The sequence below is a fragment of the Candidatus Binatota bacterium genome (assembly GCA_012960245.1).
Classification (GTDB): domain Bacteria; phylum Desulfobacterota; class Binatia; order UBA1149; family UBA1149; genus UBA1149.
Genome location: DUBO01000051.1, coordinates 1 through 44,431 on the forward strand (window position 1 = coordinate 1; position 44,431 = coordinate 44,431).

Here is a 44,431-nt window from a genome sequence, read left to right on the forward strand (position 1 = left end):
CTGCTACAAGATCCGCTGCCCCAAGGATCCTACTGGCGCGATGCCGCCCAGTGCCCAGGACGTGGTTGACCAGTTCGGCCAGCGCGAGATCGCCGGTTTCAAGACCACCAAGATGTGCACGCCCGCCTGGAAGGTGTTCGACAACAACGATCTGCCGGACCTGATCCCGGTGGCAAGTCCCTTGACGGGTAGTTTCTGCATGCGGGATGCGGCTGCTGCTAACCTGCTCGTGACCGTGGAAAACCAGGGTGCCGCCAACGCCGGACCTACACAGGTGTCGGTGGAGTTCCAGACGGCCACTGGTCCGGTCATCAACAGTGCGTCGGTGCCCGCTCTTGGCGCGGGTGTTTCGACTTCGGTGGCGGTGCCTTTCCCGGTTGGCCCGAGCTGGTGTTACCAGCCTGACTGCCAGTTTAAGATCACGGTGGATTCGGCGGGTACTGAGGTAGAGTCGGACGAGACCAACAACGTGGCCAGTGATTTCTGCCTGGGCTGAAATAGACTGACCCCGGCCGGTAACTCCCCCTGCCGGCCACGTGGCCTCTCCCCGGCCACGGATGCCCCGGGTTCCCTCGCGGAACCCGGGGTTTTTCTTTGCTTCGCCCGTGCTGCGAGGTGGCGTGAGCAATGCGCTCTGTTAGAACTGCCGAATGGAATTTTCGTTTGCACAGGTTTTTGACACCCTTGCTTCAGCCATGCCCGATCGCGAGCTACTGGTCTGGCGCGATCGCCGGCTGACTTACTCGCAGGTCCACGAGCGTTCGCGACGACTGGCAGGCTACCTGCACTCGCGCGGGCTGGGCTGCCGCATTGAGCGCGATGGACTGGCCGGCCACGAGTCGGGGCAGGACCACGTGGGCCTGTATCTCTATAACGGCAACGAGTATCTCGAGGGGATGCTCGGCTGCTGGTACACGCGGGCGGCTTCGCTCAACGTCAACTACCGCTACGTCGAGGAAGAGCTACAGTACCTGTTTGAAAACAGCGGCGCACGCGCGATCATATTCAACTCCGTGTTCGCGCCGCAGGTGGCCGCCGTCCGCGAAAAACTGCCCAAAGTCGAGCTGCTCATCCAGGTCGCCGATGATTCGGGCAACGAGTTGCTTGCAGGGGCGGTGGACTATGAAGAGGTGCTGGCCTCGGCACCGGCCTTGCCCGATTCGGTGGAGCCTTCTCCCGATGATCTCTACGTGCTCTACACGGGAGGTACTACGGGGATGCCCAAGGGCGTGCTGTGGCGGTCGGCCGATGTTTTTATCGCTGCCATGGGCGGTCGCGGTATCGATGGCGTTGAACTCGAATCGAACGACGCGTTGTTCAAACAGGCCGCCGACTCGGCTCCTTTTTCGGCTGTTGTCGGGCCGCCGCTCATGCACGGAGCCGCCCAGTGGGCGAGTTTTTTGATGATGTGCATGGGCGCCACCCTGGTCATTCCCGAAGTAGTAGAGAAGCTCGACCCGGCTGATTTTCTCTCGACCCTTGTGCGCGAAAAATGCGTATCGTTCTCCATGGTGGGCGACGCGTTTGCGCGTCCGCTGATCGATGAGATGAAGCGCGGCGACTACGACCTCTCCGGGTTGATGATCATCGGCTCGGGCGGGGCTCCGCTTTCGACCGACAACAAGGAGGCGCTGCTCGAGCTGGTGCCGCACGCAACCATAATGGACTCTATCGGTTCATCAGAGACCGGCATGCAGGGGAGCAACCCCAGCAATCGCGACAGTGGCGTGACGACGGGCGATTTTCTACCCGCGCCGGGTTCCTGCGTCGTGTCAGAAGACCTGTCACGCTTGCTCAAGCCGGGTGACGACGAAACCGGCTGGTTTGCCCAGACCGGGCGGGTGCCGTTGGGGTACCTCGACGACGCTGAAAAGACCGCGCGTACTTTTCCGGTCATAGACGGCGTGCGTTACTCGGTGCCGGGCGACCGCGCGCGTTGGCGCGAGGGTGGGATCATCGACGTACTCGGGCGAGATTCGGTGACTATCAATTCGGGTGGTGAAAAAATCTTTGCCGAGGAGGTCGAAGCCGCGCTCAAGCACCACGCGGACGTTTACGACACCGTGGTGGCCGGCCGTCCCAGTGACCGTTGGGGCCAGGAGGTGGTGGCTGTCGTCCACCTGCGCGACGGCGCAACCGCGGGCGAAGCAGAACTCCTGGCGGAAGCCGCCCTGCACGTGGCGCGCTACAAGCTGCCCAAGGCCTTCGTGTTTCGCGAAGAGATCCAGCGCAGCCCCAGTGGTAAGGCCGACTATCGCTGGGCCCGCGAACAGGTCGAATAGGGGATTACTCGTCCTTGTCGTGGGACGGAACGCCGTTGAAATTCGCAGCACGCTTTTCGAAGAAGGCAGTGATGGCCTCCACGTTTTCAGGGCTGCCTATGCGTCCAATGAAAGCCTCGTCTTCGCGGCGGCGGGCGGAAACTACCTGCTCGTTGCGCGAGGCTATGAGCAATCGCTTGGTGTGACGCAGTGACCCCAGGGGTTTAGCCGCCAGTCGCACGGCTCGCTCGAGCGCCATCCCAAGCACCTGTTCAGGCTGGCACAGATGGGTGGCGAGGTTTAGTTCCAGGGCGCGGTCGGCGTCTACGAAATCGGATTCAAACAGCAGGTCAACGGCAGCACGCCAGCCGCAGACCACCGGCAGCAGGTAACTACTGGCTGCTTCGGGCACCACGCCCAGGGTGATGAAGGGCGCGCGCAGACGCGCGTCGGACGACATGTAAACGTAGTCGCAGTACAGCAGCATGGTCAGCCCGATGCCCACGCCAACGCCATTGACGGCCGCAATCAAGGGCTTGTCGAACTCGACCAGCGCGTCCATGAACAGCGAGAAGCCGTTCTCGGTTGACGAATCCGAGGTGTCGAGGGCGCCCATTTCGCCCAGGTCCTGGCCGGCGGTAAAGGCACCGCCAGCGCCGGTGACCACGACCACTCGTACCGCGTCGTCAGACATCGCCCGCTGCATGGACAAGCGGGCCTCGCGCCACTGCTCGGCGTTAAAAGCGTTTTTTGCCTCGGGGCGGTTGAGCGTGAGCAGCAGCACGCCGTCTTCGAGTTTTTCTATCACGGTCGGCATGTATGCTTCTCCCTCGCCTACAGTGGCAGGTTGCCGGTGGCTGCCTTGAGATTGCCGTCGCGTTTCCAGCTTTCCAGCGTGCGAAGTGCGATGCGCCAACGGTGTACCTCGTCGGCGCCGTCGGCAAAACGAGCCCAGCGTGCCTGTTGCGACATTTTCGCCAGCGGTGTGTCTGTCGAGTAGCCCAGCGCTCCGTGTACCTGTATGGCGCGGTCGATGATCTGTCCCAGTATCGTGGCCACGAAGTACTTGGTCATCGACGACTCGCTCTTGAAATCGTCGCCGCGGTCAATGAGGTAGGCGGTGTGCAGGATCATGAGCTTGGCCTGGTAGAGCTCGATGGTGGAGTCAGAAATCATCCACTGTATGCCCTGCTTTTCGGACAGGTAGCTGCCGTGGGCGTAGCGGCTTGCCGCGCGTTCCACCATCATCTCGAGCGCTTGTTCGGCTTGCCCCAGCCAGCGCATGCAGTGCGCCAGTCGTGCCGGCCCCAGGCGGTACTGTCCCAGCCGGTGTCCGTCGCCGCGGCCACCGAGCATGGCTTCGCGGGGCAGGCGGAGGTTGTCCAATCGTATTTCGCAGTGGTTGTGGCCGCCCGACATGGTCTCGATGTCGCGCACTTCTTCCCAGCCGTCGGTCGGCAGGTCAACGAGAAAGGCCGAGTTTGCCGCCCGCGGGTCGTCGGGCTCGTCCTCGGTACGGGCAATGAGAATGGCAAAGGCGGCACGGTTGGCCCCCGAGATGAACCACTTGTGTCCGTTGATAACCCACTGGTCGCCCTCCAGTTGCGCGCGGGTCTGGATGAGGGAGGGGTCGCTGCCGGCAACCTCGGGCTCGGTCATCGCAAAACAGGAGCGGACGCGACCATCGCACAGCGGGCGCAGGTATTTTTCTTTCTGGTCGTCGGTGGCCCAGTGCAGCAGGGTGTGCATGTTGCCCTCGTCGGGAGCCTGGGCATTCAAGGCAAAGGGTCCGAAGCGCGCGCGCGCGGCCTCGGCCGACACCGCCGCCATGGCAACGTGGCCCAGGCCCATGCCGCCGTATTCCTCGGGCATGTGCGGTAACCAGAGGCTGCGCTCGCGGGCCTCGCGGCGCATTTTCTTGACGCCTCCTATGAGCACATCACGGGCCTCGCCCGACTCCTCTATCTCGCGCTCGGCGGGAAGGACGACGTCTTCGATGTACTCGCGCACGCGCTCGCGAAGTTTTTCAATCTCGGGTGGGAAGCTGAAATCAATGGCCATAGCCTCGCAACCTGTCTGTCCGTCCCAGCTCGGTCAAGGGAAGAGTACCGATGTTCCCCTTTTTGGCGTTGGGAAATAGAACGTGTTCTAGTCGGGCGATGGACTTCAATGACAGCCCGCTGGAGGCGGCATTTCGGGCCGATGCGAGTGCTTTCCTGGCTGAAAACGCTGCCGCCCAGGAGGGTGCCAACACCGGCCCCGACGCCGACCACGAGGCAGTGGTGGCCGCATCAAGGCGCTGGCAGCGCCTGCTGGCCGACGCTGGCTGGGGCGCGATCATGTGGCCCCAACAGTACGGCGGCCGCGGCCTGGGCCCCATTGAGCAGGTGGTGTGGAACGAGGAGCTCGCGCGCGTTGGCATCACCGAAACATCGCTGATGGGCGGCATAGCGATGGCCGGACCCACCATTATTGCTTACGGCAACGACGAGCAGAAAAGCCGTTTTCTCGAACCGACACTCAGGGGCGAGCTCATGTGGTGCCAGCTCTTCAGCGAACCCTCCGCGGGCAGTGACCTGGCCGGCCTGCGTACCCGTGCAGAGCGCGACGGGGACCAGTGGGTCATCAACGGTCAGAAAGTATGGTCGACCTTTGCCGACCACGCCGACTGGGGATTCATTATTGCGCGTACCGACCCCTCGCTGCCCAAGCGCAAGGGCCTCAGCTATTTTCTCGTCGACATGAAAACGCCCGGCATAGAGGTACGCCCTTTGCGCGACATGAGCGGTGGCGCTCACTTCAACGAAGTTTTTCTCGACGACGTGCGCGTACCCGATTCCAACCGCCTGGGCGAACAGGGGCAGGGCTGGCCGATAGCCCGTACCACGCTGTTGCACGAGCGCATGTCGATAGGCTCGGCCTCGCGCATGTTCAGCTTTGACGAGGTGCTGGCCCATTTGCGCGAGAATATTCCCGCGCCCGACCAGTTGTTGCGCGACCGCCTCGCGGGGCTCTACGCGTGGTCGCGCAGTCTCGAGCTGCTCAACGCGCGCGTAAACACCAAGCTCGGCCGCGGCCAAGATCCCACGGCCGAGGCGTCGGTCATGAAACTGGCGATCGCCGAAATTTTTGAACAAGCGGCCGACGTCATGATGCGAGCCGAGGGCAGGGCGGCGCTCACGGGCGAGGGCGAAGCCCAGCACCGTTTTTATTTTGCCCCTGGCCTGCGTATTGGCGGCGGCACCGACGAAGTGCAGCGCAACATAATCGCCGAGCAGGTGCTCGGCCTGCCGCGCGAAGAAGACCCGTGGGCCGACACACCCTTCGAGGATCTACCGGCCGGATCATGAGCGCCTGGAATGCAGCAGGATGAACTTCGGTTTCAGCGAAGAGCAGGAGCAGTTCCGCGAGATCGTACGACGCTTTGCCGGGCAGCGTTGGTCGCTCGAAGGAGTGAGCACACTGGCGGGTGCAGACGACGGCGAAGTCTACGACAGAAAGGCCTGGCAACAGGCGAGCGCCGAGCTGGGTCTTGCAGGGCTGCTCGTGCCCGAGCGACTCGGCGGCGCGGGTTTCGGCTATCTCGAAATGGGCATCGCGCTCGAAGAACTCGGCCGGCAACTGGCGGGCGGTCCGCTCTGGACCTCGGCCTGCCTGGCAACGGGCTTGCTGCTGGAGCTGGCCGACGAAGACGCCCAGTCCGAGCTGCTGCCACCCTTGGCGGCGGGTAAACAGCTGGCCACGGTCGATGTGGCGGGTTACCTGGCGGTGGCCGACGGTAAACTGCCGACGCTCAAGGCTCGGCCGGGCGAGGCCGGTGGCTGGCAGATCGACGGCAGCTGCGCGCACGTTCCCTTCGCGGCCCAATCCGACCTGCTGTTGCTGTGGGCCGATCACGAAGGCGACGCCGTTTTGTTTGCAGTCGCGTCAGACGCCCGGGGCTTGACGATCAAGCAGACCAGCAGCCTTGACCTGACCCGCTCGGTGGGTGACCTGGCCTTGTCTGCTGTTCCCGCGCGGCACCTGGCCGTGGCCAGTGGCCAGGAGTCAACCGCGCGGGCGCTCAACCGCGCGCGCGCGGCGATGACCGCCGAGCAGGTCGGCGCAGCCGGGGCGTGCCAGGAGCAGGCCATCGCCTGGGCCAAGGAGCGCATGCAGTTTTCGCGCACCATCGGCAGCTTCCAGGCGGTAAAGCATAGACTGGCCGATGGCCGCCTGTACCTGGAGCTCGCCCGCTCGGCGGCCTACTGGGCATGGTGGGCTGCCGACGAGGATGCCGCCGAACTTGTCGAGGCCGCGCCCATGGCCAGGTCGATGTGCTGCGATGCTTTTGCGCGAACGGCTGCTGATCTCATCCACCTGCACGGTGGGATGGGCTTTACCTGGGAGCATTCTGCTCACCACTACTACAGGCGCGCTCGTTCCCAGTCGGTGCTGCTCGGCGACGCTCAGCAGGAACGGCAACGCCTGGCCGACAGCCTACTGGCCGGGTAAACCTGGCCGGGTAAGCCTGGCCGGGTAAGCCTGGCCGGGGCGCAGTCAGACCGGCATCTGGAGTATTTCGATGACCAGCGGATCGCCGTCGCGTTCGAGGTAACTGAAGGCCGTGGTTTCGTCGAGGTGCTTGCTCCATACCGACGCGTAGCCCAGCTCTGCCAGCAGGGCTACGGTGGCGTCGTGGTCTTCGACGCGGTAGCGCAGGTGGTGCATGCCCTCGCCACCCCCGGCCAGGAACTCCGCGTGCGGGCTCTCGCCTTCGACGGGCTGTATGAACTCGATCTCGAGGGGGCCGCTGTGACCAAATGCAATGCGCAGCCGGCAGTCAGCCTTACGGCCATGAAAATCAGCGCCGCTGACTTCGGCGTCCATGAAGGTAAACGGGCCGTACAGTGCCTCGTAACGGGCCACGGCCTGGTCGAGGTCGCTCACCACGAAGCCCACCTGGTCTATCGGCGGCAGGGCTGGTGTGTTGGCGGACTTGCTCATCCCATCACCGAGTAGCCACCGTCCACGACCAGCGTGCTGCCGGTCACGAACGAGGCCTGGCTGCTGGCCAGGAACAGCGCGGCGCCGGCCACGTCGTCGGGGCGGCCCCAGCGCTCGAGTGGAGTGCGCGCGAGAACCGGCTCGTTCATCTCGGGGGTTTCTTTCACGATCGCCGTCATGCGGGTCTCTATCATGCCCGCGGCGATGGCGTTTACGCGTATGCCCTGCGGCGCCCAGGCGATGGCCAGGGTCTTGCCCAGTTGGGCCAGCCCGGCCTTGGCGGCGCCGTAGCCCGGCACCACGGCCACGCCGAAAAACGACGTCAACGAGGCGGTGTTGATGACGCTCGCGCCGGCGGCCGATCGAGCCTGGGTGCTGGAGCCCTGGTCAGCCAGCAGGGCGGCGGCCAGGGGGCTGGCGGCCAACATTTCGCGGCAGGCCGAGGCCAGGTGGAAGGCCGAGAACAAGTTTATGCTTACGGCTTCTTCGAAGACCTCGGGGTCGTACTCGTCGCGGCCCCCGGGCAGGCTCGCGCCCGCGTTGTTGCAGAGCACATCGAGACGGTCGAGGCTCTCGGCTACCGTTACAATCTGGGCGCGATCGCGTACGTCGAGTTGCCTGTAGTCAAAGCTCGACAGGTCGTTGTCATAATCGGCGGCCGCGGCGCGGGTGCCGGTTATCACCACCGACGCGTCGGCGTCGGCAAATGCGCGGGCGATACCCAGGCCAATACCGTTGCTGCCGCCCGTTACCAGCACCCGGGTTCCGCTGTAGTCGTAGTTGGCTGTCGCGTTGGCCACTTGTTCAGTTCTCCTCCGGGCGGCAGTCGACAAGCACCTTGATGGCCTCGTCGGGGTCCTGGGCCGTCGCCAGTGCGCGGTCAAATTCGGCCAGTGCAAAGCGATGGCTCACCAGCGCAGAGGCGTCGACCTGTCCGGCCGCGAGCATCTCTATCACGTCGGGAAACTCGTCCGGGTAGGCCATGGAGCCGGTAATAACGAGTTCGCGCATGAGCAGGTTGACCATGTCGACCGCCACCGGCGCCTTTTGCAGGCCGGCTACGACAACGCGCGCGCCGCTGCGGGCCTGGTGTACCACCTGGGTAAACACGCTGCCCACGCCGGTGGCCTCAACGTAGAGCTCGCTGGCCGGCACCGGGCCGCCCATGAGCTCGGCAGCACCGTGCTGCTTGAGCAGGAAGGTCGGCAGCGAGGTCGGGTCGTCCTGGTCGGGGCAGAAAACAGTGCCACCAAGTTGCGCGGCCATGGCCAGGCGTTTGGCTGACAGGTCCACGATCACTATGTTCTCAAGGCCGAGGTGGCGCAGCACGAGCAGCGTGCACAGCCCTATGGGACCGGCGCCCATGATGACCGCCCGGTCACCCGCCTGCGCCTTGCCTTGCCTGGCAACGTGCATGCCCACGGCCAGTGGTTCTACCAGGGCGCCTTCTTCCATTCCGAGCGACTCGGGCAGTTTGAACAGCGAGGATTCGTTCTTCTCGGCATTGCGCACCAGGAGAAGAGGAGCAAAAGCGCCCTCCGGTCCACCGTTGCCAATGGTATTGCCGTTGGCCATGGGGTTAACGACCACTCGATCACCGTCGCGCGTGGCGCTGACCCTGTTGCCGGTTTCGACCACCACGCCCGACAGCTCGTGCCCCAGCGGCATGGGGCGGTCGCCACCGGCCATGGAGCCCATGCCTATGTAGCCGAGGTCGGAGCCGCAGATGCCGCAGTACTCAACGGCCACCACGACGTCGTCGGGCCCGGGCGAGGGCACGGCGATACGATCGACCTGCGCGACACCGGGGCCGTGTACCTGCACGGCCGGCATGGTGGATCCAGTGTTGCTAGTGCTGGTGGAGGCCACGATCTTCAATCCTGCGGGTCGGGGTGCAGGGAGTAAGTGGCCACTATGGAGGCCAGGTCCAGCACGTGCCCTTCCATGGCATTGATCGCGTCGCCGCCGGTGAAGCGACTGCCCAGTTCGAGCTTTTGGATGTCCAAAGCATAAACGGTGAACACGTAGTGGTGAAGGCGTTCGTCGTTGAAGGGAGGCCAGGGTCCGTCGTATCCACCGTAATCGCCGCTCATGTCCTCGTCGTCGGCAAACCAGTTGGTGAAGTCATTGATGCCACGGCAGCCGTGGGCGGTGGGGCCGGGTTGTTTGCCCCGCGCGGTAAAGCCTTCGCCGTCTGTAGCAACGGCAAGTTCTCCCATGGACGCGGGGATGTCGACGAGCACCCAGTGATCAAAATCAACACGCGGGATGTCGTAGGGTACCGTCGCGTCGCTGCGGTTCACGAGGTCGGGGCGCGTGGGTGCGTCGCGGTCATGACAGACGATGGCCATCGATTGAGTGCCCACCGGCAGCTCGCTCCAGGCCAGGTGGGGGCTGCGATTCGGGCCGGGCACCGGTCCATCGTCGCCGGGCACACCCGCGGCAAACTCGGGGGGCAGGGGCTGTCCGTCGTTGAATGAATCGCTGTGAATCTTCATTTGCTACTCTCCCGCGATAGTTTCTACAGGGAAGCGCGAGCTGTAGAAATCAAAACGCTTGCGTAGCTCGTCGGGGTCGGTGCCAAAGTCGCCGGCCAGGTCGTAGAGAACGCGTCCACCGCGGTCGCGCGGGTGCCGACGGCGGTAATCGGCTATGGCCTCCAGCGTGTCGGCGTCGAGCTCAAGGCCCGCCAGTTGGTATACCGCGGCTATAGAGCCCTCCTCGTCGGCCATGAAATCAGAAAAATGCAGGTCCATGCTGTGCGCGGGTGCGAGCAGTCCCCGGTCGCGCACGCAGGCCGCGAGCAGTTGCTCCACCCGCGCTGTCCAGTACTCCAGCAGTTCGTCTACGAGCACGCGGCGCCGGCTGACTCTCTGCCCGTAGGCCAGCATGGTCACGGTTGATTGTATTACCGCCACCGGGTCGCGGTGGGTCACGACGACCGTCGCGTCTGGAAAGGTCCGCGTGAGCGCGGGCAACTGTTCAAGGTGCTGGGGACACTTGAGTACCCAGCGCTGCGCTGGGTCGCCGCTAGCCTGCTTGCCGCTCGCGAGACCAGCCTGTTGGTCGCGCCAGGCCAGCAGCCTGAGCACGTTCTTCATGTAGTCATAGTGGGGTTGCTGATCATGCCCCAGGTAGTGGTCGCGCCAGCGCGGTGAGTGAGCCAACCACTCGTAGTTGTACGAGGCGAAGTCGGGGCCCATGAGTTCGAGTTCTTCGTGCACGTGGTCGGGGTTCATCGGGTGCATGGCCGCGAGGTGGGGAGTCACGGCCTGCATTCCTTCCCAGGCTTTCTCGCAACGGAACCAGCGCGGGTCGTTCTCGTCCCCGGTGGAGGGCTCACCCGGAAGCGGAAGCGGTTCGTAGGATTCCCAAAGTGGCAGCGAGCGCAGGCGTGGGTCGGCAGCCAGGGTGTTGAGCAGGTGGGTGGTGCCCGACCTGGGCAGGCCCACCACTATGATCGGCCGTTCAATGGCTGTGTCGAGAATCTCGGGGTGCCGTGTCCAGCAATCCTGTATCAGGAGGCGACTGGTGGCGTGTTGCAGCAGCTTGTTGCGCAGCGTGAGGCGGCCGAGCGCGGTGAGCTCGTGGTCAGTACTCCACTCGTCGCAGAGCAAGCCCAGTCGCTCGATGAAATCTTCTGGTCCTAAATCGACGAGACCGGTGGTTTCGCGGGCCTGGCCCAGTATCGAGTCAATCGTCAGCTCTATGTCCAGGTTGTCGGCCCAGGCCATAGCAGCGCGCTGGGTGTCGTCGAGTTGGGGCTGCGAGAGGTCGGATATGCGGATCTCGTCGCTCATCTTCGGCGGCTCATCTTCAGCTATGGCCCAGTAGACTCTGCAGGCGGGCGATTTCTTTCGCCAGCCAGCCGTCCTCCCAGAAGTTGGCGCCGGCTTTGGACACCGAGGCGCGCTCGCGCAGGGCGAGGTGTACGTCAAGCAGGAGTTGCAGCGCGGCCTTGTCGTTGTCGTCGGCAGTGTCAGCGGCGGCGGCCAGCTCTGCCAGGTGCAGCGCCGCCTCCGGGTTGCCGGCATCGAGCAGGGCGCGCCCTCGGGTGGTTATGGCGTTGACGCCGGCCAGCCCGGCCAGCTCGGCGCTCACTTCGCGGGCAGGGGTGGGGTAGAGCTCGGTGGTAGACCCCGCCTTGAACCATCCCATGTAGCTTTCCCAGATCGTGCGCACGGCCCAGCTCACCTTGCCGTAGCCTTGGCCTATGACGACATCGTCGGGCAGGTCGACCTCTCGCATGAGGGTGGAAACGTCCTTGCCTTCGTTCATTCCCGCCAGCGTGGCGCCGTGCACGTGGTCGGCGGCGCGGTAAAGCTGGTCGAGGCTGTCGCGTATGAGTTCACGGCCGGCGATGGGCGCAAAGTGGCCGGTCACCAGCAGCTCGGGTTCAAGGCTACGCATGCGGTCGACGGCCCGCATGTAGGGCTCGAGAAAACGATAGCGGTCGCCGCGTATGGTGTTGATATTGGGAAAGTGCGGAAACAACGGGCCGACGGTATTACCGCTGAAAAGTATCCCGTGCTCGGGCAACCACACGAGGCAGCTGTCTGCGGTCTCACCGCCGGGTACGGCCAGCAGCTCGAGCTTGAGCCCACCGCAGTCGAGTTCGAGACGGTCTTCAAAAGTAATGTCGGGCTCGGGCACATCCTGTTCGAAGGCCGAGGGGTCCCGGGCTGCCACCTCGGTGGCGTAGTCGAACACGTGCTGAAACCAGGTGCCCGACTGGTTTACTCGCACCGTGGCGATACGGCTGTCGTCGTGCTGGCAGGCCGCGTTGTTGGCCTGGGCGATGTAGGCCGTGTCGGCCTCGCGAAAGCGCGACACGCCGCCCAGGTGGTCCACGTGTCCCTGGGTGGTGATGATGTGCGTGGTCGGTCCGTCGCAGGCCTGGTCGAACACGCGCTTGTGCACGGGAGCCTCGAAACCCATGCCGGTGTTTATGATCACCCGGCCCGCACTGGTCACCAGCATGTAGGAGTTCGAACACCCCTCGGACATGCAGATGAAGTCGTTGATGGGCGTGGCGGTGGTCTGCCAGGCTGGCTTCATGTCGAAGAAGGTGGGTCGGTTGGCTACCAGCTCAGCGACGCCGGCGGCGGTCGGGTTTCTTGCGGTGCTTGTATACTGGCGGCTCATGGCTAGTGGCTTTCCTAGCGCGTGGGCTGCCTCGAGTAAAAAGGACGGCGTCTCCCCCTAGGCACGGCCCTCTGGCAGTATGCCTGCTCGGGGGTGTGATCAAACAGCTATGAAGAAAGCAGTCATGGTAGCCGCGGGGGTATTTGCCCTGGTAACGGCGGTCGTAATGGTGCGCACGGTGGGTCTGGACAGCGCGCAGGTCAAGGTGCCCCGCCTTGAGATGGAGGTTGACGCAGCGGCCGTAGCCACGCGTATGGGTGAGGCGGTCAGATTCCGTACCGTTTCAAACCTGGACACGGGCAAAGTCGCATGGGGTGAGTTCAAACGCCTGCACGCCTGGATGCAGACCAGCTGGCCGGCCGTGCACGCGGCCATGCAGCGGGAAACCGTTGGTGGCTATAGCCTGCTCTACCACGTGCAGGGAAGCGACCCGGCGCTCGCGCCGGTGTTGTTCATGGCCCACCAGGACGTGGTGCCCGTGGAGCCCGGCACCGAGGGCGACTGGGTCCGGCCGCCATTTGCCGGCGACATCGCTCCCTGCGGTGATATCGAAGGCGACTGCGTGTGGGGACGCGGTACGCTGGATGTAAAATCGTCGATGGTGGGCCTCATGGAGGCTGCAGAGCGGATGTTCGCCCGTGGGTGGCAGCCGCAACGCACGGTGTATTTCTTTTTCGGCCATGATGAGGAGGTAGGCGGAGGGGCCGGGGCGAGGGCCGGTGCAGGGTTGCTCGAAGACCGCGGCGTTCGCCTGGCGTGGGTGCTCGACGAGGGTCTCGTCGTCACCGACGGCATGGTGGAGGGCCTCGACCAGCCGGTGGCCATGATAGGCACTGCCGAGAAGGGTTACTTGAGTCTTGAACTGGTGGCCACCGACGAGGGTGGACATTCGTCGATGCCGCCCCTTCACACGGCCGCCGGCCGGGTGGCGCGCGCGGTGACGAGCCTGGAGGCCGACCAGTTCCCGGGAGCGCTTGATGGGGCAGCAGGGCAGATGTTCGCGGCCCTGGCGCCGCACCTGCCGCTGGGGCGACGCGCCGCGATGGCCAACCTGTGGCTGGCCGAACCGCTGGTCGTGAGGTCGCTCGAGGGCAACCCGCTGACGGCGGCCTTTGTGCGTACGACCACGGCAGCGACCATGCTCGAGGGCAGCGTCAAGGAGAACGTGCTGCCCCAGCGCGCCGTGGCTGTCGTTAATTTTCGCGTACACCCGCGCGACTCGGTCGACTCGGTAACAGAACGTGTACGACGGGTGATAGATGATGATGACGTGGAGGTGCGACCGGTGCCCGGTGGCATGCTGAGCGAACCCTCTCCGGTCTCCTCAACAGGCGCAGCCGGTTACCTGCTGCTTGAACGCTCGATAAAGGCGGTATGGCCGCAGGTGCTGGTAGCCCCGGGCATAGTGGTGGGTGCAACCGATTCGCGTCACTTCGCTGGCGTTGCCGACAACGTCTACCGGTTTATCCCGTTCTGGATGCGGCCGGGCGACCGCAGTCGCGTGCACGGAACCAACGAACGGGTCACGGTAGATAACCTGGCCGACTTCGTTCGTTTCTACAGCGCGGTGCTCGGTGGTGTCGGCGAATCCGCAGGCGGGTGACCGGCCAGGTTCAGAGACTTATGTGAACACTCGATGGTCCGCGCACGGTACTGGTGTGAACCATTTCGATCTTTTCTCGCGATGCCTCCCAGCGTGGGAATCTTGCCAGCGTTTCTTCTATGGCTACCCGCGCCTCCATGCGCGCGAGCGACGCGCCTATGCAGAAGTGCAATCCGTAGCCAAACGACACGTGCGAGTCGATCGGGCGGGTGATGTCGAAGCGGTCGGCATCGGTAAACTCGCGTTCGTCGCGGCCGGCCGAGCCGTTAAGCAGGGCAATCTTAGAACCCTCGGGTACGATCTGCCCGTGCAGCTCAACGTCGCGTGTTACATAGCGGGCCTGTATTGGCGAGGGCGCCTCGTAGCGCAACAGTTCCTCCACTGCGCCGGGTATAAGCGACGCATCGGCGGCCAGTTGCTCTCGCTGCTCGGGGTGCTCGGACAACAGCAGCGCGGTCCAGCCCAGCAGGCGGGCCACGGTTTCGTTGCCCGCCGAAGAGAGCAGGTTCACGAATCCGTGCACTTCGTCATCGGACAATCGCCGGGTTGAACCGTCTTCCAGCTCGATTTCGCTGGCCACGAGATCGCTCATCAGGTCGTCGCTCGGGGCGCGTCGGCGCTGGTCGATCTGCTCCTGGAAATATTCGCGCAGGTGGCCCCAGGCCTCGACCGCACCGCGGTTCGACTGAGTTTCGCCTGGCTCGACGTGCAGGCTCTGGTCGGTCCAACCACGCACTGTGTCCTGGTCCTCGACGGGTACCCCCAGCAGTGAGCCTATGACCATCACCGGCAGGCGGGCAGCAAACTCCTCGACGTAATCGAAGCCGGCGCTACCGACGAAGGGGTCGAGGTACTCGGCGCACAGCGAGCGTATGCGGGGCTCGAGCTCGGCCACGCGGCGGACCGTCAGCGTGCGTCCGACGAGTTTACGCAACTGGGTATGATCGGGGGGGTCGAGCCATATCATCATGGTGCTGAAGTCGTGCTTGCGCGACATCAGCTCCAGCACCGTACCGTGTGCCGAGCTGAAGGTCTGGTGGTCGAGCGAAGCGTCGTACACGTCGCGGTAACGGCTCAGGGCGTAGAAGTCGTACTCCCGGTTGTAGTAAAGTGGGGCCTCGTCACGCATTCGCCGCCAGACCGGGTGCGGGTCGGCGTCTATCGCGTAGTCGTAGGGGTCGTAATACAGATCGTCGGGTTGCATGTTGTTGGCCTTCACTGTCGCTGTCCTCGGGACAGATTATGCTTGTCGTCCACGGTGGTACAAGCGGCGCAAGGGAGGGGCTCTCAAGCCGGGGGCCATGACTCTTCGACTCGAGGGACGATGTCCGCCAGGGCGCTTTCGTTGCAGGGGCACCTGTAGATCGATCTTCGCACTAGGTCGACCAGGCCTTTACGCCCGCGCGCATGCCCGTGTTGGTAGCCTTGACGAAGAGCGCGTCGCGCTGCGGGTCGCCAAACTCGAGCCAGTTGAGGACTGCCTCGACCAGGTAGCCTACAACCGCGTGGGCGGCCCACTTCATCGCATCGGCAGGGACACGCTCACCCAGGTTGGTGTCAGCGGCCTTGACGGCCCACTCCCGCAGCTCGGCCGCGTAGGAAGAGAAAAGTGGCTCGCGGGCGGCGTGTCTCCACAGCAGGCGGAAACCGTCGGGGTCCTGCCGGGCGGCGGCGAGCACCGAGCGAGCCCCTATCCCGAATCCACCGGGCTCCGGTTCGGCCTGGAGCTCACCGGTGAGGCGGGTGCAGACGCGTTCCAGGACCGCGCGGTAGAGGTCTTCCTTTGAATCGAAATGTCGGTAGACGATCAGGGGAGTGATGCCCGATTCCGTGGCGATATCGGGCATCGTGGTCGCAGCGAAACCCGCCTTCGAAAAGGCGCGGGTGGCACCGTCCAGGATCGATTCGCGCCTTTGCTCGCGGGGCAGCCGCCGCGGACTCTCGTCGCTGGTCTCCTGGGAAGAAGTCCTTGACATATGTATATCATAGCGTATACATGGGGCTGTATACAAGCGCCATTGCCACTATAATGTGTGGGCCGGGAATTTTAGGGGCGTGAGACGGGGCTGCGTGCAGACGTTGCTGCTATAGGTAGTTGGCTGCGACAGGGGCTACTGAGGAGAGGAGTCACGATGGAACTTAACGACATGATCATGGTGAGCGTGGACGACCACGTCTGTGAACCCCCGGACATGTGGGAAAAGCACCTTCCTGCAAAGTGGAAAGACCAGGCCCCGCGGCTCGTCAACACTAACGGCGCCGATATCTGGTCCTACGACGGCAAGGTGATGCCCAACGTCGGCGTCAACGCGGTCGCCGGCCGGGTACCGGAGGAGTACGGCATGGAGCCCACCGCGCTCGACCAGATGCGGCCGGGCGCTTACAACGTGGACGCCCGTGTTGACGACATGAACGCCAGCGGAGTGCTCGGGTCTATCTGCTTTGCCTCGGCCCCGGGCTTTGTCGGGCAGCTGTGGAACATTACCAAGGACAAGGACCTCGCGCTGGCCGTAGTCAGGGCCTACAACGACTGGCACATAGATGAGTGGTGCGGCAAGCACCCGGGCCGCTTCATCCCGCTTTCGTTGCCCGTAATGTGGGACACCCAGCTGGGTGCCGACGAGATCCGCCGCTGCGCGAAGAAGGGGTGTTACGCGGTAAGCCTGCCCGACAACCCGATCGCGCTTGGCTACAAGAGTTTCCACGACTCCTCCTGGGAGCCGATCTGGCAGGTCTGCAACGAGGAAAACATCACGATCTGCCTGCACATTGGTTCTGGCACGCAGGTCAACCTGCAGGACATGAACGGCCCCGCCGAAATCCTGATCTCGAGCTTGCCGATCACGCTTCACAACGTTGCCACGGAACTGGTCTTCTCAGAGTTTATCCGGAAGTACGACAACCTGAAGTTCGCGTTGACCGAAGGTGGTACGGGCTGGGTTCCCTATTTCATGGAACGCGCGGATTACACCTACGAGCACCATCACAGGTGGACCAAGCTCGACCTGGGTAAGGGCCGCCTGCCCAGTGATATTTTCCGCGAGCACATCCTGGCTTGCTTCATCGATGATAAGGTCGGCATCCACAACCGCGATTTCATCGGCATAGATAACATGGCCTGGGAGGCCGACTACCCACATTCGGATACCACCTGGCCTCACACGGCCGAGAAGTTCTGGAAGTCGATCGAAGGCCAGGGCATGACGGACGAAGAAATCGATAAGCTCACCTACCAGAACGCGATGAAGTGGTTCAACTACGATCCCTTCAAGCATCTCCCAAGGGAGCAGTGCACCGTGGGTGCTTTAAGGGAAAAGGGCAAGCACGTGGATACAGCCCTGGTCTCGCACGGTCGTGGGCTGGCGCCGTCGGATTACGCAAAAGGTTACGCCACGATCGAAGATATCGTCAAGCAGATGGGCCAGGCCCTGACCACGGTGGCTATAAGGAAGTAGGCGATGAAGTTTGGACTTTTTATCAGCCATCCCTGTCCCAAGCCCTGGGATGAGAATTCGGACAAGCGCGTGATGGAACAAGCCCTGGAGCAGGTAGAGCTGGCCGACAGGATAGGCCTGGACTACGCGTGGCCGGTAGAGCATCACTTCCTGGAAGAATACAGCCACTCCGCCGCTCCGGAAATGTTCCTGGCAGCAGCGGCCATGCGTACGAAAAACATTCGACTGGCGCACGGCATCGTCCAGTGCTTACCCGAGATCAACCATCCGGCACGCATCGCCGAAAGGATCGCGACCCTGGATCTTCTCTCCAATGGCCGCGCTGAACTCGGCACCGGGGAGGGTTCCTCCGAGGCCGAACTTGGCGGCTTCATGATTGATGCCGGTAAGAAGCGCGAGATATGGGAGGAAACGCTCCGGGTTGCAGTGCGCTGCATGACTGAGGCGCCGTTTACAGGGATCAAGGGAGAGTTTGTCAACATGCCTCCCCGCAACGTCGTTCCCAAGCCGTTGCAGAAAGCTCATCCGCCGCTGTGGGTCGCCTGCTCCCGTCGAGAAACGATACACCTGGCCGCACAACACGGCATCGGCGCCCTGGGTTTTGCCTTTTTCGACCCCGAGGAGGCCAGGGAATGGGTCGATGATTATTACACGACGCTGGAGGAGGAGGGCGTACCGATTGGCGATGAAGTAAACGCCAACCTGGCCGCGGTAACTACTTTTTTCTGTCACGAGGACGAGCAGCAAGCCATCGACCGTGGGGCCGAGGGTGTGAACTTCATCGGCTACTCACTTGGCCACTACTACGTTTTTGGCAAGCACAAGCCCGCCGCTACCGACCTGTGGCAGGAGTATCGCCAGTTGCGGGCCGAAAAAGGGTACGATTCCGACGCGATAAAGATCGCACGGGATAATGAAGATACGCTCGGCGCCAAGGTCGTCGAAGAGGGGACCAGCGGCTTGCGCGGCGCGATGGGAACACCCGACCAGGTTCGCGATTATTTACTCCGCTATGAAGAAGCCGGCGTGGACCAGGTTATTTTTGCAACGACGGCGGGTAAGAATAAACACGAACACATAATGGAGAGCCTGGAGTTGTTCGCTGAAAAGATCCTACCCGAATTCAAGGAGCGCGAAAAGGAAGCCGCGGCCAGGAAGGCGGAACGCATGGGGCCGATTATTGACAAGGTCATGGCGCGTAAACCCGCGTCTGACCATCCGCCTCTTCCCCCCGATTACGAGATCGTGGCGACACCGCGCGCAATCGCCGAGGGCAAGGGCTCTTCGGATTTCAACAGCTGGCTGGATAAATACGCGGAAGACCTGGCGCTCGGTGAGGATGTCAGCAAGCGCCTCGCCAAGCCTACTATCGACGGTGGAGGTGGGGGCTGACCTTGGCCCGGGCGCTTCTGTCGTCCTGGAGATACTCGCGTGGCGACTAGCATGAGCCCCGAAGAGATCGAGGAGTTTCTCCTCGCACAGCGAACGATCATCGTGACAACGCTGCGTCGTGATGGATCGCCGGTTGCCCACCCGCTCTGGTTCGTCAAGCTGGGCGAGAGCGTGTACCTCGACACGAGGACCGGCAGCCCCAAGCACAGGAACATCCTCAACGATCCCCGTGTCTGCGCGGTGGTTGAATCCGGGGAGAGCTACTTTGAGCTGCGCGGCGTGCGAATCGAAGGGCGTTGTGAACCGGTGACGGACCCCTCGGAGATTGAGCGCGTGCAGGGCGCGCTCGAGGAGAAGGACCACCGGCTGGGCAGTGGCATGGCAGAGATGCCCGACTGGTTCTCGAATAGTCGCGAGCAGCGACGAAGCAGGGGCGACAGGGTGATACTGCGCATTCCGCTGGAGCGCGCATACAGCTGGGATTTTTCGAAGGCACGTAAGCATTACGAACAAGGCCCCCCGCCCGCCCGCGTGAAAGACGATGACGGGGGATCGACATCCGGCTGAGCGGGCTGGGCTAAGGTACGCGGCGGGTGTATGACCGGTGCGTGAACGCTAATCAGACTTCAGCCGAGCGACCCGACACCTACGCGTCGGTGCACCAGGGCGACCGCGTAATACACGACGCCGACGCCCATATCATGGAAGAAGCCGACTGGCTGCTGCCCCACGCCGAGGCCTCGCTGCGCGAGCGGCTCAAGCCGGTGTTCGTGGCCAGCGTAAAACCAGGCGAGGAGAACGAGATAGAGCGCTGGCGGCGGTTGCACGCCGACCCGGTTGAACGGGAGGCAGCCGAGGCCGAGATCATGCTACGCAAAAACTGGTCGGCGCTGGGATCTTTTATCGCTGCGGACAGGCCGCGCGCGCTTGACCTGATGGGCTTTCGCAGCCAGCTGCTGTTCAACACTTTTACCAACGACTACCTGCGCGAGGCCGAGCAGGGCGACGACCTGGACTTTGCCTACGGCATGGCGCGCGCACACAACCGCGCCATGCTCGAGTTCTGCTCGGTCGACCCGCGCCTGCTGGCGACGGCCTACGTGCCACTTGCCGACTTTGACCTGGCGCGCATCACCGCTGAACGGTCCATCAAGGACGGTGCCGCGGCATTGCTGGTGGCCTCGGCCTGTCCACGGCGGCACTCGCCCAGTCACACGGGGCTGTTTCCCGTCTGGGCGGCGGCCGAGGAAGCTGGTATACCGGTGGTCTTTCACGTGGGCGGGGGAGGGCGACTGCTGGACCCGCAGTACTTTGAAAACGGGCTGCCGCCGGTGCCCGACTTCCACGGCGGCGCTGAGAATTTCCGCTCGGTGGACTACGTGGCCATACCCGGGCCGCCCATGCAGACACTGGCCACGATGATATTTGACGGCGTGCTCGAGCGTTTTCCGCGCTTGAAGCTGGGCGTCATAGAACAGGGCGCGGTCTGGCTACCCGGCTGGATGCGTTCGATAGACACCGCCGCCGACGCTTTCCGCCGCAACGAGGAGCGGCTGCAGAAGCTTTCCATGAAACCGTCTGAGTACGTGCGGCGGCAGGTACGGGTCACTCCCTACCCGGCAGAACCGACGGGCTGGATTATAGAGCAGTCAGGGCCCGAGGTGTGCATGTTTTCGTCGGATTGGCCGCACGTGGAGGGTGGCCGCAACCCGCTTGGCCGCTTCGGGGCCGCGACCGAGGGGCTGGACGAGACCACGCTCGATGCCTTCTACCGCGGCAATTTTATCGACATGATGGGCAGCGGCTTGGCCGGCCTCGAGGGCTGAGGCTTCAGGAGTAACGGGCAACGGTTGCTGACGGTCGCGCCGCGGTTTCCTGTTGCCATCGACCGAGCGACTGCAGGGCGGTTCCAGGCGTAGCCTCCCAGAGACGGGCAAGCTCGACTCCGCAGTAGGCGACGATATCTGCAACCGAGAACTCGTCTCCCGCAACGAAACGCGTGGTTTTCAGCTGGGTGTCCAGTAGCTCGCAGGATCTCGCTATCGAGGCGCGGCATAGCTCGGCGTACGCCGGGACCTGTTCAAATTGCCCACGAAAGGCTGGATTGGAGTGATGGCCGAGATCGACCGCGGCAACGAAAAGCCCCAGTTCCACACGGCGCGACCACATGTGGACAATCGCCCGTTGCTCGGCGCCGAGTCCGAACAGGGCCGTCTGAGGAAAACTTTCGTCGAGGTATCGGCATATGGCCATCGATTCCGAGATACAGCTGCCGTTCGACAGCTCCAGGACAGGAACCTGGCCCAGCGGGTTCATTGCCAGGAAGTCGTCGCTGCGATGCTCGTCTTCGGCGACGTTTACCTCGACAATCGACAACTCGATTGTTTTTTCGGCCACGAACATCAGTACCCGGCGGGCGTTGGGGGCGAGTCTGTCAACGTAGAGTTTCAACGGCTTCCCTTCGTTTTGCGGGTTGCTATCCCTTAACGCCCCGCGGGCTGGACGTGCTTCGAATAGAGGCCAGGCAGGAAGCCGGCGAGATAGCTCATCTCCTCGTGGCAGTGCTTGAGCAGGGCCTCACCAGCCGAGTCGGGAAACAGGACCGTCCGGGTCGCCGCGTCTGGAGCCAACTCGGGAGGGTCCAGGTCTCCAAGCCAGAAACGACTTCGCATCTCGCAGCCGTAGTCGGTGTCGCGACAAAGATGAATGAGATGTCCTGCCCAGAAATCAGTATCCAGGGGCCCGACCCGTCCGCACACCGCCGCCGTTATGCCGGCTTCGGAGAACCTCGCGACGTCCAGGTACTCGGCCGGCTCGCGGAAGTTTATCTTGAGCTTCTGGAGGTCTCCGCCGATGTACTCGTGGACATGGTGGGTACCCCCGACGAACTTACCGCTGTCCCTCTCTCCTATCCACTCACACCAGACGTGGTCCCTGGGGTGCCACCACTTGTACTGCTCGGTGTTTTCGAGGAAGCCGAACCACCACTCGACCATCTGGCCCGAGCACCCGAACATAGTGGTCCAGCTGGCGACGTGTAGCTGCCCGTCGGGCAGGCGCGTGTACCCGGCCTCGAAGTCGAGATAGCCCGGGTCCAGGAGGCGATTGGCTTCAGCTAGTTCCATTTCTTCCTCCCGCCTTCCGGCCACTCATATAATGCTGTCCGCGGCCAGGTCCAGAACCGCGTCTTCCGCTTTTAACTCGAAGCGGACTGCTTCTGCAGGGATCACGTTGGGTAGGGCTACTTCGAGTATCATTGCAGCGTGCTCCTGTTTTTATTCTTCCCGGTAGACCATCCGGCCGCCGACAATCGTCATCTCAACTGTGATGTCGCGGATCAGCTCCGGGGCTACTTCGTCGGGGCCGGCTGAAAGCACGGCCAGGTCGGCCAGCTTGCCTGGTTCTATGGAGCCGCGTTCAGCCTCGGCGTGTATCTGCCAGGCGGCGTCGATGGTCATGGCGCGCAGGGCTTCGCGCGGGGTCACCCGCTGCTCAGGACCCAGCACCCGGCCGCCCGAGGTGACGCGCCTGACGGCTGTCTCCAGCAACAGCATTGGCGTCATCGGTACCACCGGTGAGTCGAGGTGTATCGTGTAGCGCAGCCCGAGGTCAGCTGCTTCGCGAAGCGGGCTTATGCGCTGGGCGCGCTCGGGCCCCATGAAGATTTCGTGGTGGCGGTCGCCCCAGTACCAGGTATGGGCGACGAAGAAGCTGGGCGTAACGCCGAGTTCTTTCATGCGTTTTAGCTGGTCGCTGCGGGCCATCTGCGCGTGTATCAGAATCAGCCGCGGATCGGGGTCGGGACGTTTTTCCTGGGCGGCTTGCATGGCGTCGAGAATGTCGTCTATCGACGCATCGCCGTTCCCATGGATGGCCAGTTGTCGGCCCGCGACGTGTATCGACGTCACGAGGTCGGCCAGCCGGTCAGCGGTTATGGTGGGGTAGCCGCGGTAACCCGGGTCGCCGTTGAAGGGGGTGTGGTAGGGCTGGCCGAGGTAGCCAGTGAAGCCCTGTATCGATCCGTCGGCTACGAGTTTTATGGCCCCGGCGTTGAACAGCGCGCTGTCGTTCTTGTCGAGCTCGAGCTCGCCGGCCATCCACAGCGCGGCGGCTTCCTCGTCGGGCCAGGCCTCCACGCGTAGCGGGATCACCCCCAGTTTGGATGAAGTGGCCATGCCCGCGAGCAGCGACGCAGGCGTCAGCCCGGACTGGGCGGTGGTGACTCCCTGTGACAGGTACTCCCGGGACGCGTCGCGCAGCATGCCAAGTCCCTCGAGCGGGGAAAACTGCATGACCCTTTTCATCATGGGTCGTGCGGCGGTTTCTTCGAGTACGCCGTCGGGAGTCCGCCCGTCCGATTCGCGGCGAATTACACCGCCCTCCGGGTCGGGGGTCTCGGCCGTGATACCCATGGCCTCGAGAGCCATGGTGTTGGCCACTGACAGGTGCCCCGACACGTGCACGACAGCGACCGGGTGACTGGCGCTCGCGCGGTCGAGATCGTGGCGGGTAAAGTGCCTGAGATCTTCCAGCAGGGTGTCGTCGTAGCGGAAGCCCAGCACCCATTCGCCGTCGGGAGTAGCAGCGGCGCGTTCGGCCAGGCGCTCGATGCCCTGCGCTATGTTGTCGAGGTCGCCTACCGGTGGGCTGGCGAGGTCGACGTTGGCGTTGTACATGGCAGTGCCGGGAAAGTGCCCGTGCGCGTCGATGAGTCCGGGCACCAGCGTGCGTCCTGCGAGGTCGTGGAAGACCGTCCCCGGGCCGGCCATTGACAGGATTTCGTCGTCGCTACCGACCGCCACGATACGGTCGCGTCGGAGCAACACGGCCTGGGCTATGTCGTCGTCGGCGTTCATGGTCAGCACGCGGCCGCCGGTGAACGCCTGGCTCACCGGCGGCCGCAGCGTAAGTCGCCATACGGCGAACACGATGGCGCCGGCTGCCAGCAGGCCGACGCTCAGTGCTAAAATGCGGACCAGGATGCGCTTCATCTGTTTACCCCCCCCAGGTTACCGTGACTGGCGCTTTTGCCATGTTATCGCCACTGTTGGAAGCCGGTTCGCGACGGGTTGCTGGAGGACACTGTTCGGAGAGGAGCCCGAGGGGATGATGAGTAACCATGAAAAATAACAGACCAGCGCCGCTTGCAGGCCTGCGCGTGATAGAGAGCTCCCTGTTGGGGCCGGCGGCCATTACGACGCACCTGGCCGATCTCGGCGCGGAGGTCATAAAGGTGGAGTCGCCCGCGGGCGATTACGTGCGCGAAATGACCTGGCCGATCATCAACGGAGTGTCGCTGCTGCACATGCACGTCAACCGCGGCAAGAAGAGCGTGGTGCTTGACCTTAAGGTGGCGGAGGGGGCCGAGTTGTACCGCGAACTGGTACGCGGCGCCGACGTCGTGGTGGAGGCCATGCGGCCGGGCTCGCTCGAACGGCGCGGGCTGGGCTACGAAGCCCTGCGCGAGATAAACCCGCGTATCGTTTTCTGCAACATATCGGGGTACGGGGCGACCGGCCCTTACAGCGGCCTGCCGGCCCACGGCATTGCCTTTGATACCTGGGCGGGCATCGTCAGTCCGGAGATCGACGACGATGGCTTCTGCTTTCTACCCGAGCACGCGAGCATGGGTATGCACGCCGGGCCCCTGCTGGGGGCGCTGGGGATCCTGGCGGGGGTGCTCCGCGCGCGTGAGTCGGGTGAAGGTTGCTTGATGGAGATAGGCCAATCCGACGCGGCGGCATACATGGACTGGTACCGCAGCGAGACCTGGATGGCCTACGATCGGCCCGAAGACGAGGTCACGGGCAACAAGGCCGACAACTACGAACGCCGCGAGCCGGGTACGGCCGGCATGAAAGAAGGCGTGCGCTACCAGGTTTACGAATCAGCCGACGGGCACGTTTTGTTGATGGCCAGCGAGCAGGCCTTCTGGAAAAATTTCTGCGAGTGCGTCGGGCGCGTGGAGCTGTTCGAGCGCTGGCCGGGGTCTAAGTTCGCCGACCATGCACGCGGCAACCGCGAGCTGCAGGCCGAGTTGCGAGACATTTTTCGTACGCGTACGAGCGCGCAGTGGATCGCCGCGGCCGACGAGCACAACTTTCCTGTTGCGCCCTGTAACACGCCGCGAACTCTGGCCGAGGATCCGCAGTTTCGCGACAGGTTTCCGCTCTACGGCCACGAGCAGCACGGTGCCGACATGTTGCCGTTCCCGGTCAAGCTGGCAGGTGAGATGCTACCGGCGCCCGCAATGGCGCCCACCGTCGGCGAGCAGACCGACGAGGTGTTGCGCGAGCTGCTGGGCTGTGACGATGAACGCCTGGCCGCGTTGCGGGCCACCGGCGCCCTCGGCTGAACAGGGGGGGTCAGGATTCGAGCTCGATCTTGAGCACCTTGCCGGCTGCGTTGCGGGGCAGGGGCTCGCTGCGCAGTTGCCAGAGGCTGGGCACCTTGAAGGTGGCCATGGTTTCAGCGCACCAGGCGGCCAGCTCTTCGCTGGTAGGCGTCTCGGTAGTGGCCGCGCTATCGCCCGCCGTCAACACCACGATCGCCTTGACCTCTTGTCCGAGCTCGGCGTGCTCAACGCCGATCACGGCGGCTTCTTCGACCGCCGGGTGGGCTTCGAGGCGCCGTTCAATTTCGACGGGGTAAATGTTCTCTGCGGCGCGCAGTATCAAGTCGCGAGCGCGGCTGTTGATGTACAGGCGACCGTCGAGCAGGTGGCCGATGTCGCCGGTCGCCAGCCAGCGACCCGGGTGGATGGCCTCGCGCGTGGCCTCGGGTTGTCCCCAGTACTCGAGCATTAGGTAGGGGCTGCGCACGAAGATCTCGCCGTCTTCGCCGTCGGGCAGAGCGTCGCCGCTGTCATTGCGTATTTCGACCTGCTGGGTCGGCATCACGCGGCCTACCGACAGCGGGTGGCGGGCGAGTTCGCGTCCGCCGGTCATGGTAACCGGCACCACGGTTTCGCTGCTGCCGTAGCCCAGCCCCACGCCCTGTTCGCCGTTGGGCACAAGGTCGCGCATGCGGGCCTGGGTTTCGGGCGTGGTGGGTGCTCCACCGCTGCCGAGGTTGCGCAGCGAGCTGAGGTCGTAGTCGTGCAGGCGGGGATGGCCGAGCACGCGCGGCGCCATGCTGCCGAGGCCAGCCCAGATCGTGATCCGTTCCTTCTCGATCAGCCGGAGCACGTCCTCGGGGTCAAAGGCGCCCAGCCGCCATACCGTCTTTGCGCCCGCGGCCATCATCATCAAGCCGCCCGTGTACAGGCCCGACATGTGAAACAGCGGAACGGTCATCAGCGCGCAGGTAGCCGGAGGATCGCTTTCGCCGGGTATCCCTTCTTCGGCGGCCAGCATGACGTTGCGAAAGCCGTGCAGCATTGAGTTGCTCAGAAAACCGCACACGCCGCGGTGGGTGTTTACGGCACCCTTGGAGCGACCGGTGGTACCGCTGGTGAAGAGGATTATGGCGGGGTCGTCTTCGGCTATGGGAGTTTCAGGCAGGCCGACGTCGGGCGCGTAGTTGACCAGTTGCTCGAAGTCGGTCTCGATCTTGATCGTAGCGATGCCGGGAGCAGCGGCCAGGGCGTCGCCCAGGCGGTCGAGTCGTTTTTCGTCGGCCACCAGGACTCGCGGCGTGGTGAGTTCCAGTGAGTGTCGTATTTCTTCGGATTTCCACCAGCCGTTGAGCGCCGACACGACCGCGCCCAGGCTCACCGTGGCCCAGAAGGTGACCAGCCACTCGGGATGATTCTCGGCGAGGATGGCCACTCGGTCGCCGGGCCTGATCTTGTACTCGTCCCTGAGCGCGGCAGCCGTCGAGCACACCATGCGGTAGTGCTCGGCGTAGCTGATACGGCGGTCGCCCGAGACAATGTATTCTGCGTCGCCGTGCAGGGCCGAGTCGGCCAGTACTTCCCTGAGCGAACGCTTGCGGCCGGCGAACACCTGCATGCGTTGGCCGAGGACTTCTTCCTCGACGACGTCGAAGCCACCGCCGGGGGCGATGAGTTGCGCGGTTATCTTGTCAAAAGCGTCCATCAGGGGTGTGCTCGGTCGAGAAGCCGTGCTTTTTCTGTAGTTGGAACGCATCCCCCTTCAGCGCAAGTAGATAGGCGATGACCAGGCCCGCGGCTCGGCCGTTGCCAGGCAATCCTCCTCGTTGGGCGTACGGAAATCCGCGCCCCAACAGGGGTCCACCTCCTCGCAGTTGCCGCCGTCGTCGTACTTGCAGCGCAGGGCGTCGGCGTTGACCGTGGGAGTGGCGCGCTCGATGGCGCGTACGTAGTACACGTGTTCGCGATCGCTGCGAGCCTGCTCGGGGTCGTCGAACTCCACCGTGCAGCCGTTGCCGTCCGCGGGGCAGGGCAGTATCTTCCACGGGTCTTCGATGAGCTCGGCCAGGGAGTCATCTTGTGCCTCCGCGAGATTGCCGGGACGGCGCGCACGCACGCGCACTACTTCTATGCGCTCGATGGGGCGCCTTCGGTCAGTGGGGTTGTAGCACTCACCCCGGCACAGGCGCTCGAGCCTTGCGGGAGACAGGCCCTGCTCGGAGTGCTCGGGGCAGCCCTGCTCCTGCTCCAGCGAGCCAGCGGCTCGCACCCTGAAACGCGGTGTTCCGGTCATGTCGGCCTCGCCGCCCATGGCGAGTTCGCCGTCGGGGCCGTTCAGGAGGTCAAACCACAGCAGTATGCGCGGCCCGCTGGTGCCGTAGACCTCGCGTCGTTTCATGGCCTGCCAGATCGAATCGCGGTCGCGGCCGCCGGAGTGCACGGCCACCAAGCCTCCGGTGACAAAAAATGAAGCTACTCGCTCGGCTTCCAGGGCGAGCATGGGGTTGGCCATGACCGCGTCGGTGGCAACGAAGGGCTGGGATTCCCCATTGTCGGCAGCTTTTTCTCCGCGCAGAACGTTGTAAGTGAAGCGGCTGTGTACGCCGCGGGCCTCGGTCATCTGGTAGCGTGCGTACTCCTTGTAGCCGGTACCGGGGCGCGCAGAGTGGTTGTCGCTCGAAGCCATGAAGCCAAAGCGAAAGCGGCGCGCGTCGCCGTCCGCCTCGTTGCCGGTCAGTGCCAGCGTGTACTGAGCAGAGTTGCGCGGCCGGTAGTTGAAGGACGGGAGAAAACAGTCGCGGCATTGGCCGCAGTCGAGCCAGGCTTCGGGCTCGGCCCAGGGTAACGTCAGGTGACCCTGCTGGCCGGCCTCGAGATGGTTGGTCTGGGCTTCGGTAACCAGCTGCTCACAACTCGCCGAGTCGGGATTTTCACAGCGTTCGCGCACAAGCTGGCCAGCCCGCCGGCAGCAGGGAAGGTAGTTTTCTGTCGCCTCGGGGCAAACAGCACCGTTGTCGCCAGCAACACCGTCCTCGCGCCAGTCTCGGTACTCTTCGGAGTTGCCATGTCCGGAAAACACCTCCAGCAGGATCTGCCTCTCGGGGTCGTGCTGCGCGCCCTTCAACTGCTTGTCGAACGATGAGCCCGGCGGTGTGTACACTCCCCAGGCCGTGCCGTGCGGAATGACTATGGATTCGTGTCCCCACTGGGCGAGTTTTTCGAACAGCTCGGCGGGGTCCAGGGCGGTTTCGATGCAGTCGTTGGGGAGTTGGCGGGTGTCGATTCCTGCCTCGCAATCCGGCGTGTCCAGGAGCTCGTTCTGGTAGAAATCAAAGGAAAGAAACTGATCGAATTCATCCAGGTCGGCCAGGGGTAGCAGTAGCCGTTGCTTGAGCGGGCGCTTGTCGCCCAGCATTTTTATCAGCAGTGACCGCGCAGCTATCGGCCGCCTGGGTATGGAGTCCTCGTCGAGGTCGCGCAGGATGACATTCTTGTGTCCCCAGTGCTCCGACGGGGTCTGTCCCACCTGCGTCCACTCCCATCCCAGGTAGGCGACAACGTCGGGATTGTCGGGATCGCCGGCCAGGGCGTTGCACTGGCGAACCGAATCCACGGTCTCTTGCCAGTGTTGCGGGGTCAGGCCCTCGGCGTGATCGTTTATGCTCCAGAAGTCGAGGCCCGAGCAGTAGCGGGCAAAATCACAGGCATCGGCTGGCGGGTGCGCGCCTTCACCTTGCATGACGGGCAGGCTGAAAGTGAACGCGTCGGGCGAAAAGGTGGTGTGTACGTGCAGGTCGCCGAAGAGAATCTGCTTGTCGTTGCCGACCTCAAGAGCCTGTGCGGTTTCGCGTTGCCTGGCCTGTTCGGTCTCGACAACAGTTGTCGGCAAGGCGGCGCCTTCTATGTTGCCAGGACCCTGGTGTTTGCCGCAGCCTGGCAGCATGAGCAGGGCTGCTGCGCTGAGAGCAAGAAGAACCCGTAGCGGGGTGGCCTTGAGATGAAGGCGACTATGCATGTGTATCTTTCTCCTGCTAGTGAGTGGGTTCAGGCTTCGGGCATAAGTGACTGCAGGTGCTCGTAAGCGTCGATGTACTCTTCTACCAGTTGGTTGATCACCTGGCGCACCGGGCGCACATCGTTCATGCGCCCCACGATCTGTCCCACCGGGTTGAAGGCCACCCCCTGGGCCTTCGCCGCGTAGCGGTGTACGCGGTGCACGGCATCGGCCGTAACCATCCACTGCAGCGGCATGCCCAGCGGCGCGGGGGTCTCGGGGTCTTCCCAGGCCTTGGTCCAGTCGTTCTTGAGCATGCGGCAGGGCTTGCCGGTCCAGCTTCGCGACCTGACGGTGTCCCGGGTCTGGGCATCCAGCAGGCCCTGTACCTGCTCGGGCGGGCAGGCCGACTCCGCCACCGTGAGCCACAGTGAGCCCGACCACACACCCTGCGCTCCCATGGCCAGCGCGGCAGCCACCTGCCGACCGCTGCCGATTCCGCCAGCAGCCAATACCGGTAGCGGCGCGACGGCATCAATCACTTCGGGCCACAGCACCATGCTGCCCACGTCGCCGGTGTGTCCCCCGCCCTCGGTGCCCTGGGCGATGATGAAGTCGCAGCCTGCTTCCTTGTGCTTGAGGGCCTGGTAGGCGCTGCCGCACAGCGCTCCCACCAGCAGGCCGGCGTCCTGTATCTCCTTGATGACTTCGGCCGGGGGCGTGCCCAGCGCGTTGGCTATGAGTTTGACCTTCTTGTGCTTGAGCGCGGTTTCTACCTGCGGGCCGGCCGTCAGCTGCGTCCATCCGAGTAGCTCTTTAGCTTTTTCGCCTTCGGGCAGTGGCGGTACTCCGTGTTCGTCGAGTACGCGCGAGGCGAAGTCGCGGTGCTCCTGCGGCACCTGGGCGGCGAGCAAGGCCTGCAGCTTGTCGAGGTCGGTTTCTTCCATGCCCTCGTATTTGCCGGGGATGACGATGTCCACGCCGTAGGGGTTGTCACCCACGTGTTCGTCTATCCACTGAAGCTCGGCTTCGAGTTCTTCTACCGAAAATCCTACGGCACCCAGCACGCCCAGGCCGCCGGCGTTGCTGACTGCGGCCACCACGTCGCGGCAGTGTGTGAAGGCAAAAATGGGGAATTCGATTCCAAGGCGTTGGCATAGTTCAGTTTGCACGGGTTTCTCCTTTGCTTAGGGGTAGAACGTGTTCTACTTTGCCCGCGTAGGTAGGCAAAGCAAGGTGTCGAGTGGAGCAAAAAAAGTGAGATTAGTGGTGCGCGGCTACAACGCGCTCAGCCGCGCGCTCGAGCGTTTGGGCCGGGGGCGGGCGACTTTTGCTGAAAGCGAACAGGCGCTGCACGACGCTGCCCTGCGGGCGGCGGGCGGTAGCAGGGCCGGCAATGACACGGACAACGCAGGCGACTTCGGCGACCCCGGTTACCTCGAAGGCCTGCGCATACTGTTGGGGTCGCTCGACAAGGAGGCCGTGCCGACTCCCTTCGGTCGCATGATGCTGCGCAAGCAGATTGTCAGCGTGCTTCGCAACCGGCTGCTTGTCGAGCGGCAGCTCGCCGGGCAGCCGGCGATTGAGCAGCAGGCGGTTGAAAAACCCATCATCATCCTGGGCCTGCCGCGCACGGGTACCACCGCGCTGCACCAGCTCATGGGCAACGACCCTGGCATACAGGTGCTCGAGTACTGGCTGGCGGCCGCGCCGCAACCGCGTCCGCCGCGCGAGCAGTGGGCCCGCAACCGCAACTACAAGGAGGCGCTGTCCGACCTGCGAGGCATGTACTACCTCGACCCGTCGCTCAAGGCCGTCCACCTGATGACTGCCGACGGCGCCGAGGAGTGCCGCCACCTGTTGCAGCACTGCTTCGCCGACGACACCTTCGACTGCAACTCCAACGTACCCTCCTATTCCGCGTGGTACGACGGGGTCGACATGCATCCGGCCTACCTGCAGCACCGTCGTTGCTTGCAGCTCATAGCTTCCACCGCGCCCGGCCGTCGCTGGGTGCTCAAGTACCCGGTGCACATGGGCAACCTCGACCTTTTGTTCGAGCTCTACCCGGACGCCTGCGTGGTGCAGACCCACCGCGACCCGGCGCGCATAGTGCCGTCCGAGTGCAGCCTGGTGTCGGGCTGGCGCGCGCTTTACGAAACCGGTGTCGATCGCCACGAGATAGGCCGCAGGCGCATGGAGCTTTGGGCGGCGCGGCTGGAGCACACCATGGAGGTGAGAAAAGGCCGCGAGGACCGTTTCTTTGACCTCAACTTTCGCGAGGTACTGTCGGATCCGGTGGCCGCTGTGCGCCGGGTCTACAATTACTTTGGCCTCGAGCTGGCCGGCGAAGGCGAGAGCAGGCTGGGAAACTGGCGGCAGGAAAATCCCCACGGCAAGTACGGGCTGCACACTTACAACGCGGCTGACTATGGGCTCGACGACGTCATGATGCACGATAGGTACGCGGCTTACATGCAGGCTTTCGGCGTCGAACTCGAGGAGAGCCTGCCGCTGTGAGCCGCCGTGACCCAGGCGCCGGGGAATCACCACGGGCGGGCGACCTGCCTGCGCGTACGCGCTATCCCCGGACAGAGGGCAGCCGGCGGCTGCTCGAGCAGGCGGCGCGTCTTCTTCCCTCGGGCGTGCGCAGCAACACCGGTCTTGCGGATGATGCGTTGCTCGTGGCTTCGGCCCGCGGCGCAATAGTGACCGACAGCGACGGTAACGATTACGTTGATTACCTGCTGGGCTCGGGGCCCATGATACTGGGGCACGCCCACCCGGCCGTCGTTGAGGCCGTTAGTCGCCAGCTCGCCGACGGCTCGAGCTATCTCGCCCTCAACGAACGAGCGGTCGAGCTGGCCCAGGCAGTGGTCGATCGCGTGCCCTGTGCCGAGGCCGTGAGTTTTTACAGCTCGGGCAGCGAGTCGGTCAACTACGCACTCAGGCTCGCGCGCGCGGCCACCGGCAGGCAGAAGATTCTCAAGTTCGAGGGCGCGTTTCACGGCATGGGCGACGAATCCCTGCACTCGAACCAGTGGACGACGGGTCTCGGCGAAGGGCAGGCCGCCGCCGGGGGCACGGCAGCCCGACCGCTGGCCGTAGCCAACAGTGCCGGGTTGCCCGGGGCCGTGACCGAGTCCGTACTGGTGGCGCCCTACAATGACCTGGCATCTACCGCCGAGCTGCTGGCCGAGCAGGGCGCAGAGGTCGCGGCCATAATCGTTGAGCCCATGCAGCGCACGCTGGTCCCGGCCGAAGGTTTCCTGGCCGGGCTGCGGCAGTTGGCTGACAGCAGCGGCGCGCTGTTGATCTTTGACGAGATGGTGACTGCGTTTCGCCTGGCCCGGGGAGGCGCCCAGGAGGCGTACGGCGTCGTTCCCGATCTAGCAACGCTCGGCAAGACAGTGTCCGGCGGTCATCCGCTGGCGGTGCTCTGCGGCGCTGCCGAAATCATGGAGTACCTGCGGCCGGGCCGCGAGCCTGCCGCGGGTGGTGTTATGCAGACCAGTACCTTCTCGGGTAATCCCGTGTCCTGCGTGGCCGCGCTGGCAACCCTCGCCGAGTTGGATCGCCCCGGTGTCTACCAGCGCCTCGCAGCGTCGGGGCAGCGCTTACGCGCGGGCCTGGACGCGGCCTTTGCCGCCGCCGGCATAGAAGCTTGCAGCAGCGGCCACGACACGGCCTTCGAAGCCTGGTTTTTACCGCGCCCGCCGCGCAACCATCGCGACACCCTGGCGACCGACCGTGGCCGGCAGACCGAGTTCGCGCACCTGTTACTCGAGCGAGGCGTGCTCAAGGGCCACGAAAAGTTTTTCGTCTGCACGGCACACGACGATAGCCTGCTCGAGTTTACCGTGCAGGCTTTTCACGATGCCGCAGCCGCGCTTGCGGCTAGCCGAGATTGACGGCCGTCGTCAGGCCGGGAACTCGAACAAAACCTTCACCGCCTCGCTGCGGTCCTGTCGTCTGCAGGCCATGAACGCCTCGCGGTACTCGGCCAGGCCAAAACGGTGGGTGATCAAGGGGCTGAGGTCGAGGCGGCCCTCGCGCGTCCAGTCGATGTAATGCTCAAAGGCGTGCCGACGTGAGCCATTTACGGTTTCATGGCCGAAGCCACTGGAGCCGACGAGGGCAATCTCCTTGAAATAGAGCGGCGTCCACTCGAAGCGCGCGGACTTCTCCACGCCCGTGACCACTACCGCAGCGTGCGGGCGCGCCACTCTCAGTCCGACTTCCAGTGTCGAGGGCATTCCGACCGTGTCGTAGACCACGTCGACGCCGCCGGTCAGCATGGGTAGCCCCCGCCAGGGCCTGCGCAGGGGGCTCCTGGTCTCGTCGGCTACCCGTTCAATCAAGGAGAGCTCGGGCTTGTGGTCGATTACAACCTGGGCGCCCAGTTGGGCGGCGAGGCGGGCCTGCTGCGGAAAACGTGCTACGGCCAACACGCGGCAGTCCGGCCACAGAAGCCTCAGCGCTGCCACATGGCACAGCCCCAGCGTGCCGCAGCCGTACACCAGCACGCAACCGTCATCGGGGGGTGGTCGCAATAGCGTGGCGTGCAGCGATACCGAGAAAGGATCGGCGAGTACGGCCTGCTCGTCGCTGATATCGGGGGGTAATACGAAGCACTGCGAGCGGTGGGCCACCAGCGATTCGGCAAAGCCCCCGTGGGCATCGGCGCTGTTGCCGTGGTGAATGCCGGGCGCCAGCAAGCCGCGTTCAAAGTTTTCGCACTGCGCCAACTCACCAAGCGCGCACCAGCGGCAGGGCTCGAGCCCGCGAGGTTCACAGGACAACCACGGGTTGAGCAGCACGCGGTCGCCCGGCTCAATGCCGCCGACCTCGTTGCCGCAGTCACGCACCACGCCTACAACCTCGTGGCCCAGTACCTGGGGAAAGGATATGAGCGAGGTCATGGGGTTGTCGATCGAGCCGTTGAGAAACACCTGTTTGTAGTCGCTGCCGCACAGCCCGCACAGTCGTGTCTGAAGGCGCAGCCACTTGGCACCGGGCAGCTCGGGCTCGGCCAACTCGCGTAGTTGCAGTGGGGAGGTCGGCCCCACGCAGGCGGCCGGCCAGGCGCGCGAGAGCAGGGCGGTGGCGACCGTGCGCAAGACCTTGTTTTCGAATACCAGCGCTTTCATTACGGTTGTCGAATGGCTCAAGGGCGGCGGCCGCAGTATTCTACTTGTCGCCGCTGCTCAGGCCAGTCAACGGGATAGCTTGGTTTCTCAACCAGGATAACTCGACGGGCGGTTTCTTCCCGGTGGCCGAGCGCATTCAGCCGGGAGGCTGAGGATTGTCTCGCGAGGGGTGAGTGCGGTGGCCCAGGAGCTGGCCACCGGTCATGGCTTCGCCGGTACCGTTGAGCCCTCGAAGGCCCCCTTGCGCACGTTGAATACGCACACCTGCTGCGGGGCTGGACCGCCGGGGTCGGCCTCGAAGATGATCACCCGCACTATCCTGCTGACTTGGGGGCGTGACGCGTCGTAGCCACCGGGGCCCTTGAGTACGATGCCGCTGGCAAAGCCCTCCTTGTCTCGGTCGTAGAGGAAGATGGATTGGCCCGAGTTGCTGCCGTTGCCCAGCAGGTCGCAGGTGGACTGGAAGGCGATGAAACGCGCTTGTGCTCCCACGCTGGGCATCGCGTTGGTACAGCCCGTGGTGTTGGTCACCTGGGTGTAGGGCGACGACGGCAAGTTGGCATCCCACAGGAAGATTTCCGTGTTCTCGTCGCCGTTGGAGCCCGCCACCAGGTCGGCATCGGAGGCGAAGGCGATAAAACGCCTACGGCTCTGGCTGGGGCTCTCACTGAAAAATCCGGAAGGGTAAGGGGAGGTTACCTGTACCAGTTGGGTCGCCTTGCGCTGGATACGGTACAAGGACCGCTCACCCGCGGTGCCGGGGGGGTTGGTGACCAGCAGATCGGCTGTGCTCGAGAACGCTATAGCCGCGGAGTTGAAATTGACGCTGTGGCCAACCACGCTGATGCCACTGCCGGCGGCCGTCAGTTGCTGGAGCGTCGGTATCGGTGCGGGGGTGCTGGGCCCCACCAGCTCGCGCTTCCACATGAAAATTTCACGGTTACCTTCGGGATTACCGCATCTCGCCGGGGCGTTGGGGCAGCGGGCGGGGTCGTCGCACACCAGTCCGGGGCAGTCGGCGTCAGAACTACAGGGGCCCCTGTCATTGTCGCCACCCACGCAGGAGTTCACCAGGTCACCGTCGGAGTCGAACAGCAGCCGGCGGGCGCGGGCTGCCCGCATATTGGGGTGATTGTTGGAGGCTCCCACGCTTTGGCTTATCTGCAGCAAGCGTTCGCGACGGCGATCGAGGTGGAAGATCTCAGTGTTGCCGTCGGGGTTAGAGCCGGTGAGGTCCGAGTTTGAAGAGAAGGCTACGAACCTCCCAGAACCGTTCAAGGTCGGGTTTTCGTGGTTGTTGTCTACACCGAAGACGAGCGACGTTGTATCGGTGATTTGTGTCATGGCTGTCGAAAGAGCGACTGTAGGGGCGGCGCCGTGGCGGATTTGTTTGTCGTATTCTTTACGGCTGAAGACGAAGATCTCGGTGTTGCCGTCGGGGTTATTACCCGTGTAGTCTGCAGCTGACTCGAAGACGATTTCATTGGCCTTGCGGCTCGGGTTCGCCGAGTTGCCCTCGAAGCAGAATAGTTCCCCGCTTTCCAGGCCGCAGTCGAAACAACCGTCGTCGGCCTGGTCGTTGCCGTCATCACAGAATTCATCGGGGTCTACCGTGCCATCGCCGCAGTATGGCAGCAGCGTGCAGTCCACGTCGCACGTGGTCCCGTCGGGAGGGTCGCATTCCTCGGCGCAACTGCCCTGCAGTACGCCGTCACCACAGCTCGTGCCGGCCGGGACACAGATACCGTCGCCGTCGCAGGTATCATCGGGCGTGCAGATGTCTCCGTCGTCGCAGGGGACAGAAGTCACCGAGAGGCAGTCGTCGCTGACGTCATTGCACTGGTCGTTGCACTCCAAGAGACCCGTACACGGGTCTCCGGTGTGGCCGCAGGCGGAACCCGAGCAGGTATCGGTGCCGTTGCAGAACAAGCCGTCCTCGCAGGGCAGGCTGTTGGCTGCATTGACACAACCGGTCGTGGGGTCGCACGCGTCGGTTGTGCAAACGTTCGAGTCGTCGCAGTTGGGAGCCGGGCCGCTAACGCAGGCGCCAGCCGAGCAGGTATCGCCGGTCGTACACTCGTTGGCGTCGTCGCAATTGGCAGTATTATCGGCATATTCACAGCCTGTCGCCGGCACGCAACTGTCGTCCGTGCATACGTCAAAGTCATTACAGTCGGGCGCCACGCCGCCAACGCAGGTGCCAGCCGAGCAGGTGTCGCTTGTCGTGCAGGCGTCACCGTCGTCACAGGGGCTGGTGTTGTCGGTGTAGCTGCAACCAGTGGCCGGTATGCAGGTTTCGTCTGTGCACCCGTTAGTGTCGTCGCAGGTGACAACTGAACTTCCCCCGCATACCCCGGCCGAGCAGCTTTCGCCCGAGGTGCACTCGTCGCCATCGTCGCAAGGAACGCTATCGTCGTCCACGTATGAGCACCCCGTCGCCGGGACACAACTGTCTGTCGTGCACTGGTTACTGTCGTTGCAGGTGACCGTGTCCCCGGGTTGGCAGGCCCCGGCAACGCAGATGTCATTCTCCGTGCACAGGTCTCCGTCGTCGCAGGTGCCCGACGTGTTGTTGGCATAAATACAGCCGCTGGCGATGTCGCAAGCATCGATCGTACACGGATTATTGTCATCGCAACTGGCTATCAGCGGTGTGCCCTGGCAGGCGCCGTTGAGGCAGGTATCGTCGGTTGTGCAGTCGAACCCATCTACGCAGGGAATCGAGTTGTTGGTGAAGGTGCACCCGGTGATGGCGTTGCAACCGTTGTCGGTACAGGGATTCGTGTCGTCACAGGTAATCGGTGATGCACCCAGGCAGGTGCCACCGCTGCACGTATCTACGGTGGTGCATACGCTGCCGTCATCACAGGCCCCGCCCTCGTTAATCGGCGTTACGACGCAGGCGCCGGTGGTGTAGTCGCAGGAGGCCGTCGCGCAGGCTCCTTCGAGTCCGCTGCAATCCACGCCTGCGCACAGGTCCACGCCCTCGCAGGTGCCATCGGTGCAGGTATCGTTGGACGTTACCGGGTTTCCGTCATCACAAGGAGTTCCATTCCCGGCTTCAGGGCTGTCGCAGGTTCCCGTCAAGGGATCACAGGCGCCGGCTACGTGGCACTGGTCAACGGCGCTGCAGATTACGCCGGCACACAGGTCCACGCCCTCGCAGTTACCATTGGTGCACGAGTCATTGACGGTCGCAGGGTTACTGTCGTCGCATGGTATACCGTTGGGGCCTTCGGGCTCGGTGCAAAGCCCTGTGAGCGGACTGCACGCTCCAGCCAGGTGGCATTCGTCAATGGCGCTGCAGACGACACCAGCACACAGGTCGACGCCCTCGCAGGTACCGGCGGTGCACGAGTCATTAACTGTCGCGGGGTCACCGTCGTCGCAGGCCGTGCCATCGGGAGCTTCCGGGTCGCCACAGAGGCCGGTCAGGGGGTCGCAAGTGCCCGCCAGGTGGCAGTAGTCGAGGGCCGAACAGGTCACGCCGGCGCAGAGGTCAATACCTTCGCAGGTGCCGTCGCCACATACGTCGCTGGTTGTCGCCGGGTTTCCGTCATCACACGTTGTCCCGTTGCCCTGGATCTCGCAGCTTTCGCTGCAGCAATCTCCATCGTCATCGTTTCCGTCATCGCACTGTTCGCCGGGGTCCAGTATGCCGTCGCCGCAGCCGTCGGTTATAAACAGGTCGTCTATGGCCGCATCGTCGTCGAGGATCAGTACCATGCTTGTTGCCAGGAAGGGGTCTATCACGCTTACTCTCTGTACGGAGTTCTCGCCAAGAAGCGCCAGGGGTATCACCTGCAGCTGTTGCCCGGGGCCCCTCAGCTCAACCCGGCTTCCGGAGTCTCCGTGTTCCACGTTGATGACGGTCAGGCCCAGCACCTTGAGAGGCGGGTCAAAGATAAAAACCCAGGTGTCTTCCTGGTCGTCGCTGCTGTGGCTGCCGCCCGGTGATCGCCGGTCGTCGTCCTCCTCCTCGAGGGCCAGGATGTTGTTCAGCGCAACGGTGTTTCCGTGGCCCTGTCCCGGGGTCTCGAGGTCGTCGTCAAAACCGGGCGCGCATTGAGAGTGGAGGCAGCTGGAGTTGAAAACCACGGGCGCGTCGTCATCATCGTGGGGGTTGAGCTGCATCGTGATTCCGTTACCGAGCGCGCCAGGCTGCAGAACCTGCCCGTCGGCAAAAGATTCGAAATCAAGCAGCAGGGTAGCCGCGTTTGCGGGGGAGGCTACGGCCACGGCCAGCAGCGAGGCGTAAAGTGTAGTGGCCAGAACAAGTCTTCCCATGGTGGCGCTCCTCGGAGAAGATCCTGGCTCATAGACCGAACCCACCCCGCGGGGATGTCACCATATTGCCACCCCCCCTGTCAAGGGGGGCAAATTGATACAAGCCTAAGATATCCCCCCCTTCCGGGGGGCAGGACGGGGGTGGGCACCCCGTGGCCTTCCTGGCGTGTACTCGTGGCGCGAGTCGGCAGCGGCATCACGATTCAGAGCACATCGTAGATAATCATCTCCCAGCCAAACGCCCATCGGCTATCCGGGACCGCTCACGGCTGACCCCGCCAGGCTGCAGGTGCCTGTCGCAGCAGGGGTAGGTCCTGTTATCGGCGATGGCTGCTTATCCCTCCTGTCATGCCGGTAATAAGCGCCTCAGCCGGAGAAGGTCCACGAGCGGGCTGGGAAATCCCGTCGGCGGGCAGTAAACTGGGTGAGTGGTGTGGTGCGGAAGTGGTGGCGTGGCGGCGCTCGCGGTGGTCCTGTCCCTGGGAGTCTCGGCTTGTGGTGCCCGGGCCCCGATGGATCTTACCGACAGTTGTTCGATATTCGACGCCGAACGTTCCTGGTACAGGGCCACCGCCCGCAGCCAGAAACGCTGGGGGATACCCGTGCACGTGCAGCTGGCGTTCATCTACCAGGAGTCTCGTTTCCAGGCCCGGGCTCGACCTGAGCGCGGGCGTTTTCTCTGGGTACTGCCCGGGCGCCGGCCGTCGTCGGCCTACGGTTACACCCAGGCCATTAAGACCACCTGGAAAGAATACCAGGAATCGGTCGGCCGCCGGGGTGCCGACCGCGACGACTTTGACGACGCGGTGGACTTCATCGGCTGGTACGCGGCGCGTAGCGTTAAGCGCAACGGCATAGCCCCTGGCAACGCCTACAGCCTGTACCTCGCCTACCACGAGGGAGATGGTGGCTACAGCCGCCGCAGCTATGTCGGTAAGCAGTGGCTGGTCGACGTGGCCCGCAAGGTGCAGCGTCGCGCCGACCAGTATCGCCGTCAGCTACCGGCCTGCGAGGAGCGTTTCAAGCCGCGCTGGTGGACGTTGTGGACTTTCTGAAGCGAGGCGACGACGGGCAAGTCCGCGGGCCTGGTCTGCAACGTCAGTTGATTTTCAGCAGCTCGACTTCGAACACCAGGGTTTCGTCCGGGCCTATATCTCTGCCGGCTCCACGCTTGCCGTAGGCCAGTTCGGGCGGGATCGTCAGCTTCCACTTAGACCCCACACCCATCAACTGAAGGGCTTCGGTCCATCCTTTTATAACCCGGCTGACGCCAAAGGTGGCTGGCTTACCGCGCGAGTAGGAGCTGTCGAACTCCTTGCCGTCGAGCAGCGTGCCGCGGTAGTGCACCGTCACCGAGTCCGCCGGCCCCGGCTTGGGTCCGTCACCGGCTTCGAGTACCTCGTAGACCAGTCCACTGTCGGTGGTCACGGTATTGGCCGGTGCTGCATCAGCCTCGGCTTCATCAGCCGCATTGTCGGCCTCGCCGGGCACATCGGCCTGCTTGTTGGTGCAACCGCTTATCGTCAGCAGGGCTGCGACACCGAACACGGTCACCAACTTCAAAAAATCTACCTTTTTCATCTATTCCCTCCAGTTCTGCGCAATCCACTGGAGTTTATCACCTGTGGGGCCGGTGCGCAGCTACCTGCAGTTTTAAACCCTGTTCTACTGCGATTGGGGCGAGACCTACGGCACAGGCGGTCCGAAACAGGGCGAGCTTTGTTGCTTGAACGACAACTTACGCCGCCCAGGGTTGAGCGGTGCTTGCATGCTCAAGGGCGGTGCCAGGGCGGGAGATGAAATGTACATACCTTGTTTCGAACTTCGCTCATTGGTCTTCCCGGCCATCTTTTTCTGCAGTCATTCTCTCGTCGGGTTTTTCAACGCGCTGGATCGTGACTTTCCTATAGCGCGGCCCGGGGCTACAGTGCTGGTTTTCGGTCTGCGGAGGACTGGCATAGATGGCGATAGTTGAAGAAGTAGGGCGGGGATCCTCGGGAAGGCGGCGCTTGTCACTCAAGAACCCGGCCACGATGGAGGAACTCGGTGTCATCGAGGTGAGCACGGCTGACGACGTGAACGCCGCGGCAGAGGCTGCCAGGGCCGCACAACCGGCCTGGGCCCGGGTGTCATTGAAGGACCGTGCCGCGCTTGTACAGAAGGCGGTCAAGGTCATAGTTCGTCGCAGCGAAGAAATAGCAGCCACGTCGATGTCGGAGACCGGCCGTACGGCCCAGGAGACACTGGCCATGGAGGTGCTCGCCGCCTGCGACGCACTGACCTGGGCTGCCAAGCGCGCGCCCAGGGTGCTGCGCGATCGGCGTCGCTGGATGCACCTGCTCGGACCCATGAAGAGCCTGCACCTGTTGCACAGGCCACTCGGCGTAGTGGGAGTCATAACGCCATGGAACGGCCCCTTTATCCTGTCGGTCAATCCCGTGGCCCAGGCCTTGCTGGCGGGTAACGCGGTGCTGCTCAAGCCGTCGGAAGTCACGCCCAATACGGGCGCGCTGGTGGGCTCGATTTTCGAGGAAGCCGGTCTACCGCCGGGCGTACTGCAGGTGTTGCCGGGTGACGGAGAAACCGGCGCTGCGCTGGTAGACGCCGACGTCGACAAGATATCGTTCACCGGCAGCGTGCGCACCGGCCGCAAGATTGGCGAGGCTTGTGGGCGAAGGCTCATCCCCTGCACACTGGAGCTGGGCGGCAAGGACCCGGCCATCGTTTGCGCTGACGCCAATCTCGACAGGGCAGCCGCGGGCACCGTGTTCGGGGCCTGCATGAACGCCGGGCAGGTCTGCATGGCGGTGGAGCGCATCTACGTTGTCGAGGACATATACGACGAATTCGTCGACAAGGTCGTCGAGTACTGCAGTTCTATAACACCCGGCGGCGACGCCGATATGGGGCCTATAATCTGGCCACCTCAGCTGGAAGTCATCGAGAGTCACCTCGCCGACGCGCTGGAGAAAGGCGCGACGGTGGTGCTCGGGGGAGGGCGGGTGAAGGATATCGACGGTTTGTATTTTGAGCCCACCGTCGTCACCGGCGTGACCCACGACATGGCCTTGATGAAAGAAGAGACGTTCGGGCCTGTGGTAGCGGTGATGAAAGTGAGCGGCGAAGAAGAGGCCCTGCGCCTGGCAAACGACAGCGACTACGGCCTGAGCTCGAGCGTGTGGACGGGCGACAAGCGCAAGGGGCTCGCGCTGGCCAGGCAGATCGAATCGGGATCGGCCTGTGTGAACGATTCCGAGATCGTCTACGGAGTCACCGAGGCCCCCTTCGGCGGACTCAAGCAGAGCGGCGTGGGCTCGGTTAACTCAGAGAGCGGGTTGCTTGGATACAGTCACCTGATGCCGGTTGTCATCGACCGCTTTAACAACGACCGCGAGCAGATGTGGTACCCGTTTGATGCCAAGGGCGCCGACGGTATGCGCAAGGCGATCAACTTTCTCTGGAACACCCCGATCGGGAGGTGGCTGTCGTGAAGTTCGGACTGCAGCTGGGCTACTGGATGATGGGACCCGAGGATCCCATCGAGTTGGTAAAGCTGGCCGAGGACGTTGGCTTTGACTCGGTGTGGACGGCCGAGGCCTATGGCTCGGACGCGATCTCGTACCTGAGCTGGGTAGGAGCGCGCACCAGCCGCATAAAGCTGGGCACCTCGGTGGTGCAGATATCGGCGCGCACGCCAGCCTGCACGGCGATGACCGCCATGACGATGGACCACCTGTCGGGTGGCCGCCTCATCCTGGGCATCGGCGTGTCGGGTCCGCAGGTCGTGGAGGGCTGGTACGGGCAACCGTTTCCGCGGCCGATGGCCCGCACCCGCGAGTTCATAGAGTTGCTGCGCACGATGCTCAAGCGCGAGGGCCCGGTGACCTTCGACGGCAACCACTACCAACTGCCGCTCGAAGGCGGCAGCGGCCTCGGAAAAGCGCTCAAACTCATCAACAAGCCCCTGCGCGCCGACCTGCCGATCTACCTGGGCGCCGAGGGCCCGAAAAACGTGAAGATGGCGACCGAGATCTGCGACGGTTGGCTGCCTTTGTTCATATCGCCCGACAGCTTTGACATCTACGCTGACTCGCTTGAGAACCTGCGTCCTGGTTTCGAGATCGCCTGTCCGGTGCAGGTGGTCATCAATGATGATCTTGAGCAGGCCCTTTCGACGGTCAAGTTCATGCTGGCTTTCTACATAGGCGGCATGGGCGCCAAGGGGCGCAATTTTCACAAGGAACTGATCGGCAGGCTGGGCTTTGCCGACGCGGCCGAAAAGATTCAATCCTTGTTTTTCGAAGGCAAACGCGACGAAGCGGTGGCCGCAGTGCCCGACGCGTTGGCCGATGCGGTGTCGTTGGCCGGTTCCCGCGAACGGATCCTCGACCGCCTGCAGGCCTGGGAGGAGAGCCCGGTCACGACTATCCTCGTTGGCACTCGGGATCCCGAGGTCGTCAAGCTGCTCGGCGAGAGCGGCTGAACTTCCCGAGCTTCGGTAGAATCGGCCAGGGCTGTTTCCGTATAGTAAGAAAACCCGTTGCCAGTACCTTGGTGCTGCGAAGCGCCGGCTTTCCCGAAAGGGGGGGCGGTTTTTTGATCGGGCCCCCTTTATTTACCCCTTTGGGGGACAGACAGCCTCCGGCCTAACTGTCACTCTGATAAAAACGGGATCCGTGATCCCGTAAACGAGGTGACGTATGTCCGTGAAGTCTTGCCGCAGGGCTGCTTGGGTTTTTCTTCTTGTGTTACTCCAGGGAGGGGTCCTTTTTCCTACAATATCATTGGCTGATCACCACAATGTGCTCGCCGCAGGCGCACTGCAGTGCTCGGATAATCCGTCCGTCGCCGTGGTGAACCTCCAGCTCGAGGCTGCCGGCGAAAACCTCTGGGCGAATTGCATCGCGCTTACTTTTCAGGACTCTACGGGTGCGACTACCGGTGTATTTCCGGTCACCAGCGATCCCCCTGATGGTGCTGGATTCATAGTACGCGCAGGCAGTTCGGCCTTGTCGGCACTGGCCGGAGCGCCGGTGCTGGACCTGGTTTTTGACTCCGGCCTGCTGGGCTCACCGGGTGGCCAGGCGTGCTACATCGGCCCGGGAACGGGTAGCCACCCGTCGGGTGCAGGTTGCAGGGACGTTAACGTATGCCAGGCGCTCACCCAGGTCGTGTGCGGTTGCGACGGTGTCCCAGGTACGGCGGACGACGGAATTATTTGTGGCGGCGGTCCGGTCTGCGGTGACGGTGTTCTCGAAGCGGGCGAGCAATGCGACGACGGCAACAACCTGCCAGGCGACTGTTGCTCGGCGTCCTGCAGCTTTGAAACAGGAAGCTGTGACGATGGAGTATTCTGCAACGGAACTGACAGCTGCTCCGCGGGAAGCTGCGCTGTTCACGACGGCGTGGTTTGCCCGGCCGTTGAGTGCGGGGCTACCTGCAACGAGGCTTTACAGGCTTGTGCTGATCCAGCCGGTACCGCGTGCACGGATGATGGCAACGAGTGTACCGGCGATGTTTGTGACGGCGCTGGAGCTTGCTCGCATCCCGCGGTAGCCGACCAGACGCCCTGCAACGATGGCGTAGCTTGCACGACCGTGGATACCTGTGTTGCGGGCGCTTGCACGGGGGTGGGCGCACCGAACGACACCACCTGTGACGGCATTGACGAAGATTGCGATGGATTTTTTGACGAGGATTTTGTCGGTGCGAGCGCGACTTGTGGCACTGGTGCCTGCGCGGCCTCCGGGGTGGAATCGTGCGTGGGGGGAGCAATAGTCAACAACTGTACTCCGGGCGTGCCAGCTGCCGACGACGCCACCTG

General features: G+C 63.6%; 34 protein-coding genes and 1 pseudogene (1 of these 35 cut by a window edge). 16 read left to right on the top strand and 19 right to left on the bottom strand.

Going from position 1 to position 44,431, the window contains the following annotated elements:
- Window positions 1–40: 40 nt before the first annotated feature.
- Complete coding sequence (locus tag EYQ35_09670) at window positions 41–496, top strand: hypothetical protein (GenBank protein ID HIF64404.1); 456 nt, start codon at window positions 41–43, stop codon at window positions 494–496.
- 154 nt (window positions 497–650) lie between these two features.
- Window positions 651–2,282 (top strand): acyl-CoA synthetase, encoded by a 1,632-nt coding sequence (locus tag EYQ35_09675; GenBank protein ID HIF64405.1) that lies wholly within the window; start codon window positions 651–653, stop codon window positions 2,280–2,282.
- A gap of 4 nt (window positions 2,283–2,286) precedes the next feature.
- Here the strand turns inward: EYQ35_09675 and EYQ35_09680 are convergent, their stop codons facing one another.
- Together EYQ35_09680 and EYQ35_09685 are read right to left on the bottom strand one after the other, a co-directional pair.
- Entirely contained in the window at window positions 2,287–3,078 is a 792-nt protein-coding gene (locus EYQ35_09680; protein HIF64406.1) for a hypothetical protein, read from the bottom strand.
- Between the two features lie 17 nt (window positions 3,079–3,095).
- On the bottom strand, window positions 3,096–4,322 hold the full coding sequence (locus tag EYQ35_09685) for an acyl-CoA dehydrogenase (GenBank protein HIF64407.1): 1,227 nt from the start codon (window positions 4,320–4,322) through the stop codon (window positions 3,096–3,098).
- Window positions 4,323–4,372: 50 nt separating this feature from the next.
- Here EYQ35_09685 and EYQ35_09690 point away from each other — a divergent pair, with 50 nt between their 5' ends.
- A complete protein-coding gene (locus tag EYQ35_09690; GenBank protein HIF64408.1) occupies window positions 4,373–5,611 on the top strand; it encodes an acyl-CoA dehydrogenase in 1,239 nt (412 codons plus the stop codon).
- A gap of 19 nt (window positions 5,612–5,630) precedes the next feature.
- Entirely contained in the window at window positions 5,631–6,755 is a 1,125-nt protein-coding gene (locus EYQ35_09695) for an acyl-CoA dehydrogenase (GenBank protein HIF64409.1), read from the top strand.
- A gap of 45 nt (window positions 6,756–6,800) precedes the next feature.
- Here EYQ35_09695 and EYQ35_09700 read toward each other — a convergent pair whose 3' ends face one another.
- Genes EYQ35_09700 through EYQ35_09725 form a run of 6 tightly spaced genes read right to left on the bottom strand, consistent with a single transcriptional unit; the run spans window position 6,801 to window position 12,392 of the window.
- On the bottom strand, window positions 6,801–7,247 hold the full coding sequence (locus EYQ35_09700) for a hypothetical protein (protein HIF64410.1): 447 nt from the start codon (window positions 7,245–7,247) through the stop codon (window positions 6,801–6,803).
- On the bottom strand, window positions 7,244–8,047 hold the full coding sequence (locus tag EYQ35_09705; protein HIF64411.1) for an SDR family oxidoreductase: 804 nt from the start codon (window positions 8,045–8,047) through the stop codon (window positions 7,244–7,246). Before EYQ35_09705 ends, EYQ35_09700 begins: the two co-directional genes overlap by 4 nt.
- Window positions 8,048–8,051: 4 nt before the next feature.
- Window positions 8,052–9,116 (bottom strand): alcohol dehydrogenase, encoded by a 1,065-nt coding sequence (locus EYQ35_09710; GenBank protein ID HIF64412.1) that lies wholly within the window; start codon window positions 9,114–9,116, stop codon window positions 8,052–8,054.
- Window positions 9,117–9,121: 5 nt separating this feature from the next.
- Window positions 9,122–9,745 (bottom strand): YbhB/YbcL family Raf kinase inhibitor-like protein, encoded by a 624-nt coding sequence (locus tag EYQ35_09715; protein ID HIF64413.1) that lies wholly within the window; start codon window positions 9,743–9,745, stop codon window positions 9,122–9,124.
- Between the two features lie 3 nt (window positions 9,746–9,748).
- Window positions 9,749–11,047 carry a sulfotransferase gene (locus EYQ35_09720; protein HIF64414.1) on the bottom strand — a complete coding sequence of 433 codons (1,299 nt, stop codon included), beginning with the start codon at window positions 11,045–11,047 and terminating at the stop codon, window positions 9,749–9,751.
- Between the two features lie 16 nt (window positions 11,048–11,063).
- Window positions 11,064–12,392, bottom strand: a complete 1,329-nt coding sequence (locus EYQ35_09725) for an MBL fold metallo-hydrolase (GenBank protein HIF64415.1) — start codon at window positions 12,390–12,392, stop codon at window positions 11,064–11,066.
- Between the two features lie 79 nt (window positions 12,393–12,471).
- Between EYQ35_09725 and EYQ35_09730 the strand changes: the two genes are divergently transcribed.
- Window positions 12,472–13,995, top strand: coding sequence for a M20 family peptidase (locus EYQ35_09730; protein ID HIF64416.1), 1,524 nt, complete (start codon window positions 12,472–12,474; stop codon window positions 13,993–13,995).
- Window positions 13,996–14,005: 10 nt separating this feature from the next.
- On the opposite strand, the gene EYQ35_09735 is transcribed toward EYQ35_09730, so the two are convergent.
- Window positions 14,006–15,199: a cytochrome P450 gene (locus EYQ35_09735; protein HIF64417.1), complete on the bottom strand. Its 1,194-nt coding sequence runs from the start codon at window positions 15,197–15,199 to the stop codon at window positions 14,006–14,008.
- A gap of 172 nt (window positions 15,200–15,371) precedes the next feature.
- On the bottom strand, window positions 15,372–15,971 hold the full coding sequence (locus EYQ35_09740; GenBank protein ID HIF64418.1) for a TetR/AcrR family transcriptional regulator: 600 nt from the start codon (window positions 15,969–15,971) through the stop codon (window positions 15,372–15,374).
- Window positions 15,972–16,127: 156 nt separating this feature from the next.
- On the opposite strand from EYQ35_09740, the gene EYQ35_09745 reads away from it, so the two are divergent.
- The 4 genes from EYQ35_09745 (at window position 16,128) to EYQ35_09760 (ending at window position 20,668) form a co-directional block, all read left to right on the top strand.
- Window positions 16,128–17,450, top strand: a complete 1,323-nt coding sequence (locus EYQ35_09745; GenBank protein ID HIF64419.1) for an amidohydrolase — start codon at window positions 16,128–16,130, stop codon at window positions 17,448–17,450.
- Between the two features lie 3 nt (window positions 17,451–17,453).
- Complete coding sequence (locus EYQ35_09750; protein HIF64420.1) at window positions 17,454–18,842, top strand: LLM class flavin-dependent oxidoreductase; 1,389 nt, start codon at window positions 17,454–17,456, stop codon at window positions 18,840–18,842.
- Window positions 18,843–18,881: 39 nt separating this feature from the next.
- On the top strand, window positions 18,882–19,409 hold the full coding sequence (locus EYQ35_09755) for a pyridoxamine 5'-phosphate oxidase family protein (protein ID HIF64421.1): 528 nt from the start codon (window positions 18,882–18,884) through the stop codon (window positions 19,407–19,409).
- A 134-nt stretch (window positions 19,410–19,543) separates the two neighbouring features.
- Window positions 19,544–20,668, top strand: coding sequence for an amidohydrolase (locus tag EYQ35_09760; protein ID HIF64422.1), 1,125 nt, complete (start codon window positions 19,544–19,546; stop codon window positions 20,666–20,668).
- Between the two features lie 4 nt (window positions 20,669–20,672).
- Here the strand turns inward: EYQ35_09760 and EYQ35_09765 are convergent, their stop codons facing one another.
- The 3 genes from EYQ35_09765 to EYQ35_09775 form a co-directional block, all read right to left on the bottom strand.
- Window positions 20,673–21,293 carry a glutathione S-transferase family protein gene (locus EYQ35_09765; protein ID HIF64423.1) on the bottom strand — a complete coding sequence of 207 codons (621 nt, stop codon included), beginning with the start codon at window positions 21,291–21,293 and terminating at the stop codon, window positions 20,673–20,675.
- A gap of 32 nt (window positions 21,294–21,325) precedes the next feature.
- A complete protein-coding gene (locus tag EYQ35_09770) occupies window positions 21,326–21,967 on the bottom strand; it encodes a hypothetical protein (protein ID HIF64424.1) in 642 nt (213 codons plus the stop codon).
- 150 nt (window positions 21,968–22,117) lie between these two features.
- Window positions 22,118–23,833: an amidohydrolase gene (locus EYQ35_09775; GenBank protein ID HIF64425.1), complete on the bottom strand. Its 1,716-nt coding sequence runs from the start codon at window positions 23,831–23,833 to the stop codon at window positions 22,118–22,120.
- A 128-nt stretch (window positions 23,834–23,961) separates the two neighbouring features.
- On the opposite strand from EYQ35_09775, the gene EYQ35_09780 reads away from it, so the two are divergent.
- A complete protein-coding gene (locus EYQ35_09780) occupies window positions 23,962–25,197 on the top strand; it encodes a CoA transferase (GenBank protein ID HIF64426.1) in 1,236 nt (411 codons plus the stop codon).
- 10 nt (window positions 25,198–25,207) lie between these two features.
- Here the strand turns inward: EYQ35_09780 and EYQ35_09785 are convergent, their stop codons facing one another.
- Genes EYQ35_09785 through EYQ35_09795 form a run of 3 tightly spaced genes read right to left on the bottom strand, consistent with a single transcriptional unit; the run spans window position 25,208 to window position 30,342 of the window.
- Window positions 25,208–26,932: a long-chain fatty acid--CoA ligase gene (locus tag EYQ35_09785; protein ID HIF64427.1), complete on the bottom strand. Its 1,725-nt coding sequence runs from the start codon at window positions 26,930–26,932 to the stop codon at window positions 25,208–25,210.
- 6 nt (window positions 26,933–26,938) lie between these two features.
- Window positions 26,939–29,191 carry a DUF3604 domain-containing protein gene (locus EYQ35_09790; protein ID HIF64428.1) on the bottom strand — a complete coding sequence of 751 codons (2,253 nt, stop codon included), beginning with the start codon at window positions 29,189–29,191 and terminating at the stop codon, window positions 26,939–26,941.
- Between the two features lie 29 nt (window positions 29,192–29,220).
- Window positions 29,221–30,342: a nitronate monooxygenase gene (locus tag EYQ35_09795; protein ID HIF64429.1), complete on the bottom strand. Its 1,122-nt coding sequence runs from the start codon at window positions 30,340–30,342 to the stop codon at window positions 29,221–29,223.
- 64 nt (window positions 30,343–30,406) lie between these two features.
- On the opposite strand from EYQ35_09795, the gene EYQ35_09800 reads away from it, so the two are divergent.
- Window positions 30,407–31,690, top strand: coding sequence for a sulfotransferase (locus EYQ35_09800; GenBank protein HIF64430.1), 1,284 nt, complete (start codon window positions 30,407–30,409; stop codon window positions 31,688–31,690).
- A complete protein-coding gene (locus EYQ35_09805) occupies window positions 31,687–33,081 on the top strand; it encodes an aminotransferase class III-fold pyridoxal phosphate-dependent enzyme (protein HIF64431.1) in 1,395 nt (464 codons plus the stop codon). Before EYQ35_09800 ends, EYQ35_09805 begins: the two co-directional genes overlap by 4 nt.
- A 9-nt stretch (window positions 33,082–33,090) precedes the next feature.
- On the opposite strand, the gene EYQ35_09810 is transcribed toward EYQ35_09805, so the two are convergent.
- Both EYQ35_09810 and EYQ35_09815 read right to left on the bottom strand, forming a co-directional pair.
- The gene (locus EYQ35_09810; GenBank protein ID HIF64432.1) at window positions 33,091–34,320 is read right to left on the bottom strand and encodes an oxidoreductase; all 1,230 of its coding nucleotides are present in this window, start codon (window positions 34,318–34,320) and stop codon (window positions 33,091–33,093) included.
- Window positions 34,321–34,521: 201 nt separating this feature from the next.
- Window positions 34,522–38,607: a hypothetical protein gene (locus EYQ35_09815; GenBank protein ID HIF64433.1), complete on the bottom strand. Its 4,086-nt coding sequence runs from the start codon at window positions 38,605–38,607 to the stop codon at window positions 34,522–34,524.
- Window positions 38,608–39,059: 452 nt separating this feature from the next.
- Between EYQ35_09815 and EYQ35_09820 the strand changes: the two genes are divergently transcribed.
- Window positions 39,060–39,662 (top strand): hypothetical protein, encoded by a 603-nt coding sequence (locus tag EYQ35_09820; GenBank protein HIF64434.1) that lies wholly within the window; start codon window positions 39,060–39,062, stop codon window positions 39,660–39,662.
- Window positions 39,663–39,705: 43 nt separating this feature from the next.
- Here the strand turns inward: EYQ35_09820 and EYQ35_09825 are convergent, their stop codons facing one another.
- Window positions 39,706–40,188, bottom strand: a complete 483-nt coding sequence (locus EYQ35_09825; GenBank protein HIF64435.1) for an FKBP-type peptidyl-prolyl cis-trans isomerase — start codon at window positions 40,186–40,188, stop codon at window positions 39,706–39,708.
- A 380-nt stretch (window positions 40,189–40,568) separates the two neighbouring features.
- Here EYQ35_09825 and EYQ35_09830 point away from each other — a divergent pair, with 380 nt between their 5' ends.
- From EYQ35_09830 to EYQ35_09840, 3 genes and pseudogenes are all read left to right on the top strand, one after another.
- Window positions 40,569–42,098, top strand: coding sequence for an aldehyde dehydrogenase family protein (locus EYQ35_09830; protein HIF64436.1), 1,530 nt, complete (start codon window positions 40,569–40,571; stop codon window positions 42,096–42,098).
- A complete protein-coding gene (locus EYQ35_09835; protein HIF64437.1) occupies window positions 42,095–43,090 on the top strand; it encodes an LLM class F420-dependent oxidoreductase in 996 nt (331 codons plus the stop codon). The genes EYQ35_09830 and EYQ35_09835 overlap by 4 nt, the downstream gene beginning before the upstream one ends.
- A gap of 319 nt (window positions 43,091–43,409) precedes the next feature.
- Window positions 43,410–44,431: pseudogene (locus tag EYQ35_09840) on the top strand (hypothetical protein); it runs 1,651 nt beyond the window's last position.

Coding starts and splice junctions, on each gene's coding strand:
- EYQ35_09730 (HIF64416.1), top strand. CDS start 12,472: ATGCCTGCTCGGGGGTGTGATCAAACAGCTATGAAGAAAGCAGTCATG.
- EYQ35_09825 (HIF64435.1), bottom strand. CDS start 40,188: ATGAAAAAGGTAGATTTTTTGAAGTTGGTGACCGTGTTCGGTGTCGCA.
- EYQ35_09740 (HIF64418.1), bottom strand. CDS start 15,971: ATGTCAAGGACTTCTTCCCAGGAGACCAGCGACGAGAGTCCGCGGCGG.
- EYQ35_09815 (HIF64433.1), bottom strand. CDS start 38,607: ATGGGAAGACTTGTTCTGGCCACTACACTTTACGCCTCGCTGCTGGCC.
- EYQ35_09760 (HIF64422.1), top strand. CDS start 19,544: ATGGAAGAAGCCGACTGGCTGCTGCCCCACGCCGAGGCCTCGCTGCGC.
- EYQ35_09680 (HIF64406.1), bottom strand. CDS start 3,078: ATGCCGACCGTGATAGAAAAACTCGAAGACGGCGTGCTGCTGCTCACG.
- EYQ35_09830 (HIF64436.1), top strand. CDS start 40,569: ATGGCGATAGTTGAAGAAGTAGGGCGGGGATCCTCGGGAAGGCGGCGC.
- EYQ35_09700 (HIF64410.1), bottom strand. CDS start 7,247: ATGAGCAAGTCCGCCAACACACCAGCCCTGCCGCCGATAGACCAGGTG.
- EYQ35_09785 (HIF64427.1), bottom strand. CDS start 26,932: ATGCGTTCCAACTACAGAAAAAGCACGGCTTCTCGACCGAGCACACCC.
- EYQ35_09750 (HIF64420.1), top strand. CDS start 17,454: ATGAAGTTTGGACTTTTTATCAGCCATCCCTGTCCCAAGCCCTGGGAT.
- EYQ35_09690 (HIF64408.1), top strand. CDS start 4,373: ATGTTCCCCTTTTTGGCGTTGGGAAATAGAACGTGTTCTAGTCGGGCG.
- EYQ35_09695 (HIF64409.1), top strand. CDS start 5,631: ATGAACTTCGGTTTCAGCGAAGAGCAGGAGCAGTTCCGCGAGATCGTA.
- EYQ35_09670 (HIF64404.1), top strand. CDS start 41: ATGCCGCCCAGTGCCCAGGACGTGGTTGACCAGTTCGGCCAGCGCGAG.
- EYQ35_09715 (HIF64413.1), bottom strand. CDS start 9,745: ATGAAGATTCACAGCGATTCATTCAACGACGGACAGCCCCTGCCCCCC.
- EYQ35_09685 (HIF64407.1), bottom strand. CDS start 4,322: ATGGCCATTGATTTCAGCTTCCCACCCGAGATTGAAAAACTTCGCGAG.
- EYQ35_09780 (HIF64426.1), top strand. CDS start 23,962: ATGAAAAATAACAGACCAGCGCCGCTTGCAGGCCTGCGCGTGATAGAG.
- EYQ35_09745 (HIF64419.1), top strand. CDS start 16,128: ATGGAACTTAACGACATGATCATGGTGAGCGTGGACGACCACGTCTGT.
- EYQ35_09725 (HIF64415.1), bottom strand. CDS start 12,392: ATGAGCCGCCAGTATACAAGCACCGCAAGAAACCCGACCGCCGCCGGC.
- EYQ35_09720 (HIF64414.1), bottom strand. CDS start 11,047: ATGAGCGACGAGATCCGCATATCCGACCTCTCGCAGCCCCAACTCGAC.
- EYQ35_09790 (HIF64428.1), bottom strand. CDS start 29,191: ATGCATAGTCGCCTTCATCTCAAGGCCACCCCGCTACGGGTTCTTCTT.
- EYQ35_09770 (HIF64424.1), bottom strand. CDS start 21,967: ATGGAACTAGCTGAAGCCAATCGCCTCCTGGACCCGGGCTATCTCGAC.
- EYQ35_09810 (HIF64432.1), bottom strand. CDS start 34,320: ATGAAAGCGCTGGTATTCGAAAACAAGGTCTTGCGCACGGTCGCCACC.
- EYQ35_09775 (HIF64425.1), bottom strand. CDS start 23,833: ATGAAGCGCATCCTGGTCCGCATTTTAGCACTGAGCGTCGGCCTGCTG.
- EYQ35_09675 (HIF64405.1), top strand. CDS start 651: ATGGAATTTTCGTTTGCACAGGTTTTTGACACCCTTGCTTCAGCCATG.
- EYQ35_09735 (HIF64417.1), bottom strand. CDS start 15,199: ATGCAACCCGACGATCTGTATTACGACCCCTACGACTACGCGATAGAC.